General features: G+C 33.4%; 57 protein-coding genes (1 of these 57 only partly in view). 15 read left to right on the top strand and 42 right to left on the bottom strand.

Features of this window, described 5'->3' with window-relative positions; all coding sequences use genetic code 11:
* Positions 1 to 2 precede the first annotated feature (2 nt).
* Positions 3 to 1,733, bottom strand: coding sequence for an ABC transporter ATP-binding protein (locus tag PMOB_RS00585; RefSeq protein ID WP_155811031.1), 1,731 nt, complete (start codon positions 1,731 to 1,733; stop codon positions 3 to 5).
* A gap of 136 nt (positions 1,734 to 1,869) precedes the next feature.
* Between PMOB_RS00585 and PMOB_RS00580 the strand changes: the two genes are divergently transcribed.
* On the top strand, positions 1,870 to 2,598 hold the full coding sequence (locus tag PMOB_RS00580) for an MBL fold metallo-hydrolase (protein ID WP_012207972.1): 729 nt from the start codon (positions 1,870 to 1,872) through the stop codon (positions 2,596 to 2,598).
* Between the two features lie 5 nt (positions 2,599 to 2,603).
* Here PMOB_RS00580 and PMOB_RS00575 read toward each other — a convergent pair whose 3' ends face one another.
* The 23 genes from PMOB_RS00575 to PMOB_RS00465 form a co-directional block, all read right to left on the bottom strand.
* Complete coding sequence (locus PMOB_RS00575) at positions 2,604 to 3,245, bottom strand: hypothetical protein (RefSeq protein ID WP_012207971.1); 642 nt, start codon at positions 3,243 to 3,245, stop codon at positions 2,604 to 2,606.
* A complete protein-coding gene (fliY, locus tag PMOB_RS00570; RefSeq protein WP_012207970.1) occupies positions 3,242 to 4,360 on the bottom strand; it encodes a flagellar motor switch phosphatase FliY in 1,119 nt (372 codons plus the stop codon). Before fliY ends, PMOB_RS00575 begins: the two co-directional genes overlap by 4 nt.
* A 1-nt stretch (position 4,361) precedes the next feature.
* Positions 4,362 to 5,441, bottom strand: a complete 1,080-nt coding sequence (gene fliM, locus PMOB_RS00565) for a flagellar motor switch protein FliM (RefSeq protein WP_012207969.1) — start codon at positions 5,439 to 5,441, stop codon at positions 4,362 to 4,364.
* Positions 5,442 to 5,711: 270 nt separating this feature from the next.
* Positions 5,712 to 6,239, bottom strand: coding sequence for a flagellar basal body-associated FliL family protein (locus PMOB_RS00560; RefSeq protein ID WP_012207968.1), 528 nt, complete (start codon positions 6,237 to 6,239; stop codon positions 5,712 to 5,714).
* A gap of 26 nt (positions 6,240 to 6,265) precedes the next feature.
* Entirely contained in the window at positions 6,266 to 7,138 is an 873-nt protein-coding gene (locus PMOB_RS00555; RefSeq protein ID WP_012207967.1) for an OmpA/MotB family protein, read from the bottom strand.
* An 18-nt stretch (positions 7,139 to 7,156) separates the two neighbouring features.
* Positions 7,157 to 7,936 (bottom strand): motility protein A, encoded by a 780-nt coding sequence (locus tag PMOB_RS00550; protein ID WP_012207966.1) that lies wholly within the window; start codon positions 7,934 to 7,936, stop codon positions 7,157 to 7,159.
* A gap of 69 nt (positions 7,937 to 8,005) precedes the next feature.
* Positions 8,006 to 8,191: a flagellar FlbD family protein gene (locus PMOB_RS00545; protein WP_012207965.1), complete on the bottom strand. Its 186-nt coding sequence runs from the start codon at positions 8,189 to 8,191 to the stop codon at positions 8,006 to 8,008.
* Positions 8,192 to 8,275: 84 nt separating this feature from the next.
* Positions 8,276 to 10,384: a flagellar hook protein FlgE gene (locus tag PMOB_RS00540; protein WP_012207964.1), complete on the bottom strand. Its 2,109-nt coding sequence runs from the start codon at positions 10,382 to 10,384 to the stop codon at positions 8,276 to 8,278.
* Between the two features lie 40 nt (positions 10,385 to 10,424).
* Complete coding sequence (locus tag PMOB_RS00535) at positions 10,425 to 11,087, bottom strand: flagellar hook assembly protein FlgD (protein ID WP_012207963.1); 663 nt, start codon at positions 11,085 to 11,087, stop codon at positions 10,425 to 10,427.
* Positions 11,080 to 12,984, bottom strand: coding sequence for a flagellar hook-length control protein FliK (locus PMOB_RS00530; protein WP_012207962.1), 1,905 nt, complete (start codon positions 12,982 to 12,984; stop codon positions 11,080 to 11,082). Before PMOB_RS00530 ends, PMOB_RS00535 begins: the two co-directional genes overlap by 8 nt.
* A gap of 2 nt (positions 12,985 to 12,986) precedes the next feature.
* Complete coding sequence (locus PMOB_RS00525; RefSeq protein ID WP_012207961.1) at positions 12,987 to 13,664, bottom strand: MotE family protein; 678 nt, start codon at positions 13,662 to 13,664, stop codon at positions 12,987 to 12,989.
* A gap of 182 nt (positions 13,665 to 13,846) precedes the next feature.
* Entirely contained in the window at positions 13,847 to 14,683 is an 837-nt protein-coding gene (locus tag PMOB_RS00520; protein ID WP_012207960.1) for a mechanosensitive ion channel family protein, read from the bottom strand.
* Positions 14,684 to 14,700: 17 nt separating this feature from the next.
* Positions 14,701 to 15,399, bottom strand: a complete 699-nt coding sequence (locus PMOB_RS00515) for a 16S rRNA (uracil(1498)-N(3))-methyltransferase (RefSeq protein WP_012207959.1) — start codon at positions 15,397 to 15,399, stop codon at positions 14,701 to 14,703.
* 6 nt (positions 15,400 to 15,405) lie between these two features.
* Entirely contained in the window at positions 15,406 to 16,680 is a 1,275-nt protein-coding gene (gene serS / locus PMOB_RS00510; RefSeq protein WP_012207958.1) for a serine--tRNA ligase, read from the bottom strand.
* A 53-nt stretch (positions 16,681 to 16,733) separates the two neighbouring features.
* On the bottom strand, positions 16,734 to 16,952 hold the full coding sequence (locus PMOB_RS00505; protein ID WP_012207957.1) for a DNA-directed RNA polymerase subunit omega: 219 nt from the start codon (positions 16,950 to 16,952) through the stop codon (positions 16,734 to 16,736).
* A gap of 25 nt (positions 16,953 to 16,977) precedes the next feature.
* A complete protein-coding gene (gmk, locus tag PMOB_RS00500) occupies positions 16,978 to 17,586 on the bottom strand; it encodes a guanylate kinase (RefSeq protein WP_012207956.1) in 609 nt (202 codons plus the stop codon).
* Positions 17,587 to 17,588: 2 nt separating this feature from the next.
* Complete coding sequence (locus PMOB_RS00495; protein ID WP_012207955.1) at positions 17,589 to 17,876, bottom strand: DUF370 domain-containing protein; 288 nt, start codon at positions 17,874 to 17,876, stop codon at positions 17,589 to 17,591.
* 114 nt (positions 17,877 to 17,990) lie between these two features.
* Positions 17,991 to 18,875 carry a YicC/YloC family endoribonuclease gene (locus PMOB_RS00490; protein WP_012207954.1) on the bottom strand — a complete coding sequence of 295 codons (885 nt, stop codon included), beginning with the start codon at positions 18,873 to 18,875 and terminating at the stop codon, positions 17,991 to 17,993.
* A 37-nt stretch (positions 18,876 to 18,912) separates the two neighbouring features.
* Entirely contained in the window at positions 18,913 to 20,046 is a 1,134-nt protein-coding gene (locus PMOB_RS00485) for a cysteine desulfurase family protein (RefSeq protein WP_012207953.1), read from the bottom strand.
* A gap of 13 nt (positions 20,047 to 20,059) precedes the next feature.
* Positions 20,060 to 21,418 (bottom strand): sensor histidine kinase, encoded by a 1,359-nt coding sequence (locus PMOB_RS10095; protein ID WP_155811030.1) that lies wholly within the window; start codon positions 21,416 to 21,418, stop codon positions 20,060 to 20,062.
* Positions 21,378 to 22,052 (bottom strand): response regulator transcription factor, encoded by a 675-nt coding sequence (locus PMOB_RS00475; protein WP_012207951.1) that lies wholly within the window; start codon positions 22,050 to 22,052, stop codon positions 21,378 to 21,380. Before PMOB_RS00475 ends, PMOB_RS10095 begins: the two co-directional genes overlap by 41 nt.
* A 58-nt stretch (positions 22,053 to 22,110) precedes the next feature.
* Positions 22,111 to 23,457, bottom strand: a complete 1,347-nt coding sequence (locus tag PMOB_RS00470; RefSeq protein WP_012207950.1) for a hypothetical protein — start codon at positions 23,455 to 23,457, stop codon at positions 22,111 to 22,113.
* Positions 23,458 to 23,477: 20 nt separating this feature from the next.
* Entirely contained in the window at positions 23,478 to 24,980 is a 1,503-nt protein-coding gene (locus PMOB_RS00465) for a hypothetical protein (protein ID WP_012207949.1), read from the bottom strand.
* Between the two features lie 114 nt (positions 24,981 to 25,094).
* On the opposite strand from PMOB_RS00465, the gene PMOB_RS00460 reads away from it, so the two are divergent.
* The 9 genes from PMOB_RS00460 to PMOB_RS00420 all read left to right on the top strand — a co-directional run bounded on the left by PMOB_RS00460 (position 25,095) and on the right by PMOB_RS00420 (position 33,830).
* On the top strand, positions 25,095 to 25,685 hold the full coding sequence (locus PMOB_RS00460; RefSeq protein ID WP_012207948.1) for a DUF2179 domain-containing protein: 591 nt from the start codon (positions 25,095 to 25,097) through the stop codon (positions 25,683 to 25,685).
* A gap of 122 nt (positions 25,686 to 25,807) precedes the next feature.
* Positions 25,808 to 26,278 (top strand): YbhB/YbcL family Raf kinase inhibitor-like protein, encoded by a 471-nt coding sequence (locus PMOB_RS00455; protein WP_012207947.1) that lies wholly within the window; start codon positions 25,808 to 25,810, stop codon positions 26,276 to 26,278.
* A gap of 64 nt (positions 26,279 to 26,342) precedes the next feature.
* Positions 26,343 to 26,837 (top strand): adenosine-specific kinase, encoded by a 495-nt coding sequence (locus tag PMOB_RS00450; RefSeq protein ID WP_012207946.1) that lies wholly within the window; start codon positions 26,343 to 26,345, stop codon positions 26,835 to 26,837.
* Positions 26,838 to 26,874: 37 nt separating this feature from the next.
* The gene (locus PMOB_RS00445; RefSeq protein ID WP_012207945.1) at positions 26,875 to 27,399 is read left to right on the top strand and encodes a class I SAM-dependent methyltransferase; all 525 of its coding nucleotides are present in this window, start codon (positions 26,875 to 26,877) and stop codon (positions 27,397 to 27,399) included.
* A gap of 11 nt (positions 27,400 to 27,410) precedes the next feature.
* On the top strand, positions 27,411 to 28,313 hold the full coding sequence (locus PMOB_RS00440) for a cation diffusion facilitator family transporter (RefSeq protein ID WP_012207944.1): 903 nt from the start codon (positions 27,411 to 27,413) through the stop codon (positions 28,311 to 28,313).
* Between the two features lie 30 nt (positions 28,314 to 28,343).
* On the top strand, positions 28,344 to 28,931 hold the full coding sequence (locus tag PMOB_RS00435; RefSeq protein ID WP_012207943.1) for a hypothetical protein: 588 nt from the start codon (positions 28,344 to 28,346) through the stop codon (positions 28,929 to 28,931).
* 89 nt (positions 28,932 to 29,020) lie between these two features.
* Complete coding sequence (locus PMOB_RS00430) at positions 29,021 to 29,527, top strand: ferritin-like domain-containing protein (RefSeq protein WP_012207942.1); 507 nt, start codon at positions 29,021 to 29,023, stop codon at positions 29,525 to 29,527.
* 62 nt (positions 29,528 to 29,589) lie between these two features.
* Positions 29,590 to 30,714, top strand: a complete 1,125-nt coding sequence (locus tag PMOB_RS00425) for an exonuclease SbcCD subunit D (RefSeq protein ID WP_012207941.1) — start codon at positions 29,590 to 29,592, stop codon at positions 30,712 to 30,714.
* Positions 30,711 to 33,830 (top strand): AAA family ATPase, encoded by a 3,120-nt coding sequence (locus PMOB_RS00420; RefSeq protein ID WP_012207940.1) that lies wholly within the window; start codon positions 30,711 to 30,713, stop codon positions 33,828 to 33,830. The genes PMOB_RS00425 and PMOB_RS00420 overlap by 4 nt, the downstream gene beginning before the upstream one ends.
* A gap of 38 nt (positions 33,831 to 33,868) precedes the next feature.
* Here PMOB_RS00420 and rny read toward each other — a convergent pair whose 3' ends face one another.
* The 9 genes from rny to PMOB_RS00375 form a co-directional block, all read right to left on the bottom strand.
* Positions 33,869 to 35,416 carry a ribonuclease Y gene (gene rny / locus PMOB_RS00415; RefSeq protein ID WP_041534174.1) on the bottom strand — a complete coding sequence of 516 codons (1,548 nt, stop codon included), beginning with the start codon at positions 35,414 to 35,416 and terminating at the stop codon, positions 33,869 to 33,871.
* An 8-nt stretch (positions 35,417 to 35,424) separates the two neighbouring features.
* Complete coding sequence (locus PMOB_RS00410) at positions 35,425 to 35,895, bottom strand: regulatory protein RecX (protein ID WP_012207938.1); 471 nt, start codon at positions 35,893 to 35,895, stop codon at positions 35,425 to 35,427.
* Positions 35,873 to 36,979 carry a recombinase RecA gene (gene recA, locus PMOB_RS00405; protein ID WP_012207937.1) on the bottom strand — a complete coding sequence of 369 codons (1,107 nt, stop codon included), beginning with the start codon at positions 36,977 to 36,979 and terminating at the stop codon, positions 35,873 to 35,875. The genes PMOB_RS00410 and recA overlap by 23 nt, the downstream gene beginning before the upstream one ends.
* Positions 36,972 to 37,580 carry an RNA 2',3'-cyclic phosphodiesterase gene (gene thpR / locus PMOB_RS00400; RefSeq protein WP_012207936.1) on the bottom strand — a complete coding sequence of 203 codons (609 nt, stop codon included), beginning with the start codon at positions 37,578 to 37,580 and terminating at the stop codon, positions 36,972 to 36,974. Before thpR ends, recA begins: the two co-directional genes overlap by 8 nt.
* A gap of 21 nt (positions 37,581 to 37,601) precedes the next feature.
* Positions 37,602 to 38,111, bottom strand: coding sequence for a CDP-diacylglycerol--glycerol-3-phosphate 3-phosphatidyltransferase (gene pgsA, locus PMOB_RS00395; protein ID WP_012207935.1), 510 nt, complete (start codon positions 38,109 to 38,111; stop codon positions 37,602 to 37,604).
* Entirely contained in the window at positions 38,108 to 39,415 is a 1,308-nt protein-coding gene (gene rimO / locus PMOB_RS00390) for a 30S ribosomal protein S12 methylthiotransferase RimO (protein ID WP_012207934.1), read from the bottom strand. The genes pgsA and rimO overlap by 4 nt, the downstream gene beginning before the upstream one ends.
* 273 nt (positions 39,416 to 39,688) lie before the next feature.
* Positions 39,689 to 42,379 carry a DNA polymerase I gene (gene polA, locus PMOB_RS00385; protein WP_012207933.1) on the bottom strand — a complete coding sequence of 897 codons (2,691 nt, stop codon included), beginning with the start codon at positions 42,377 to 42,379 and terminating at the stop codon, positions 39,689 to 39,691.
* A gap of 31 nt (positions 42,380 to 42,410) precedes the next feature.
* Positions 42,411 to 43,739, bottom strand: a complete 1,329-nt coding sequence (locus PMOB_RS00380; protein ID WP_012207932.1) for a phenylacetate--CoA ligase family protein — start codon at positions 43,737 to 43,739, stop codon at positions 42,411 to 42,413.
* Between the two features lie 4 nt (positions 43,740 to 43,743).
* Positions 43,744 to 44,292, bottom strand: coding sequence for a macro domain-containing protein (locus tag PMOB_RS00375; protein WP_012207931.1), 549 nt, complete (start codon positions 44,290 to 44,292; stop codon positions 43,744 to 43,746).
* Between the two features lie 436 nt (positions 44,293 to 44,728).
* Here PMOB_RS00375 and PMOB_RS00370 point away from each other — a divergent pair, with 436 nt between their 5' ends.
* The 5 genes from PMOB_RS00370 (at position 44,729) to PMOB_RS00350 (ending at position 49,984) form a co-directional block, all read left to right on the top strand.
* Positions 44,729 to 46,018: an ABC transporter substrate-binding protein gene (locus PMOB_RS00370; protein WP_012207930.1), complete on the top strand. Its 1,290-nt coding sequence runs from the start codon at positions 44,729 to 44,731 to the stop codon at positions 46,016 to 46,018.
* Positions 46,019 to 46,087: 69 nt separating this feature from the next.
* Positions 46,088 to 46,972, top strand: a complete 885-nt coding sequence (locus PMOB_RS00365; protein ID WP_012207929.1) for a carbohydrate ABC transporter permease — start codon at positions 46,088 to 46,090, stop codon at positions 46,970 to 46,972.
* Positions 46,966 to 47,940, top strand: a complete 975-nt coding sequence (locus PMOB_RS00360) for a carbohydrate ABC transporter permease (protein WP_012207928.1) — start codon at positions 46,966 to 46,968, stop codon at positions 47,938 to 47,940. The genes PMOB_RS00365 and PMOB_RS00360 overlap by 7 nt, the downstream gene beginning before the upstream one ends.
* Before the next feature lie 33 nt (positions 47,941 to 47,973).
* Complete coding sequence (locus tag PMOB_RS00355) at positions 47,974 to 49,155, top strand: glycosyltransferase (protein ID WP_012207927.1); 1,182 nt, start codon at positions 47,974 to 47,976, stop codon at positions 49,153 to 49,155.
* 19 nt (positions 49,156 to 49,174) lie between these two features.
* Positions 49,175 to 49,984, top strand: coding sequence for a MurR/RpiR family transcriptional regulator (locus tag PMOB_RS00350; RefSeq protein ID WP_012207926.1), 810 nt, complete (start codon positions 49,175 to 49,177; stop codon positions 49,982 to 49,984).
* Between the two features lie 22 nt (positions 49,985 to 50,006).
* On the opposite strand, the gene arcC is transcribed toward PMOB_RS00350, so the two are convergent.
* From arcC to pulA, 9 genes are all read right to left on the bottom strand, one after another.
* Positions 50,007 to 50,948 (bottom strand): carbamate kinase, encoded by a 942-nt coding sequence (gene arcC / locus PMOB_RS00345; protein ID WP_012207925.1) that lies wholly within the window; start codon positions 50,946 to 50,948, stop codon positions 50,007 to 50,009.
* A 5-nt stretch (positions 50,949 to 50,953) separates the two neighbouring features.
* Entirely contained in the window at positions 50,954 to 51,943 is a 990-nt protein-coding gene (gene argF, locus PMOB_RS00340; RefSeq protein ID WP_012207924.1) for an ornithine carbamoyltransferase, read from the bottom strand.
* Between the two features lie 20 nt (positions 51,944 to 51,963).
* Complete coding sequence (locus PMOB_RS00335) at positions 51,964 to 52,416, bottom strand: hypothetical protein (RefSeq protein ID WP_012207923.1); 453 nt, start codon at positions 52,414 to 52,416, stop codon at positions 51,964 to 51,966.
* A gap of 23 nt (positions 52,417 to 52,439) precedes the next feature.
* Positions 52,440 to 53,558, bottom strand: a complete 1,119-nt coding sequence (locus PMOB_RS00330; RefSeq protein ID WP_012207922.1) for an NADH:ubiquinone reductase (Na(+)-transporting) subunit F — start codon at positions 53,556 to 53,558, stop codon at positions 52,440 to 52,442.
* A 10-nt stretch (positions 53,559 to 53,568) separates the two neighbouring features.
* A complete protein-coding gene (locus PMOB_RS00325) occupies positions 53,569 to 54,162 on the bottom strand; it encodes an NADH:ubiquinone reductase (Na(+)-transporting) subunit E (RefSeq protein WP_012207921.1) in 594 nt (197 codons plus the stop codon).
* Positions 54,162 to 54,773 carry an NADH:ubiquinone reductase (Na(+)-transporting) subunit D gene (locus PMOB_RS00320; RefSeq protein WP_012207920.1) on the bottom strand — a complete coding sequence of 204 codons (612 nt, stop codon included), beginning with the start codon at positions 54,771 to 54,773 and terminating at the stop codon, positions 54,162 to 54,164. The genes PMOB_RS00325 and PMOB_RS00320 overlap by 1 nt, the downstream gene beginning before the upstream one ends.
* A complete protein-coding gene (locus PMOB_RS00315; RefSeq protein ID WP_012207919.1) occupies positions 54,773 to 55,384 on the bottom strand; it encodes an FMN-binding protein in 612 nt (203 codons plus the stop codon). Before PMOB_RS00315 ends, PMOB_RS00320 begins: the two co-directional genes overlap by 1 nt.
* Positions 55,381 to 56,289, bottom strand: coding sequence for an RnfABCDGE type electron transport complex subunit D (locus PMOB_RS00310; protein WP_012207918.1), 909 nt, complete (start codon positions 56,287 to 56,289; stop codon positions 55,381 to 55,383). Before PMOB_RS00310 ends, PMOB_RS00315 begins: the two co-directional genes overlap by 4 nt.
* 145 nt (positions 56,290 to 56,434) lie before the next feature.
* Positions 56,435 to 57,671 carry the 3' end of a type I pullulanase gene (gene pulA / locus PMOB_RS00305; RefSeq protein WP_012207917.1) on the bottom strand. The gene runs 1,463 nt beyond the window's last position, so only the last 1,237 of its 2,700 coding nucleotides appear in the window; its start codon lies off the right edge, out of view; it ends in the stop codon at positions 56,435 to 56,437.

The following is a 57,671-nucleotide window of genomic DNA, read 5'->3' as shown; positions in this document are numbered from 1 at the left end:
CTCTACTCCTCCAAATTTTTTTCTATTAATTGTTTCATGTACATAGAATAGTAAATACCTTCTTGTGAGATTAACTGATTGTGATTACCGCTTTCAACGATTTGTCCATTGTCGAACACATAGATTTGGTCGGCATTTTTAACCGCTTTGAGCCTGTGGGATATAACAAGAATTGTTTTGCCTTCCGCTTGTTGTCTAAGTGTTTTGATTATTTCTTCTTCCGTCTCGGTATCTACAGCGGAAAGACAATCGTCTAGTATTATCCATTTTGATCTTTTGGCTAGAGCTCTTGCAATGGTAACCCTCTGCCTTTGGCCACCAGAAAGTGTGGCTCCTCTTTCTCCAACTATTGTGTCATATTTATTTTCGAAGCTCATTATGTCATCGTGTACATGAGAAAGTTTTGCAAATTCTTCCACTTTGTCTTCCATTTTTTCATTAGCAAAAGCTATATTTTCTCTTATCGTCATTGAAAATAAGAAACTATCTTGTGGTACATAAGAAACATAGTCTCTTATAAATTCACCATTCACATCGTTAATATCTTTTCCGTCTAAAAATATCTGTCCTCTTTCAACTGGGTATAGTTTTACAAGGAGCTTTGCTAATGTAGATTTTCCTGAACCTATTCTTCCAACAAAGGCTACCATTTCTCCAGGGTTTATATTCATGTTTATATCCTTCAAAACTTCTCTTTGTGAACCTGGATATTTGAAAGTTAGATGGTTGATTTGATAGTGTCCCTGAAATTCAAAATCTTCTCTTGCGGGTTCTTGAATGGAATTTTTTTGCTCTAAAACTTCATTAACCCTTTTTAAAGAAGCTCTTCCTCTTTGTATTAGGTTGATTAGGTTTCCAACCGCCATCATTGGCCATATCAACATTCCGATATATTGATTTGTCATTATGAAGTCTCCAAGGGTTATCTGATTGTTTATTACCATGGGCCCACCAAAATTGAAAACAAAAATAGTTGCTAATTGTCCTACTAACATGGCTAAGGGAAACATCAATCCCCAAACTTTTACCAAGCGAATGTAAGAATTATAGAACTCTTGAGACTTGTTGTCAAATATCTCTTGCATGGTATCATAGTTAGAATACAACTTTACAACATCCACACCAGAGACGTTTTCTTCGGTTATATTAGATAACTCAGAAGTTTTTTCTTGTAATTCTCTGAATCTTCTGTGAATGAATCTTCCAAAAAAGAGTGATATAATTGCTATTAAAGGAAGAGGCAGTACCGATATAAAGGTCAATCTCCAATTCACAAAAGTACCCATTGCAAAAACGGTCAAGGTCGTCAATACTATTGTATCAACGAGCATTATAACCAGAATTCCTAGCATACGCATCAACGTAGAAACATCAGAAGTGAACCTAGTCATCAAATCTCCAGTTCTCCATTTGTCGAAAAAATCTTGGTCTAATCCGATGATATGGTCGAACATATTTTTCCATGTTTGATATTCAAAAAGCCTAGCGGCTCCAATAATTGAAATTCTCCAAAAAACTCTACCAATTCCTAATCCTAAAGCTAACATGATTATTCCGAAGATTAGCGTTTTAACTTGATTAAGGTTCGGAGATTGTGTGTTTAGTATATCGACTATGCTTCCAATTTCTCTTGGAATAAATAGTTGAATAATGTCAACGGTTACAAGAAAGAGAATCCCAATGAGATATCTCCACCAATATTTTTTTAGAAACTCTTTGATCAAAAGATTCACCGTCCCAAATTGATTAGTATTCCTAACAAAATTATATCACTTGGTTCGAGGAATATCAATTGTTTTTATCGAAAAAATATATTAGAACTTAAAAATAATAAGAGGCGCTAACTATATATTTTTAGAGGTGATTTGTATGTTTGAAAGTTACGATAACGTTTACAATTTTTGGTTCGAGAATGGCGCAAGCTCTGTTACATTTTTAGAGTATGATGATGGATTGACAGCCTTTGATAGCTCTCTTTATCCAAGAAAATTTGAAGATATGGTCAAAATAGTTGAAGAGCGTACTTCAAAAAAATTAAAAAAGGTTTTTTTCACTCATTTTCACCCTGACCACACCTTTGGAGCTGTTTTTAGCAAACGCAAATTTGATCTGTATATGAACAAAAAAACATTGGAGTTTCTTGATACCTTGGATCCTACGTTTCTAAAAGAAAGTTCAAAAATAGCTGACTATAATTTTAACAATTTCAAAGAGGCTTTAAGGGAAAAAGATATCATCATTTTCGAAAATTCTATTTTTCTTCTCCTAAGAGACCAAATTTTGTCAGCAGAAAATATTGGTGGACATACTTTAGATTCAACAATCTATATCCTTAAACCGCAAGGATATTTAATAAGTGGTGATCTCGTATTTTCTAAGGTACATGCAGAAATACTCAATTCGAATGTTGATGAGTGGATATCTAGATTAAATAACTTATCTTCCTTAGATATAGAAACGGTTTTTCCAGGACATGGGAAGCCAGAAAGCAAAAAGATCCTAAAAGAACAATTGACCTATTTAAAAAGGAAGAAAAACGGAGAGAATTTGGAAAAAAGGTACGCAGATTACTCCCTGCCAGATTTAGCTCATTTATAACAAAACTATGAAGACAACAGAACTTTTTTCAATTCGATATCTGCTTCTTCATTAGGTAGAGGTGCGATTTCTTTAATTTCTATAATGACCTTTTTACTCTCTTGAGAATTCAAAATTTCTAACTTTTCTAAAACCTTTATATTTTCATAAGGTTTAAAATAGTAAATATTGAATTTAGTAAAATCTATATTAAGCAATCTTAAGAAGTTTCGGGTTTTCGGAATATATTGCTGGATTTCATATTCACCTACTTCTGTGGCAACGACATCAAAATTTTCCGGATCAAAAAAAGGTAAAAAAGATGAAAGCAAATCAGGAATAGTGGCTGTAAGTATGGATATTTGACCGTATTCATCTACTTCCTCATGAACATTTGTGTAAAAAACTGACTCGAAAAAATCGTAACAATAATAAATATCTTCAAATAAAGATGGTTTTTTAAAGGTAAAAATTAAATATCTGTTATCAATATAACTTACTTCAGCAGAAATTTCTTTATTCTCAGTTATTTGAAACTGAATATTAATATCAAATCTTAATTTTTTGTAACCCAAATAACTCTCTAAAAGGCTTTCTAAGCTTGGTTGAGCAAAAATGAATGTGGAAAAAGCAAGGAAGGATAAAAGGAAATATTTCTTAATTATCATTTCAGAGTTTTCATCCTTTCTCTCAATGAGACGATCTCTGTAACCCTAATTCCAAAATTCTCATCGATAACAACAACTTCGCCTCTAGCAATTAATCTTCCATTGGCATATATATCCAAAGGCTCACCTGCCAATTTGTTTAACTGTATCATAGACCCTTCGTGTAATTCTAAAATCTCTCTAAGATTTAATTTGGTTGATCCTAACTCAACTTTTAGTTCTAAGGGGACATCAAGCAAAAGTTCCAACTTTGATAGATCTATATTTGGGGAAATAGGCTCCTCCTTTTTTTCAAATTCACCAAATTCTACAGGTTGAACTTTGACCTTTTTTTCTTTGATCACGTTGGAATTGCTTCTTTTCTGTGTATTTGAATTTTTTGAGCTTTCTTCGTCTTCTGTAGTTTTACCAAAAGTTTTTTCCACAAGTTCTCTAATCTTTTGAGCAAATTTCATGGGTATAAATTGCCAGAACGTTGTTTCGGCTATTCCGTTGATCTTCACGTTGAACTTTATAGAGATAACATAAGCTTCTTTGTCTGTTTCTATGGGAGGAAACTCGATATTGGCTTCTGAAAAATTCACAACTCGACTGCTAGGCGGGGAGATATCAATATTGGTTTTTAGAAAATCTGATAAGGCGGTTGAAGCTGTACCCATCATTTGATTCATTGCTTCAGAAACTGCGCTTAAACTAATATCATCTAATTCCCTCTCTTCGATATTCTCTAGGTCTTTTCCCAGCATTAAATCTGCTATTATATTAGTTAAATTCAAAGGTAATACCAAGGTGTTCAAGCCATACAAACCTTTTTTGTACTCTACTGTAACAACAACATTTTCTCCTTCAAAATTGGTAATGATATTTTTAAATTTAATAATATCTGTTTGAGGATATTGGATTTCTATCTTTCTTCTTAGTAAAGTTGAAAGGGTTGTTGCTCCTGAACCCATAGTGATATTTGCAATTTCACCAATCATATCCAAAAGTGCGTCTAGTTTTTCATCTACTGTTGAGGTTTCTTCGCTTTCCTTTGGATCATCGGTGTTATTTAACCCTTTTAATAATGAATCCAATTCACTTTGATTTAGAATACGGTCTTCGTTTTCAGGCATTTTATTCATCTCCTGTTTTTTCTGTATCTTCATCTTTTTCAGAAGAATCAAGCTTTTTCGTCTTTTTTTTCATACTCTCTTCAACAAGAAGTCTTTCTAAAAGTTCTTTGTTTTTCTCAACGATCTTTACACTGTAAAAACCTTTACTCTTACCCACATTTACTTTGAATATCGGTCTTTCTTCAATTTCTAGATCTATGGGCTCATCGTAAAAAGAATCTAAGCGGATTACATCCCCGACTTCAAGATTCAAAAAATCATTTAAATATATCTCTGTTTTGCCAAGTATAGCAGACAAATTTAATTTTGAAAGCAACAACGATTGTCTTAGATTTTCTTTAAATTCTTCAGTATGTCTGTAAGAGGTTGTCCACATTCTTGTTGTCAATTTATCGTTCAAAGGTTCCAACGAAGAAGATGGAAAACAAAGATTGACAAAACCTTGTACGTTTTTTATAGTAACAGAAAGTGTTATAAGAATTGTCATCTCATTTGGAGGGGCAACTTGAACAAATTGGGGATTGGTTTCTAAATTCTCCAAGTTGGCGTCAAATTCTTCAATATTCGACCATGATTTTGATAGCATTCTCAACATAACTGCAGATTCTTTTCTCAAAATGTTCATTTCTATCTCGGTGGGAGGTCTAATCTCTTCAAGAGTGTTTCCTGGCCCTCCTAAAAGTCTATCTATTATGACGTATCCTAAATCTAAGCCCATTTGTAGAATAGCGCTTCCTGAAAAAGCTTCGGACGAAAAGATAACGATAAATGTTGGGGAGTTCAATGATTTTTGGAATTCTGAAAAGGTGATTTGATCGATACTAGCATATTTAACATCGACGAATGTTCTGCTTCTGCCTGAAAGATAAGTAGATAGCTCTCTTGCAAAGCTTTCATGGATTAACTGGAGAGTTCTTAGTTGCTCCCGTGAAAACTTCATGGGTCTTCTAAAATCGTAATCTTTGATTCTTCTTTCTTCTTCCTGATACTCTTCAAGAACTTCTTCGGGGCTCTCTCCAGAACTCATTGATTTTAAAATACTATCTATTTCTTCCTGTGTAAGGGTCTCATCTTCAGGCATAAAAACACCTCTTTTTCATTTTGCAGCCTTGTGCAAAAAGCTTTTTTAAGTTTGCCGCATTGTGCAAAAAGTTTTTTTAATTGAAATAGGTTTTGGGGATTTTAAGGGGCTTGCCCCTTTTGCTGTTTTGTGCAAAATGCCTTTGTTTAAACGAAATTAGGTTTTGGGGATTTTAAGGGGCTTGCCCCTTTTGCTGTTTTGTGCAAAATGCCTTTGTTTAAACGAAATTAGGTTTTGGGGATTTTAAGGGGCTTGCCCCTTAATGTATCATTATTGACTCGTTGTTATAGTCATTATAATCATTGTCACTTTTACAACACCCAAGCTTTCCCTTTCACCAGTAAATCCCAGCATTTCATTTAAAGAATCTTTTATTTGTTTCTTAGTTAATTCTATGCCTTGTGGAGTTGAAAGCTCACCTCTTGTTTTATTCATAAATATCATTCTTATAGCCTCTAAAACTTCCAATTTGTTGGAAGTTATTAAATCTCTTGCCTGGCTGCTTCCAACATCTAGCTGTAAAGAATCTATTACAGCAATGTCGTATCCTCCTTTTAACATCATAGTATATCTGGAACCTTCCATGATCAATAATACTTTAGCAGGTGCAGTAGCGGATACTTGCGAAGATTGATCAGAACTTGAAGAAACATTGGATGTCAAGATTCTCACTATAAAAAAAGACGTAATTCCTGATATTATTAAAGCAACAACTATGACTATTATTAAAGTCATTAAAAAAGATGGCTTTGACTTTCTGGTTTTTCCCTCTTCTGAAGTTATATTTTCATTTTCCAAAATCTTTCGCCTCCACGGTCTTGCACTTATCTTACTCTTTGCCTTAGTATAAGAATATCTATCCTTCTGTATTTTTGCCTTAATTCATTCAATCTTGTATTATATTCATTTTCTAGTTCCCTTTCAATTTGCTGTAACTGTGCGGAGTTTAATTCTCCTTCAGTAAAATGATCAAAGGCGATGGATTTTCGAGAATCAATCTCCGACCTTAATAGGGAAATTTCCTTAGCAATTTCGCTATCTCCTTCACCAATGGGAAAGAATCTGTCTGAATTGTAAAAATAATCTATATCAAATTGCCCAGAATTGATCTCAGCCATCTTTTCCACTAACCTTCTATTTTTTAATTCTATGGTAAAAAAATTAACAACACTTGCCGCTCTAGCTGCACTCAAATGCCAATTAGAAGGGTATACACTTGAGGGTAAAACTGGTTGATCATCCGTAAAACCATAAACTTCAATAGCGTTAGATGTGTGCTCTAATATTATTGTACCTATCCTATAAAGCAGGTCTTTAGCTTCGGCGGTTAATTCAGCGCTCCCTGGTCTGAAAAAGGCAATATCCCTCATAGATATTATCGTCCCTTTATCAGTTTCCTCAATAGTGATTTTCCCTTTATACTTTTCGTCTTCAATAATTTTTAATAATTCTTGCCTAATTCCAGGATTAGAAGTGATCAAGGGTTCGTCGGAAATGCTTCTGCCTCCAACTAGTACCCCAATTGGTTGTCCTTCGAACACATTTTGTAAACTAACAACCGCCTGTTGAAATTTTCCCGGTGATATAGTAGCCATAGAAAACAATGCAATAAACATAGTCAGCAACAAGGTAGTCATATCGCTGAAAGTCTGCATCCATTTAGCATCACCAGTTTTTTCTCTTTTCTTTCTAGGCATAAAAATATCACCTCACGATTACAAAACAGCTTCACCTTTTTCTGCCTCATAGGCACGTCTTTCTTCTTCACTGAGAAACGCCTTTAGCTTTTCTTCCATCAAATGTGGATTTTCACCTTGTACTATCGATAATATACCTTCCAACATCATTCGCATCTGGTTAATATTTTTATCCACCCTTTTTTTTAGTTTTTCAGCAGGGGGAAGAGCAAATATGTATGCAATAAGAGCACCGTATAAGGTTGTAATCAGAGCAAGGGACATCCTCGGCCCAATAGTTGTTGGATCGCTAAGAGTATCCAACAACAAAACTAGTCCTATCAAAGTTCCTACCATCCCCCAGGCTGGAGCCATGGCTCCCCAAGTATCTAAAACTGAGATCTTATCTTCCTCTGTTTCTTGGTACATGTCCATCTTCACTTCCAATATCTTTTTAATCTCTTCAGGATCCGTTCCATCGACGGCAGCTCTCAATCCATCTCGTAAAAAATCACTTTTAACACTTGGTATATCTTCTTCTAAAGATATCATTCCATCTCGTCTTGCTTTTTCAGAGAACGAGTACAAGGTCCTCAAAGTTTCAAGGTTGTCTATCTTAGGATTTTTGAATGCTTCAAGGATCATGTTAAACATTTTGAAAGAGTTTGAACTTGGATGGGCGATGAAAGTTGCGCCAACAGATCCTACCACGGTTATAAAAAAAGAAGGTATATCTATTAAAGTTGTAAATTCACTTCCTGCACCCACAACTATTGCAGCTATCGCTAAGGCTAAACCAATTATTGTTGATATATCCACAACTATCCCACCTCTTGTTTTGCGCTAATTCAATCATAAAAAGTTTGCTCAAAAATTATAATACTTACCTTATTTGCCAAAAATCTCTTTATTCAATTCTACCACTTTTTTCTTAACTTCTTCAATACTTTCTTTAACGACGTAAACATGCCCGTTCATCATCGTTATGGTCGTATCAGGGTGGCACTCTATCTTTTCAATTTGATAAGGGTTAATATAAAATTCTTCATTGTTTAATTTTGTGAGTTTAATCATCTTAACCTCCAAATATTATTCACTTTAGAAACTCTAAAACCTGTTAGCACCCCTTCGTGCTCAGTCCACCCATAAGGAACATAATCATCTCTTGATGTTTACAAGTTCGTTAAGGATTGCATCTGCAGTGGTTATACTTCTTGAATTTGCTTGGAATCCTCTTTGAGCTATGATCATGTTGGTGAATTCTTCTGCTAAATCCACATTTGACATTTCTAAAGCCCCTGGATTAATACTTCCCCTTCCTCCAACCCCAGAGACACCTATTTGTGGAAGTCCACTGTTTGAACTCATAGCGTACATAGAGTTACCTGTAGCTGATAAACCTTCGGGGTTGTTAAAAGTGGCTAGAGCTACTTGCCCCAATGGAGCTGTTAAACCGTTTGTGAAAGATCCTATAATCTGTCCATTGGTGTTTATAGCGAAAGACTCCAAAGTTCCTTGAGCGTTTCCATCTTGTTCAGTAACCGCTATAGAATTTTCTGCAAAAAACTGAGAAAGTTCTTGAAAATTAATCGAAACGTTAACAGGACCTGCACCAGCTGCTGATTGAGGGTCCACGCTTGGATTTAAAGCAGCGCCCAACTCAGCTGGGTCGAACCAGAAACCCGCTGCTCCATCGTCACCGTCCCCGATAGTTTGATCTATGGTGCCGTCAGGGTTAATTTTCCATTGAGTTGCAGCTATGTTACCATTTGAGTCAAAAGCTATTACTCCTTCGGCGGAATCATCGAGTAATTGACCATCAGCGGTACTTTTATACAATGGAGTTCCGTCTTCTAACTCTGCCTTCCAATACCAAGTGTTAGCATCTATTTTTGTGAATTTTAAATAAGTATTGTAAGGGTTACCTAGAGAATCGTATACTACTGTTGATGTTGTTACAGATGGGCTGATATAGTTAGCTTCTGAAAAGTTGGTAGGATTGTTGAGATCGGTGAATCTTATAGCTCCACCTGAAGGTGGTTGAATCATCTCTCTAACGGATTTTAAGCCGGTAAACCCCTGCCCATCAATAGTATCAGCATCAGAGGCACCGGTTAAACGCAAACCCGTGAGGGTATAATCTCCAGATGTAATTCCCGTTGTTAGTAAATCGTTGAATTCACCAACTGTACTTGCAGGTCCAGTAAAATTTACTGGTGTACCATCGATATTCAAAGTTATTGTTGGATTTCCGGAAGCATCAAAACTAATATCAATATCTTCCGGATCATAATAAACTGCTTCTCCCGCTGAGTCTGTAACCCTAATGCTTCCTGTGAGGGTAGCAGTACCTGCCCCTGCATTGATATCTACAGGAACAGAATCACCATATTGATCCACTATTTCACCGTTTATGTCGTATATAGAAATCTTACTTTCTGCTAAAGGATCACCGTCTTCATCGTAATTAACCCAACTAATTACATTTCCCGTATCGTCAAGCTCTACTTTTCCACTAATTTGGTTAGTTGAAGTTAAATTACCTGAACCATCGTCAACTGCAAATTTGTACTCAGAACCAACTACACTTGCCGTCCAATTATAAACATTTTTATCCTTGTTTTCTTCGCTCATATCCCTTTTGAAAGAGAATTTTACGGGTATATTTTCACCTGTTGTACTCTTGACCACAATTGTTGTGTCTTGAATACCCGCACCTGCGTTTAAATTATGTGCAAGTCTTACAAAGGAGGTTTGTTTTGCCGCCATTACTTGTCCGCTTGATATTTGGATATCTCCTATAGGATCGTTGGTGTCAATGGTCCTATTTCCTTCTTGATCAATTTTTGCTGTCCAACCTTGCAATTTCATACCAGATGCAGGATCTACAAAGAATCCGTTGTAATCTCTAGTGAAATTGCCAGCCCGTGTATAGTATTGACCTATTCCATCTGAGAGAATAAAAAACCCTTCTCCTTGAATCATAAGATCTGTAGCTTTACCTGTAGACATAGGAGAACCTTGTGTCATTAATTTGTCTATAGAAGCTAATTGAGATCCTAATCCAATTTGCATAGGATTTGTTCCACCTAGTTGGTTTTGTGGTGCATTTCCTGCACTTAATGTTTGAAAAAGAGTTGTTTGAAATGTTGCCCTTGAACCTTTGTAACCTACGGTATTAACGTTAGCGATATTGTTTGCAACTATGTCGAGTTGATCCTGAAAGTTCCTTAAACCTGTGATTCCAGAGTACATTGATCTGAGCATGTTATACTCCTCCTATCTAGATCGTATTGATAATCAGAATTTAGGTGCTAATTTCATTCACTACTGAATAAGGATACATTTCACCATTGATAAGTAGGTAAAGTTCGTTGTCTAAGAACTTCACTGCTTCGACAGTTCCACTTTTTACACCGGTATTTGCTACCATTTGGCCATTTTCTACGGTGTAAATTCCATAGAGATACTCTCCATCAGGCATCATAGTTCCATCGTTGTTTCTTCCGCTCCAAACATATGAGTGTAACCCTGCTTCCTGCACACCCAAATCTTCTGTATAAACTACTTGTCCCTTTGAATCATAAATCTCTAAATATACTTGGGAGCCGTTGTCTAATCCATAGTTTAGTCCTTCTGCTACCCCACTTTGCAAGTCAATGGTGTTGTCATTCACCACAACGGTTTTTCCTATCAAGCTTGCAGCTTGCAATTTATTGAGCGACATTTGGGAGTTAACCATTTCTTGAATTGCTTGGCTCATATTGGTTATTTGTTCAGTGGAAGATAGTTGAGAAAGCTGAGCTACAAGATCTTTGTTTTCCATCGGTTGAGTCGGATCTTGGTTTTGTAATTCTGTAACCAACAGTTCTAAAAAAGCTTCTTTGTCTAATTCTTTTTTTATTTCTCTGTCTTTTTTTGCATCATACGTACTTTGATATATAGAATCCATCGATACTGAGTTAAGCATTCAAATCACTCCTTAAATAATCATCAAAGGTGTAGTAAGTTCCTTCTTCTGGCTGATCGTCATTCTGATCTTCTTCACTGTATTTTTTCTGCTCTTGCTCTTGTTGATGTTGTTGATTTTGATCGGCTAAATAATGTTCTTCTTGTGTGACATTCACTTTTATACTGATGGGTTGGTATCCTTCATCCCTTAAATTTCCAACTAAAGACTGTAATGTTTTTGATATAATATTTTTTGCATTTTCGGTTTCTGTTGATATGTTAACAGTTACGGCTTGCCCGTTTTTTAATATCTGAATATCGACTTTTCCTAAGTCAGGAGGAGATATTTTTACTGAGAAACTTTCGTTTAGAAAGGTTTGAGTGTTTTTAGAAATAACTACTTCCTTTATTTGAGCGTTTAAATCTTTTAGATTGGTTGTAGGGATACCATCTTGTATATTATTTTTGTTGATTTGTAAGGATTTTAAATCTATTTCATTAGTGCTTGGATCGGTTTTTAATTGTTCGATATTTAAATTTTTGCTAATGTCTCCTAAATTACTGGTTGGTGCCAGTTTAACAGTATTATTTTTTTGTAATTCAGAGTTTTTATCTTTGTTTATGTTGTTTTTTCTGGTTTCATAAGGGTCAAAATACACATTCTTACCAAAGTTGTTTTTTGTATTTAAAAGATCCGCTTTTGGATCAAATTGCATTGCTTTTATAGAATCATTATTCTCATTTTTATTATTCTTTGTTTTATCGATGTTTCCCTTAATCAAGGAATTGGTTATGAGATTTGTTTCTTCAATTATGCTTGATAAAGAGTTTCCCATCTTTGAATTATTGGTGTTAATTATATCCATAGCAGTTTTAATTATATTTAATTCGTCAGGTGTAAATTCTGTTTTAAAAGATGAGAGTATTTTTTGAGCTTGCTCTAATGTATTGATTTCATCTTTGCTTTCTATACTTTTTGAGCCTTTTTCTATTAATTGTAATAATTTTTGAATATCAGCTTGAACAATCTGATTCGTTCCTTGTGAATCTTTTGAATGCAGATTGTTTTGTGACAGAGTGGAGGGACTTTTTTCTGTGGGTTTAGAATGCTTAATCAAACCTTCTGAAGATATTTCACTTGTACTCTCTTTATTCTCTTGGCTTTCTTTTATGATAATGTTAAAAGCTTTTTGTAATATCTCTTTATCTTCTTCTGTGAGTTGGGTTTTAGAAGAAGATAATATTTTCTTTGCTTGCTCTAATGTATTGATTTCATTTTTGTTTTTTGTACTTTTTAAGATTTCTTCTATTCTAGAAGATAATTTTTGGATATCAGAGTTGACAATCTGATTGACTTCTTGTGAACCTTTTGAATGGAGGCTGTTTTGTAACATAATATTGGGACTTTCTTCTATGGAATTAGAATACTTGATTAAACCTTTTAAAGGTATTTCACTATTACTACCCTTTCTTTCTTTTATAATAACGCTAAAAGCTTTTTGTAATACTTCTATGTCATTCTTTGTAAACTCTGTTTTAGGGGAAGACAAAATTTTTTGAGCTTGAATTAATAATTCCTTTTCATCGATGCCTTTGGCGTTTTTGGTAGAAACTTCTATGAGTAGGAGTAATTGATCGACGTCCAAATGGATATTTTTTGTTTTTTTAGTATTTGAAATTAATAAATCTTTCGAATCAATAGTATTCAGTGTGACCGATAACTTATTATTTGTCACTTCTTTTTCTGGCATAGGAGATTTTTTAAAACCAAGGCTGTCTTCTTCTACATTGTTAAAAATATCTTGAAATTTTTGATCAAAGGATTCTAATTTAGCATTAGATGCATTCGCAGTAAAGTGATTAATGTTTTTTGATTTGGGTAAATTAGTTGTAAGATCAGTTAAGGCAATGTTCAAAATTATTCGCTCCTTTTTTCTCCCATTTTGGCTATCACTTCAGCAGCTTTTTGTGGGTTAACAAGCGCAAGAGCTTGCAGTATTTCAGCGGCTGATTTTGATTCAAGCGTTGCGAGTGCATCTACTAATAATTCCACGCTTACTTCTTCTCTACTTAAAGCGTTAGCAATTTGTTGAGGGGTTGATCTAGCCAGCCAATTGGCTAGGGTATTTATTCTGGCATTGTAATCGTTGTATTGGTCAATTTTTTGTTGATATTCTTGATTTAACTTTTCTAATTCTTCTCTTTGAGCCATTAAATTTGCACTTTCTTGTGAAATTTGGTCTAAAAGTTTTTGTAATTCATTTTGTTCGGCAATTAATTTTTCTCTTTCGTCTTGTATAGCTTTGAGTTTGCTATCTAACAGTTCCTTTTGCAAATAGAAAGGATCTGAAATCTCCAGATATTCATAATTAGATAAATTTCTTAATCCTGGTATAAAATCGATTAAATATGCCATATAACTTCTCCAACTGTTTTGAAGATTCAAATTGAGATACGAAAGCCTATTATATTCGAAGTAGATGTAACCAACTCCAAGTAGAAAAATAGCCACAATCAAGGAAATTAGAATAATTCTTAAGAATTTTTTCCCCGATCTTTTTTTTGGTTTCGGATTTTCTTCTTGTTTTTTTTGCATTGGAAATTTCCTCCTTACACTAATATTTTTCTTTATAATAGTCAATTTTCCTAAACACAAACATCATTTGCTTCGCAAATGAGAATTTGGAAGTTATTTCAAAGCATTATGAAAAAACTTTTGCACAGTACAGTAAAATTAAGAAAGGCGGTTTACACCGCCTTTTTGAAAATTTCTATAATTTAAATATTTTCTTTGTTTTGTGTTATTTCATTGGGGACTTCTTTTATGTGAAGGTCTAATTGGTTAAAAGGTATTTCAACTTTATTTTCTTCGAATTTTTGTTTAATTGATTTTGCTACATCCATCGACGAATTTATAAAATTTTCTTGTTTTGCCCAGAACCTTACAATGAAGTTTATTGAAGAATCGGCGTAACCATCAAAAACGATTAGCGGTTGATGGTCATCATCTATGTGCACTAATTCGGCTGATCGTACTGCTTCATCTATTACGTTTATTACCTTGTTTAGATCGGATGAGTAAGATACTCCAACTTTTACCTCGTTTCTTCTTATGTTTGTAGGCCAATAATGAATGATCTTGCTTGACCAAACTTCTCTACTGGGAAGGTTGACTCTTCTTCCATCCCATGTTCTTATGACCACATGATTAACGTTTATCTCTTCTACTGATCCAGATATTCCATTTATTTCGACAGCTTCACCATCTACTACAAGATGGTTCAACATTATTAAAAATCCACATATTAAATTACCAAGAGGTTCTTGTACTGCAAAAGCGACTATTATACCACCTATTCCTAATCCAGCAAGAAATGCGCTAAGGTTGGTAAAAATTACAGAAATAATGATAAAACCACCTAAGGTATACATAGCTATGTTCAATATCGTCATTAAAGATTTCTTGTATTGAAGCGTTACTCTTCCGCTTTTTTCTGCTGTGTTTATTATGATTCTATAGATAAATTTTGCTAAATACCTCGCGATAAAGAGAATTGCAACACTGATACCAATTCTTATTAGATAATTGATAGTTGTTTGGAGCCATTCTGGCATTTTGAACCCCCCCCTTATTAAATAAATAACCTGTTGTATTCATAGTTAATGATACTCATTGCATATATAGCAGAAGTTTCAAAACGAAAGATACTTTTACCCAAATTAACAGTTTTGAATTCGTTTGTAGAAAAAAAGTCTTTTTCTCTTTTTGAAAATCCATATTCTGGGCCAACAACTAAGTTTATTTTCTGTGCACCCTTTAACTCTTTTAAGACTTTTCCTAAATTGTCATTTGTTCCATCTAAGTCTAGTACTATCGTGTCTTTCTTGGGAATTTCCTCAAATTGTACAAAATTAATTTGAGGGATATGGGCAAAAACAGTTTGTTTGGATGTTTCTATTATAGTTCTTTGGAATTTATTCAAATTTGTATAATTTATATCCGATTTTTCCCCGCGGTAAAGGTAAAAACTATTTGCCCTTAATTCAATCATTTTTTCTAATAGTAAGTGCATTCTATCCCATTTACTCATACCAAAATATACTGATACATATGGTTTGTAATCTTCTTGAGGTTTTTCTTTGTCTATAATTTCAAGAACTGTTTCTTTTTTACCTATTTTTACTATTGTTGCCGTGAATAATAACCCATCACCTGTTATTACTTTTATTGTTTCTCCCTCGACTTTTTTTGTTATTTTTAAGTGTGCAGTTTCTTCTTCGTTTAGAATAATTTCTTCATTTACTTTTTTCCCGTAAAACGTATTTGGCATCTATAATCAACCTATGAACTCTTTTCCCATGTAAGGAATGAGTTTTTCAGGAATTTCTATCTTGCCATTAGCCGTTTGATAATTTTCCATTATAGCTACTAAAGTTCTTCCAACTGCTAATCCTGAACCATTTAGTGTGTGAACAAAATTTAACTTATTTTCTCTATCCCTGTACCTTATGTTTCCTCTTCTTCCTTGAAAATCTTTTGTATTAGAACATGACGATATTTCTTTATAATCATTGTAGCTAGGTAACCATACTTCCAAATCATAAGTCTTGGCTGCTGCAAAACCTAAATCTCCGGTACAGAGAGCAACAACTCTATAAGGTAAATTCAAAAGTTGCAGCACCTTTTCTGCGTGACTTGTTAATTCTTCCAACGCTTGAGAGGATTCTTCAGGAGTTGTATACCAAAATAATTCTACTTTATCGAATTGGTGTTGTCTGATCATTCCTCTTACATCTTTTCCATAACTACCTGCTTCTCTTCTGTAACAAGGTGTATAAGCAACGTATTTTAAGGGGAGTGAATTAAATTCTAAGGTTTCGTTTCTATGTAAACCAGCCAGAGAAACTTCGGCGGTAGAAATAAGGTACATTTGATCCAAAGAAGTTTTATATAAATCGTCTTCGAATTTCGGCAGTTGACCTGAAGAGGTTATAGTTTCTTTTGTAACTAGATGTGGAGGCAGTATAAAGGTGTAACCGTGATCTTTTGTATGTAAATCGATCATAAAGTTGATTAAAGCCAACTCTAAACGGGCTATGTCACCTTTTAAGATGGTGAATCGAGATCCGCTTAGTTTAGCTGCTCTGTCAAAATCTAAGAGGTTTAATTCTGTGCCTAAATCCCAATGAGCTTTTGGTTCAAAATCAAATTCTCGTGGTTTTCCCCATCTTCTTACTTCGAGATTTTCGTTCTCATCCTTTCCAACGGGTACACCGCTGTCAGGAATGTTAGGCACACATAATAATTTATAATTTAAATTGTCTTCAATATTTTTCAAATCTGATTCCAGATTTTTTATTTGTTCAGAGATTTCCTTTCCCTGGATAATTATTTCTTCGGCCTCATCATTTTTCTTTTGGGCTTTTAATTTAGCAACTAATTTTGAATTTTGATTTCTTTGGGCTCTAAGAGTTTCGATTTGTTGCAACAATTTTCTTCTCTCTTCATCGAAAGAGATAATTTCATCTATTATAGAAGTTTCGTTGTTTCTTTTTGTTAAAGCTTCTTTTATTTCTTGTGGATTTTCTCTGATATACTTTAAGTCTAACATTTTACCCTCCCGAAGTGAATGTTTTTAAAAGTATTATGAAAGTTATAATTAGACTATTTACTTAAACTATCTAATAAAGCTGAATTTTTGACTTGTATTTTACCGTTTTCTAATTCTTTTAAGGCGATGCTTACGTAGTCTTTTTTCTCAGTAATCCCTTTCAATTCATCTAAGTTTTTTAGAGTTTCAGCCCTTTTAGCTGCAATAATAGGAATTACATATTTATACTTCGCTTTATTTAATATTCTATCGTAATTTATTCCCAAATTCATTTGATTTCACCTCTTAATTTAAAATTCATAGTTGTTTTTTAAAAAAAAACGGAGTTTTGTCATCGAACCTTTCTCTCTTAAGTTGTTCTGCCACGAGAACTGATATGAGTTGATTTGTTGATTCTTCAATTTCCTGGTTGACAATAACGTAATCGAAATCTTTCATATGAGAAATCTCCCACTGTGCATCTTTTAGCCTTATTTCCAAAGAATCTTTTGATTCGGTACCCCTTTTTTTTAGTCTTTTTTCTAGATCCTCATTTGAGGGAGGTAAAATAAAAATGTATATGGCGTTCTTATAAATTTTTTTAATATTTAAAGCTCCTTGAACATCGACATCTAAAACAAGGCCTCGACTTTCTTTTAACTTTTCCTCAATAAATTTTTTGGAAGTTGCATAATAATTTCCATGAACCTCAGCCCACTCGAGAAATTCTCCATCTTCTTTCATTTTAAAAAAGGTGCTTTTATCAACAAAAAAATAATCTTTTCCGTCAATCTCTCCTGGTCTTTTTTCTCTTGTGGTATAGGAAACAGAAAATGAAAAGCCAATAATTTTGTCTAAAACATTTTTTATCAATGTAGATTTTCCTGCACCTGATGGTCCACTAACGATGTAAAGTAAACCCTCCATTTTTATAGTACTTCCTTGCGTATTTTATCCAAAACTTTTTCTATGTCATAATAGTTCTGCAAAAATCTATTGGTAATTGTTTCTGGTTGGATTGCGCTGGCTATAACATGGCCAGAGTCGGTTATTATAAATGCTCTAGTTTTTCTTCCGTGGTTTACTTCTAATAACTTTCCTTGCTGTTCGGCGATTTCTTTTAATCTTTTTAAAGGTTGAGAAGTAGGAGAAACAATGGCTATAACCCTATCACCAACAACGATATTTCCAAAACCTATGTTAATTAATCCATACATGAAGAACACCTCCACCAACAAAAAGATTTAGCTAAGATTCATCCTTGCCTTAAACACCTTTAAAATGCAAATTATGCGTACTTCAATGCGATATTTTTGATCACTTACCATAATTCAATGAAGATTTTGAACTTGCTCTCGAATTTTATTAACCAGGGTTCTCCCTTCCAAGGAAAGGTTAGTTATATCTAAAATTTTTGACTTGGAGGCGATCGTGTTTAATTCCCTATGCATTTCTTGACAGATAAAATCTAGTTCTTGCCCTATACTGTCGTTATTATTTTCATTTTCTAGAAAATTTTTAAACCTTCTAGTGTGACTTTTTAATCTATCCATTTCTTCGCTAATGTCGGCTCTTTCTGCTAATAAGACTATTTCCATTTCTAACCTATTTTCATCGATGCTATCTATATTACTAATCAAAGAATTAACGTTGTGTTTTAACTGTTCTCTATATTTTTCTTTCATTTGCTGAGCATTTTCCTCTATTTTAATAATGATATCTTCAAGTTCAGTCAAATAGCCATCAAGAAAGTCTTTTAGATCTTTCCCTTCTTCCTTTTGATATTTCAATACGGTTTCGATAACCTCTTTTAAAACTTCTTTCGCACCTTCCCAAATATCATCGATAGTTTTTTCATCAATGGAAATTTTAACAATATCTTTAAATTTTAACAGATCTTCTAAATTAACATCATCTGCTAAATGCAGTTCGTTGATCAAACTGTTGAGGGCGTTGTAATAGGCTTTAGCTAGCCCTAAGTCAACATCGATTATGTCGTCTGTTTTCAATAATTTTATATCTACAGAAATTCGCAAGGTTCCTCTTTTGAAGTATTTTTTCACAAGATTTTGAATATGTAATTCTAATGGAGAAAACAAAGGTGAGATTGAAGTGTTGATGTTTAGATTTTTGGAGTTGAGAGATTTTATTTCTACATTATAGCTATAATCGCCAATATTTTTTGTTAATCTCCCATAACCGGTCATACTTCGCATAATTTCGCCCCCTTTATGTTTATTATACATTAAAAAGTCAATAATTCAAAAATTTTAAGACATTTTTTAACTTAATCACGAATAATTCGGCCTCATCGTCGTTATTCAGGTGAGATAAGCTAATTCGTATCATACCACTTGCCTCGTCATTTTTGTATCCCATACTTTCCATAACTCTACTGAAGGATTTAATCTTACTTGAGCATGCAGAAGTGGTTGATACATAAATTTCTTCTTCTGAGAGGGCGTTTACAATAATATCTCCTCGTATATTAGGAAAGAAAAAAGCTAATGTATTTGGAACGGAGTTTTCTAGGGGAGTAACTATCTTTGCTCCCATTTTTAGTAATTCTTCGGCTAGATGATCCCTAATATTTTTTATATTCGAATTCATTATGTCAAGATTTTCAATAGATTTTTTCAAAGCCATAGCCGTACCTATGATTCCTGGAACATTTTGCGTTCCTGCTCTCATCCCATTTTCTTGAGAACCTCCTGTTATGAAGGGGAATATTCTTGTTCCTCTACGTTTGTAAAGAATACCTACACCTTTTGGACCATGAAATTTATGTGCAGAAAAGGAAGCGAAATCACATTTATATTTGTACAAATCAAAGGGAATTTTACCAATAGCTTGTACAGCATCAATGTGAAAGTATGTTTCTTCATTTTTTTCTTTTATGATTTTGTAGGCATCATCAACAGGTTGCAAGGTACCGACTTCATTATTTGCAGCCATTAAGCTCACTAGTATGGTATCTTGTCTTATATTTTTTGACAATTCATTTGGATCTATTACTCCTTTATCATTCACATTTATATAGGATACTTCGAAGCCATCCCTTTCTAGTTGCTTGAGTGTGTTAATAACAGCGGAATGCTCTATGGTAGAGGTTACAATATGTTTTCCTCTATTTTTGTTGGCTTTAGCAACTCCTTTTATAACCCAATTTATTGATTCAGTAGCACAAGAGGTGAAAAAGATCTCCGTGGGTAAAACTTTAAGTACCTCGGAAATTTGCTCTCGTGCTTCTTCTAAATCGTTTTCAACATTTACTCCAAATTGATGAATAGAGTTGGGATTTGCATAGTATTCTGTCATATATTTCAAAATCAAATCAGCAACCTCTCTATCAACTTGGGTAGTTGCGTTGTTGTCGAAATAAACCACGTTAGCTTCCTCCTCACAGTTGATTCAAAAAGATCAAGGTAAAAGTACTACCTTTACCTAATTCAGAATAGGCTTTTAATTCAATATCTAACGCATCAGCTAGTTTTTTTGCTATTGATAATCCTAATCCATGGCCTTTATCGCTTCGAGAAGAGTCCACTTTGTAGAACCTTTCAAAGATATTTTTTAATTTAGTTTGTTCAATACCGATACCATGGTCTTGTATACTTATGCTCTTTTGATCTGGGTCTAATTTTATTGTTATCTCTTTTTGATTTGATGAGTATTTTATTGCGTTTTCAATGAAAATTTTGAGGATTAAAGAGAGATATTCGTTAGAGCTGTTCACTGTAAAACTTTTTCCTTGTATATCTATATTGAATTCGTTCAATTCTAATTTAAAAAGGTTCAAAGTTTCTTTTACTACGTTTTTAATATCAATATTTTCTTTTTTGATTTGGTAATCGTTTTTAGTCAGAAGCAAGAGCTGTTCAACTAGATCCCTTAAATATTCGCTGGATGCTTCTATACTGTTCAGTGATTCTTCCATAATTTTGGGATCGTTTTTCCCCCATCTTTTCAGCATTTTAATGTAACCATTTATAGAAGTTAAAGGTGTTCTCAGCTCATGAGAAACATCGGAAACGAATTGATTTTGTATTTCAAAAGCATTTTCAATTCTATCCAACATAGAATTTAATTTTTGTGCGAAGATATCGAATTCTTGTGATTTTTGTTCTGATATCCTCTTATCTATGGTATTGGCATCTATTTCAGATATTTGTTCTGCCATTTTGACTACTGGTTTTAGTGTGCTTTTTGCTAAAAAATAAGATACCAATAGTGATATAAAAAGACCAGTCGTTATTATGACAAAAACGGCTTTTTCAAAGTTTCTCAAAAGAGCTGTTAGCTCAAGAGATGGTCCGCCGACTATTAAAAGAGATGAACCAAATATAGGAACACCTGCAAAGATGTAGTACATTCCATCAGATTCATAAAGATACGGTAACCTAGGAATTTTGAAATTCTCCTTTATCAAACCATAAGGGTCTGAAATCAACTGTCCGTCTAGAATGACGATCCTGTTTGATAATAAACTTCTTCTCAATACACTTGAATCTTGCATAATTTGGTAAAGCAAATCTAGAGGTTCCTGAGGATTGTTAGCATTTCCCCTATTCAGTCCACTTACATTCAATTGTGCAATATACATGTCGTTGTAACTTTGAAGTGTGAATTGTACAAAAACGATCCTCACTATGCCAACAATTGTCAATACTATACTCATAGTAATGGCTGTAAAAACTATTGTTTGTCTAAAAATTGCACTATGTTTTACTTTCTTTCTCCCTAATAACGTAACCAACACCTCGCACAGTTTCTATATTTTGTGTGGAATCTTTCAATTTTTTTCTTAAATAATTGATGTATACTTCAACTAAGTTGTTGTTCTCTTCATCGTAGTATCCCCAAATCTCTTCTAAGATTTTTTCTTTTGAGACAACTATATTTTTATTGATAGCCAGTAACTTTAGTATGTTAAATTCCGTGAGGCTCAAATGAACATTTTTTTTGTTTACAAGAACTTCCATGTTTTGAGGATAAATCTCTATGTCTCCTACTTTTATTAGTTCTTTAGTTTTCCCCATTCTTTTTAATAAAGCCTCTATTCTTGCCAATATTTCTTCTATTTCAAAAGGTTTAACGACATAATCATCAGCATTTTTTAAACCTTTAACCTTACTTTCCAACTCTCCTTTGGCTGTGATCATTATTATTCCAATATCACTGTCATAGTCTCTAATTGCCTCAGCAACTTCAAATCCATCTCTTATAGGCAACATTATATCCAATAATATTATATCAGGCTTAAAATTTTCATAGAATTTTAAAGCCTCATCTCCATCTTTTGCTATTTTTACGTTGTAGCCGACATGAGTTAATTCCAACTCTAAAAGCCTTGAGATTGCTTTATCATCTTCTACCACTAGAATTCTAAACATTTGTAATCCTCCCCAAAATTAAAATTAATGTCTTTAAAAACTTTAATAGCGCCCCTAGTTAAAATTCAATTGATAAACTGATAGTGTGTAAGCTTTGATGGTATAAGTAAGAAAACAAAGCCGCGCTTTTTTGAAAAGGGAAAGCATACTGCGCACCGAAATTAAAATATAAAGTTGCTTGATCTTTCTTACTTATTGAGAGGCCAATTCCAGGGTATAAAGACAATTCGTTTTTTTGTTTATCTCCAAAGGTATAAGTTTTTGCAGCCACTAAATCGTAGGTTAGTTGATTTAAATCTACTAAAATACTTCTAAGATTTTCTATCTGACTGTTTATCTGAAGAATACCGTATAGACCAAAATTATTGAAATCTTCGTAATCGTCTAATAAAAAAGATATATTTATCTGATCTTCTTCATTTTTCAGGATCGCTCCAATTCTTACCTTATCTTTCAATTCCGTTGCATATGCAAATTTAAAGTTGTTATTAAAGTCAAAAGAGATATCAAAGTAAGATTTGTTGAATTGCAAAGAAATATTAGACATAATTTCGTTAGAATAGAATTGGTAACTTACTCCAAATGAGGTTTTTATATGTGAGACATTTTTTGTTTTTTCATTGTTTATTAGATTTTCTAGATTAAACCTTGAAGTAACTAAAACTCTGTATTCTCCGTCTTTTTCTGCCAAATAATAATTGTTTATATTTTCATTAAGGTTAACATCTGTTTCATTCACACCAAAGCTTTCATAAAATTCAACTTTTTCTAGATCCGTAAGAAATGAAAAGTTTGATTCTAGAAATCCGATAGCATCTTGATTTTCAAGCGGGGGACTTTTATGGTTTTTTTCTAAAAAGATTAAATAATCATAGACATTTTTTGAAATTTTATGTGAAGATGAATATGTGATCACTTTGTTTTCTCCTACGTTGTCATCCAAGAAGTTGAAAAAATCTAATATTTCATACGATAATTCGTCTTTACCAAACAAGATTATACTATTCGAGTTAGGGACTCTTCTAACCCTCTGATTTAAAAGCATCAGTATATTAGATATTTTTGCTATTTCTAAACTATCAAAGTTAATCTCTGTAGCATTTTGTACTGATCCTTGAATTATTAAATCGAAATCTCCCACCAAATACAAATTATGTCCTATTTTTTTGTATTCATAGTCGGTAGAGTATAAGACAATATCTAAAGCGCTTTCCAAATCTAAAGTATTTATTTCCTTTGTAATTTTCCCTAAAGTATTGGCTTTTGTTAAAATAATGCTTCCACTAGCTTCCTCAATTTTTTGTAGTACTTCTTGAAGAAGGGTTTCATTAAAACTTAAGTGAATATTTGAAAAGTAAAAAGAGGCTGAAAAGACGACTATTATTAATATTAGAACTTTTTTCAACTTTTGTCACCTTTCTTATTTTATCTATCAATTTTTAGTGCATAATTCTCAACTTTAATTATTTCACTGGGATCAGTACCTGAACTTGTAACAACCTCTATTAAAATTTCATCCACTCCTAATTCAGTAACTAATTTTTCTGTGAATTCATCTGTTTGATTAGCTAAGAGAGGTTGTTGGGATTTTACTATAATTTTGTTTCCTATCTGGTTATTTGTGGTAGAGTTCCATTTTTTCATGTAGATATCATAATTAATAGATGAGTTTCCCGTATTTTTTATTTCAAAACCGATTGTTATATTGTTATAGAAGTCGTTTAAAATATTATTCTCTTTTATGTATACGTTTAATTCCGAATTATATACATTATCTCCAAAATCTATTATCACTGGAATATTGATTTTACTTTGCACCACTTGAGTTTCATCGTTGTTTTCTCCTATTAGGCTTAAGTTAGCGTAGTATTCGCCCCTTAATTCTACCAAATTTGATCTTCTGTAATCTGCTATTAGATTTGCTTCTACTTTTTGGTATTTAGGTATTGATAATTTGTTAGATGTAATAGATAAATACTTATAGTTAGTATTTCTATTAAAAAAGTTTTCTTGCTTTTCAAAATCCAAAAAAACGTTTATATCTAAAAAATCATTATTAAGTATATCCAAAGAAAATTCTACCGGAGTAGTGATATACTCCCGTGGGCTCATTTGTTTAGGTATTTTTATATAAATTTGATCAGGATATGTAGTTATGTTAACCATTTTTCTTTCTTTGTACGTATCCTCTGATATTTTGAATTCTTTCTCATAAACGTATTTTTCTTGAAAATAATCTTTATATCCATAATATAACTCTGCTCTAATCTTGTATTCTTCGGGAACTAAATATTTTTCGATAAAAATATCGCCTTCTTTGCTAGTATGAGGTAAAAGATTTATAGATTGGTCCTGAAAAAGGGATTTTTGAAAAATCAAATGATTATTACTTAATTTATACAAAGAAAATGTTCCCCAAACATCAATTTCCCAATTGCTATTGTTAGATAATCGTATCGGGAAAAAAGTACCTAAGTTCTCTTTATTTGAAATAAAGGGGGAATCACAATACATATCTAAAGAAATTTGCATATTCGAAGTATTCAAATCTACAATTTTTATAATAATTGGGAAGCTAATTTTAGATACCTTCGAATCGATTGGTAAATTATCCTCAACCGATACAGAAAAAGTAATAATATGAGTACCTTCTGTAGATTTCGAACCTTTGACTAAAAAATCGGCTTTTTTTGTTTCATAGGGCAGTAAACTAATTTCATTTGGATAAGATACTTCAAAGAGTGAATTTTCTAAAAACGAACTAATATGTACAATAATTTTACTGTCGGAGTTGTTAGTGAAATAAAATGACACAATCTCTTCTTTGCTGTTGACTAGCTCGATAGTCTTAAAGAATGAATCAAGATTCAAAGAAAACAACAAGTTAAAGATATTCAAAAAAATAAAAAGTAGAATTATTTTTCGCAAGAGATTATCTCCTTTCCTAATTTTATTTATATTTCTCTATATTATATCACTTAAATATGATAAGATATTTTGGAATGACAAAAAATAATCAACATTAAAAGGAGTGAAGATATAGTGGAAGTTTCTTCTTTTGTGGATTCTACCTTTTTTTCCCTGGTAATCTTTCCCATTATAATTTTTGCCATGAGGCTTTGTGATGTAAGTCTGATGACGATAAGAATCATCTTCGTCTCAAAAGGGATTAAGTTTTGGGCATCGGTACTAGGATTTTTTGAAATAACGGTATGGCTTATAGCTATTTCTCAAGTTATGAATAATTTGGATAAACCTCTTTATGCGATTGCCTATGCCTTGGGATTCGCTACTGGAAACTATCTGGGGGCTTTTTTGGAAGAGAAAATAGCTATTGGAGTAAATTTAGTACGTGTCATAACCAATAAAGAAGCCCAACCTTTAGTTGATTATTTGAATAAAGAGGGTTTTGGAGTGACGAGTATAGATGCGGAAGGATCTAAAGGACCTGTAAAAATTATCTACAGTGTGGTTAGGAGGAAAGATTTAAAAAAGATTATCGATATAGTTAATGAGTTCAATCCAAATGCATTTTATTCAATCGAAGAAGTTCGTGGTATCAACAAGGGAATTTTTCCTCCACAAAACGTTAATTTCAAATTTAGAAATAAACTCACTAGAAAAGGGAAATAACTGATAAAAGTAGTAGTTTGATTAAAGACATCAGAAGTATAGTTTTTTTATGGTATAATTATAATGTACATTTTTTAGTTGTTAGTTGCTTTTAAATTATCGGTAGAAGGAGGGAAATCTATATGGCTTTAAAAATTTCCTCACCAGTTTTTAAAAACAACGATTATATTCCAAGTACTTATACTTGCGAGGGTAGGGATATCAGCCCTATATTGTTAATCGAAGGAATTCCCGAAAAAGCGAAATCTTTGGCGTTGATAATGGACGATCCAGATGCTCCGATGGGGACCTTTGTGCATTGGGTAGCATGGAACATTGAGTTAGTTGAAGAGATTCCTGAAAGGATCCCAAAAGAATACTCTGTAACTAATCCGCTTTCATTAAATCAAGGGAAAAACAGTGCTCATCAAACTGGATACATGGGCCCTTGCCCTCCTGTTGGGCATGGAGTTCACCATTACCATTTCAAACTTTATGCATTAGATACAACTTTAGATTTACCTCAAAACACAACAAAAGAAGATTTATTGAAAGCTATGGAAGGGCATATAATAGAAAAAGCTGAAATTGTAGGATTGTATAAAAGAGATTGATTTTTAGAAATTTTTAGCAATTCCTAAAGATACTATTTCAAAAAAAATAATCAGGAGGCGAAAGATGGATTTAAATCTCGATGTTGTACAGTTAGATATTCCCGAAGATACGAATATAATAGTGGGGCAATCGCATTTCATAAAAACCGTCGAAGATATCTATGAAAGTATAGTTACAACGAATCCTTCTTTAAAATTTGGCTTAGCTTTCAACGAAGCGTCTGGTCCACGCCTTGTAAGATACGATGGGAACGATGATGAGTTGATTAAAGTAGCTATCGATAACGCTCAAAAGATAGGAGCAGGTCATTGCTTTGTGTTAATTATTAAAAACGGGTTCCCAATAAACATAAAAAATCAACTATTGAATGTGCAAGAAGTACTCAATATTTTTGCTGCCACAGCAAACCCTTTACAAATAATTGTAGCTGAAAGTGATCAGGGAAGAGGTATATTAGGAGTAATAGACGGATATCCCCCGTTAGATGTAGAAAAAGAAAGCGACAAAGAAAAAAGAAAGACCTTCTTGCGAGAAGTAACAAAATACAAAAGATGGTAAGATCACAATATATTCTATTCATAACTAGGGAGAAAATATGTGGATATTTTTTACAATTTTAGCTTTATTAATATTATATTTACTTTTTTTCTGGATAATTCCTTTTTCGTTGAAGGGTGCAATCTTTGATCCAAGTAGAAAAAGAGACGTTAAAAAAATGGTTGACATAGCAGAAATAAAGGGGGACGAGATATCGGTAGATTTAGGATCGGGAGATGGCCGTGTTGTTATAGCCTTTGCTGAAAAAGGTGCACAAGCTCATGGTTTTGAGATAAATCCTTTTTTAGTTTTGATTTCAAGGATAAATATTAGAAGAGCCGGGCTAAAAGGAAAGGCATTCATTCATTGGAAAAACTTTTGGAAAGCGGATTTATCTAAATTCGATATTATAACAGTTTTTCAAGTGGATTTTGCGATGAATGAATTAGAAAACAAGTTAAAAAAAGAACTCAAGCCGGGTGCAAAAGTAATTTCAAATCAATGGACTTTCCCGAAATGGAAATATTCAAAATATGAAAATGGTATCTATGTTTATGATTCAAGTGAATTGCCAATAAAATAAAGGATGGTTTTATGGATCTAAATCATGAAGAAAAAGAAAGGGCTCTAGATTTTAGACTTCTTTTTTCAGTTATACTAAATTTTGGAATAACTATAACAGAGATATTAGGTGGAATCTTTTCTAATAGTTTAGCTTTATTATCCGATGCCATACATAATCTTAACGATACTACCGCAATTCTTATAAGTTATATAGCAAGAGTTTTGTCAAAAAAGAAACGAGACTCAAAAAGGACATACGGCTATAAAAGGGTGGAGACACTTGCCGCTTTTGTAAATACAGAAATATTAATGGTTATTGCTGTTTATTTACTTATTGAAGGTATAAATAAATTATCAAATCCATCGATCATACAAGGTAACATTATGTTAATAGTTGCTTTCATTGGTTTAGCAGGTAATTTAGCAACTGCATATTTACTGCATTCTGGTTCAAAAACAAATCTAAATGTCAGAGCTACTTTTGTTCATATCCTTAGTGATACCTTTTCGTCTATATTCGTTATCATTGGGGCATTTTTGATCATTTATCAAAAACTTTATATCGTTGATGCTATATTCACTCTTATGATAAGCGGGTATATATTTGTAGAAAGTGTACCACTACTTAAGAACACTGTAAATATATTACTACAAGGAACTCCAACGGATATTGAAATTGAAAAAATAAAAGCAAAATTGGAGAAGTTTGATTTCGTAAAAGATGTTCACCATATCCACATTTGGACAACCGACGGAAAAGACAAATACATGGAAGCTCATATAAGACTTCAAGAAAGTTTGGACCAAAATAATTATGATTTAGATAATTGCATAGATAAATTAAACAAAGTTTTAAAAGAAGATTTTGAAATCGATCATACTACTTTGCAATTTGAAAAAAATAGATGTTTGGAAGGAGAAAAAGTCACATGAGTGTCTTAAAAATTAGAGGGGGGAATATGCATGAGAATAAAACTAGGTGATGTTTTTACCGAACCGTTTAAAATAGTCGGTAAAAATCCAATCATTCTCATACCAGTCTTTATAGGGATTATACTTACTTTACTTTTCGATGCTATAAGATTTATAGGACCCATTGCTAATTTTTTATCTTCTATTGTTATAGGTATAAGTACAATGTTCTTAATCGCTTGGATCGCTATATTATTTGATCAATATAAAAAAGGGGAAAAAATTGATCTTAAAAATAGTTTCTCTCAAGTTAATCAACTTCTATTAGATATAATCGTGCTTTCTATTGTGGTAGGTTTTCTTATATCTCTTGGAACTTTAGCTTATGTTATCCCGGGTTTAATATTAGCCCTTTTCTTAATTTTTTCTCCGTCTGCATTGGTGGTTGACAAGCTTTCGGTTACCGATTCTCTAAAAAGGAGTTTTTCTTTCGTTTTTAACGGAGAAAACTTCTTACAAATATTTCTGCTTTTACTTGTTATTTTTCTTTTGGGAATGATACCTGTTGTTGGACTTTACTTATCAATTATTTTAGAATTTATTCTTTTACCTTACATTTATGTAGAATATTCAAAATAGTTGACTGTTGGTTGTGTGGCAAAGGGTTTCTAAATCAAATGTTAAAGTTTCTATAGGCAATATAAAACAAATAGTTGGAGGTGTTTTCTTTGAATGAAAAAAAGGCTCTTGGTATATTAGAATATTCTTTATCTAAGGAATTAGAAGGAATGCAATTTTACGAATCAAAAGCAAAAACAGTAAAAATTAAACAAGTTAAGGAAACCTTTGAAGATTTAAGCAGCATGGAGAAAGGTCACGCAGATTATATAAGTAGCCTAATAAAAGATGTAAAAAGTCATGATTATGGACATTTCTCACAACCCACTGATGTGGGCAAATCTTTTTCCAAAAGAGCTACCCAAGAAATAGCTTACCAGGGTGATTTTACAGCAGTAAAATCCGATATTCCTGTATTAAGAATGGCGTATCTTATCGAAGAAGATTTCATGAATTTCTATAACAAAGCTGCTGAAAGTGTTGAAGATGAAGAGTTGAAAAAGATATTGAATCATCTAGCAGAATGGGAAAAAGAACATAGAGATAGAATTTATACGCTCTATCAAAAATTATCCAAAGATTATTGGGAACATATGGATGTAGAACCATTGTATTAAAAAAAGTTGAAAGATAAGGGATGCAACTTGCATCCCTTTTTTAGAATTTGGAGGAAGCTATTATGAAATTTGTTCATACTGCGGATTGGCATCTTGGAAAGATAATATATTCCAACTATATGACTTTGGATCAAAAATATATTTTAGATAACTTTTTGGCATATTTATCCAAAACTCCACCGGATGTATTATTGATAGCAGGAGATTTATACGATAGAGGCATTCCTCCATCAGAGGCAGTTAATCTACTGAACGAAGTACTCTCCAAAATTGTACTCGGATTAAAAATTCCCACACTCATAATCTCAGGAAATCACGATAGCGATGAGAGACTTGAGTTCTTGAATGGTATACTCTCTAATATGAATCTTCATATCGAAGGTACTTTGAAAAAAGAAGTTAAAAAAATCACCTTTAATGACGAGTATGGTCCCGTTAATTTTTTTATGCTTCCATACGTTGATTCTCAAAAAGCCGGTGATATATTCGAGACAAATTTTGAGGATAAAACCCAGCTTTTAAAGCACTACTTAGACAGTATCGATTTGGATGAAGATGAAAGGAACGTATTAATAGCCCACGAATACATAAAGGGTGGATTGAATAGTGAATCCGAAAGACCTCTGACAATTGGAGGAAGTGAATATGTGGATCCAGATATCTTTGAAAAATTTGATTACGTTGCCCTTGGACATCTTCACAGACCTCAAAAGATCAAAAATATTTATTATTCCGGTTCTCTTTTAAAGTACTCCTTCAGTGAAGCAGACCATATAAAAGGAATGAACTTAGTAGAAATGAAAGAAAAGGGAAATATAAAAGTTGAAAAATTGAGCTTTAAGACCGCTAAAGATATGAAAATAATAAGAGGATCATTTGATGACATAATGAAAATGGAGAGTTCAGAAGATTATCTTCAAATCATATTAGAAAACACCAAACCCGTTTATGACGCTATAAACAAATTGAGAGCAAAATTCCCAAATGTTCTATCCCTTGATTTCCCCAATTTAAAAACAAACGATGAAATAAAAACAAGGGATTATAATATAAGGAAAATATCGCCAGTGGATCTTTTCAAATTGTTTTACCAAGAAGTCAAAAACCAAGAACTCTCTTTTGAAGAAAAACAGATAGTGACAAGCATTTTCAACGGGCTACAAAAAACAAGCGGTGATGATATATGAAACCAATAAAATTAAAATTCCAGGCATTTGGACCTTTTTTGGAAGAGCAAGAAATAGATTTTAACAAATTAAGAAACGATACTTTATTCTTAATTACAGGTCCAACAGGTGCAGGAAAAACTACTATTTTCGACGCTATCTGTTATGCCTTATACGGAAATGGTTCGATGGATGAAAGAGGAGATGCGATAGCCAGGTCTCATTTTGCAGATGAAAACACCGACACATACGTGGAATTTGAATTTCAATTTAAAGATAAAATAATCGAAGTCTCAAGAACCCCTTCTTACGAAAGATCCAAAAAAGATGGTGAGGGTACCACAAAGCAAAACAGTCAAGCTAGTATAAAAATATATCAAAATGGTGAATTGATATTACACGAAACTGGGGTTAAAAAAGTAAATAGTAAGGTAGAAGAATATTTAGGCCTTAACTATGAACAATTCAAGCAAATAGTGATGATTCCCCAAGGAGAATTCAGAAAGTTTATAACAGCCAATTCAAATGAAAGAGCGGAGATCTTTAAGAAGATATTTGACATAAGTATATATGAGCGCTTCGAACAAAAAATAGACGAGATTTTTAAAAATATAGAAAAAGGATTAAAAGAACAACAACAAAAAGTCAGAAACATATTAGAAACAATAAACCTTGAATCAGAAGAATACAAACAATTGTTGAAAGAAGAAAATATCGATCCTGAAAATCTAATCGATCAATTAACAAAGGAAATTAAGAAAAGGGAAACTTCAAAAGAAGAAACCGAAAAACAAAAATCTCAAAAACAAGACAAACTGCAAAAACTAAATACAAATCTTGAAAAGATAAAAAAAACCAATGAACTAATCGAAAAGAAAGAGACCCTTAAAAAAGAGATTGAAGAACTCCAACAAAATTCCAAGTATATCCAAGAAAGAGAAGAACTCCTTAACAGGTTAAAAAAGGCAAAAGAGATACTTCCATACGAAGAAAGATACGTAGAGTATTTGAAAGAATTAAACGATAAAAAGAACCAACTCAAAGATCAACAAGATATATTAGATAAAAGTATGGAAGAAAAGCAACGAATAGACGAAAAATTACCAGAAATTGAAAAGCAATATCAAAAGATATCCGCAGTTGAAAAAGAAATTGAAGATCTCAATCAAAAATTAGATAAATACGTTGAGTACAAAAACTTAATAAAAGAATACAATACCAAAAAGAAACTCTTGGATGAAAAGGTTAAAGAAAGCCAAGAAAAGGACAAGGAACTTTCGGAAACTCAAGGAAAATTGGAACAAAACGAAAAATATATATCAGAAAACGAAGATATAAACGTTGAAATACTTAAAAACGAAATTAATACAAATGAAAAATTATTATCTGCAGCCAACGAATTATCCAAAAACTACGAAGAATTGGCACTCTTACACAAAGATTATAAAAAAGTAAAGAAGCAAAAAGAAGAAATAGAGATAGAAATCCAGAACTTAAGGGAAGAACAAAATAAAAAGACTACCGATTTTATAAAATCACAGGCATATCATCTCGCAACTACTTTAAAAGAAGGAGAACCGTGTCCCGTTTGTGGATCTCTTGTTCACCCTTCTCCTGCCAAAAGTAGTGGAAAATTAATAACAGAAAAAGAACTAGAGGAAATCAATCAAAAATTAAATGAAAAAGAGAAAGAAAAGGCAATGATACTAAGAAATTACGAAGATGTATCAAACAAATATTCACAAGAGGTATCTTTATTTAAATCGGAATACAAAAGAATCTGTGAAGAACTACAAATCCCCCAAGAAAGCGAGTATATATACACTCATATACAAAATTTAATAAAAATACTCGAAGATAGATTAAACCAACAAAAACAAGAATATGGCCAAAAAATAAAAATATACAATAAAGTCAAATCCCTAAAAAACGATAATAAAAAGATCAAAGAAGAAATTAAAGAGCTAGAAGAACAAAGAGAAAATTTGAGAAAAATTATTGATGAATCGAGATCAAAAATTATAGAACTAGAAACTAAAATCACAAATCTCAAAGAACAATTAGAGAACAAAACTGAAAATGAAATAAAAAGCGAGATACAAGAAAAAAGAAAATTTATCCATAATATCAAAACTACTTACGAACAAAAAAGAGAAGAAGCTAACAGAATCTCAGAAATAATAAACTCTTCAAAAGGAACAATAAAAACATTAACCGAAGACATAACTAAATTAGACGACCAAGTAAAAAATGCTGAACAAAAATTCGATCAAATGGTAGAAAAAATGGGATTTAAGAATCAACAAGAATATAAAATACTGAAAGAACAAATTAACTTAATAGAAACTTTAGAAGATGAAGTTCAAAAATATAAAGAAGAATTAAAGAATAAGCAGACTCTTCTCATCGATTTAGAAGAATCCACTAAAAACCTTAAAAAAATTGATGAAACTCCTATAGCAAATGAAATAGATCAATTACAAAAGGAAATTGAAGAATTAATCAAAAATGAAACAAATTTAGAATATGAAATAAAGCATCTTAAAGGCACAAAAACTAATTTAGAAACTGTCATAAAAGAGATAGAAAAACAAGAAAAAGAATACTCAACCATAAAGAACTTAAGAGATGTCAGTAAAGGTGACAACAATACAAGGATCAGCCTTAGTAAATACGTGCTAGCCTATTATTTCGAAGAAATATTAGCTCAAGCGAATCTAAGATTAAACAAATTAACAGATGGGAGATATCATTTGCATAGATCTTCTAAGGTACTTGATGCAAGGAAGAGCGAAGGTTTAGAAATCATGGTTTTTGATATCTACACTGGAAAAGAAAGAGAAATAAAAACACTTTCAGGAGGAGAAAGTTTTAAAGCTGCACTAGCTCTTGCTTTAGGATTAGCCGATGTGGTGCAAAGCGAAGCTGGTGGTATTTCTTTAGATACGATTTTCATAGATGAAGGATTTGGCAGCCTTGATACAAACTCTCTTGATAGTGCAATCGAAGTATTAACGGAGCTAAACAGCACTGGGAGAATGGTGGGTATAATATCTCATGTAAGTGAATTGAAAGAAAGAATTAAATCAAAAATCGAGGTAATACCAGGAAAAACTGGTAGCTACATAAAGTTTTGAAAAAAACGCCCTTTAACTTTAAAGGGCGTCTAAGATTTCTAACTTGCATAAGATATGCTTCTTTTTTCTCTAATTACGGTTACTTTGATTACACCAGGATATTGAACCTTTTCCTCTATTTGAACAGATATATCGTGTGCCAATTTTTCTGCGATTTCATCTTCAACTTTATCTGGTTGAACTATTATTCTCAATTCTCTTCCTGCTTGTATTGCATAAGCTTTATCAACGTATCTGAATGATTTTGCGATCTCCTCAAGTTGCTCGATTCTTCGAATGTAATTTTCCAGAGTTTCTTTACGTGCACCAGGCCTGGATGCCGATAACGCATCACTTGCAGCAACTAAAACAGCTTCGGGTGTCATTGGGTCAACTTCATTGTGGTGATACTGTATAGCATTAACAACTTCCAATTTTTCTCCGTATCTCTTAGCAATTTGCCCTCCAACAATAGCGTGTGATCCTTCAACTTCATGATCCACAGCCTTTCCTAAATCATGTAATAAAGCCGCTCTTTTAGCTAGTTCAACGTTCAATCCTAATTCACTTGCCATCATTCCAGCAAATTGTGCTACTTCTATTGAATGTTCCAATACATCTTGTCCATAACTGGTTCTAAATTTTAATCTACCTAGAAGTTTAATTATTTCAAGGTGCGGCTGTTTTATACCTACTCTCATTACCGCTTCTTTTCCTACTTCTTTTATGTATTCTTGGATTTCATTTTTTGATTTCTCATAGAGCTCTTCTATTCTAGCAGGATGTATTCTTCCATCGGCTACAAGCATTTCAAGTGTTCTTTTTGCTATTTCTCTTCGTAATGGGTTGAACGATGAGATTACAACTATCTCTGGGGTATCATCAATTATCAAATCGGTACCTGTGAGTTTTTCAAAAGTTCTGATGTTTCTTCCCTCTCTACCTATTATTCTTCCTTTCATGTCATCTGTGGGCAAAGCTACGGTTGAGGTTGTTATTTCGTTGGTGACATCTGATGCATATCTTTGAATAGCAGTAGTGATAACCCATCTGGCGTATTTTTTTGATTCTTCTTCGTAATGATCTTTTATTTCTTTGAACTTTTGGGCAATTTCTCTTTCATATTTATCCCTTGCTTCGTTTATTACTACTTGACGTGCTTCTTCTTCGGTCATTTTTGCAATTTCATTTAATTTAGTTTCTAATTCTTTCTCCAATTTCAAGACGTTTTCATGCTGGACTTCCAATTTTTCTTTTAGTTTTTCTAAATTCTCTTCTTTTTTTGCTAAGCTTTCTTCTTTTCTAATTAATCTCTCTTCATTGGCTTTAAGTTCTTCTCTTTGTTGCTTTGCTTCTGAATCAAATTCTTGCCTGAGCCTATGTATCTCTTCTTTTGCCTCAAGTAATTCTTTTTGTTTTAATGCCTTAGCTTCTTCTTCTGCATTTTTTAACATCTTTTCTATTTCTTTTTGTTTGTTTTTTATTTCAACTTCCAATTCTTCTTTTTTGGTTGCTAGTGTGGAGATCATCCTTCTATTTCCAATATTAATTCCAACAAGCAGAGATAAGATAAATATAGCTATTCCTATAATTATATATACCAGAATTTCCAATTTTAATCACCTCGTATGTCTTCAATAACACAGTTTATAATGTCTGGCTCAAAACCTCTTCTATACAAGTAAGCTTTAGTTTTGAGAGTGTCTTGTGTTTTTTCATAATAATTTTTTGCCAATTCTAAAGCAATTGTATTTATATCTACTTCGCTTTTTACTTTTTCGAGTGCCTCGAGAATTAATCTTTCATCTACTCCCAACCGTTTTAATTCATACTGTATAAACATGGGACCTTTATTGTCTAAAGTTAACTTGTCATATGCATATAAATATGCAAAAAGTTTATCATCTATCAAACCGCTCTTCTTGCATTTTTCTACTACTTTAGCAATAACTTCTTCATCAAAGCCTTTTTCTTTTAGACGGCTTGAGAGCTCTTTTTCTGACCTGGCACGGTACTTTATTAAATTCAACGCAGATTTTTCGGCTGCTTTCTCATCTTTTGGATCAATTTTCTTGTAATTCTTCACTTTTTACTTTTTTCCCTTTTGATGAATTAGACTCGAACTTTTCTATCAAATAATCTGGAATAATTAAATTGTGTTTCTTACGAATCGTATATTCTAAATAATCAAGTATGTCAGGATTTTCCATGAGATAACTAACTGAATTGGTTTTACCCTGTCCTAAACTAATTTCTTCACCATTTTCGTTGATAAAAGAGAACCAAGCACCTTTTCTTTGAATTAATTCTTCCTCTACCGCTATGTTAAAGATGTCATTTTCTTTTGGGATACCTCGTCCAAAGATCATGTCTACATTTGCCTGTTTAAATGGTGGAGCAACTTTATTTTTTACGACTTTTAAGGTTGTTTCATTCCCTATTTGATCTTTTCCTTCTCTTATTGGATTGCCCTTTCTTACTTCTACCCTTATAGTAGCATAAAATTTTAGTGCAATTCCTCCAGTGGTAGTTTCTGGGTTACCATACACTACCCCTATTTTCATCCTTACCTGGTTTATAAATATTACTATAGATTTGGATTTGTTTATACTTCCAGCTAGTTTTCTTAGAGCTTGAGACATCAACCTTGCCTGAAGTCCCATGTGAGAATCTCCCATAGCTCCTTCTATTTCTGCTTTCGGTACCAAAGCTGCTACAGAGTCTACTACAATTAGGTCTACTATGTTAGATCTTACCAGCGAGTCTACAATTTCAAGAGCTTGTTCACCATAATCCGGTTGAGAAACTATCAATTTGTCGACATCTACACCTAACTTTCTTGCATATTCAACATCTAAAGCATGTTCGGCATCAACAAAAGCCACTATCCCATTCAATTTTTGAACTTCTGCTAAGGAATGAAGAGCGAGAGTAGTTTTACCTGATGATTCGTTTCCGTATATTTCTATAATTCTTCCTCTTGGATATCCACCAACTCCTAAAGCTATATCCAGCGATAAACATCCACTTGGGACAACGGCTAGGTTGCTATTATCCAATCCCTTACCCATTAACATGACTGATCCTGTTCCATGATTTTTTTCTAACTCTTTAACAAGCTTTTCTAACAATTCTTCTTTATTTGCGTCTTTAGAATCATTTTTAGCCATTAATGATGACGCCTCCTTCAAAGTCGATAGTGTAAAGTTTTTTATATATTGGACCTTTTCTTGTGAGTTCAGAAGAGTATATTCCGATAGAATTTACGTATACTTGGATTTGATCAAAAGTGACAGAATTAATTAGTTCTTTCCAGTGGTTAGGGAACGATTTAACTCTTCCGACTGTAATATGAGGTAAAAAATTGGTATCTTTAACCTCTAATTCTGAAATCTTTAGTACCTTCTTTATTTCTTCGTACAAACCGATTAAGGTATTGTCTTCTTCTATTCCCAGCCATAAGACCTTTGGCTGAGAATCATTTTCAAAGAAGCCCATCTTGTGGATATTAAAATGAAAAGTAGGAAATCCGGATACTCTTTCGCCAATTTTATAAGCTAATTGAGCTATCTTTTCCATCTTTTGATCCCCAAGGAAAAACAAGGTTAAATGGACATTTTTCGCATTTGTCCAATTTGCTTTAAATCCCATCCTTTGAAACCTTTCGATTAAATCAGTCAACAACCCTTCTAATTTTTCATTAGTTTCGATGGCGATGAAGGATCTTAATTTGTCGGTATTGTGGTTATTTACATTTTTTAGCTGTGTCATATACTAGGACTCCTTTCTTTTTTAGAATTGTTTGGCGGTTTTGACAGTATAATTAACTCCCGATAATAGACTGATTATAACGGTCAAATAGATCAAAGTAGTAATTAGAAAATTCCATAGCATCAAATATATTACAATAATTAAAGCGATTTCTAAGACGGTTTTTAGTTTACCAAACTTATCAGCAGGGACAACGATGTTTTTATTTGCAGCTGCCATCCTTAAACCGCTGACAAAGGTGTCTCTTGATACAATTATTGCAACAAACCAGGCAGGCAAAATTCCTACACCCAACATCGCAATAAAAACCGAGTTTATAAGTATTTTGTCAGATATTTGATCAAAAAATTTGCCGATATCGGTAACCTGACCAGTCTTTCTGGCGACATAACCGTCTAACCAATCGGTTAAGGAAGCTATAATAAACAAAACCAAGGCTGCGGTATAAAACTGTTCTCCAAAGACAGTTAGGATGAATATTGGAATGGCTAATATTATCCTAGAAAAACTCAATAAATTTGGTATGTTCATTCAACTATTTCTCCTTCCAGATCATATTCGTATGAACCAGTAATTGTCACCTTGACAAAATTCCCAAAAGTTAGTTCTTTGTCACCAAAATTTTTTATATATACATTCCCATCAATCTCTGGAGCGTCTAAATAGCTTCTTCCGACATAAACGTTGTCTTCTTTTTCTTCCAAAAGAACTTCTAAAGTTTCACCTATATATTTTTCCATGATGTTTTTAGAAATTTCACTTTGAACAGTCATTAGTTCATTTTGCCTTTGTTTTTTTATTTGTTCATCAATTTGTTCTGGTAATGTGAATGACTTGGTGTTTTCTTCTTTTGAGAAAATAAAACTGCCCATTCTTTCAAATTTTATCTCTTTTACAAAATCTACTAATTCTTCAAAATCTTCAGCTTTTTCTCCTGGGAACCCTACCATTAACGTGGTTCTTATGGCAGATGGTTCTTTTCTGATTTTCTCAAATAGTTTAATTAATTCATTTCTTTTCTTATGTCTACCCATACTTTGCAAAATTTTATCAGAGATATGTTGAATTGGAACATCGAAATAGTTTAATACTTTTTCATTTCTATGTATGCTTTCTATGATTTCTTCACTTAAAAAATCCGGATGTAAGTACATCACCCTGATCCAAAATTTTCCTTTTATATTGTTAAGTTTGTCTAGTAAATCCGGTAATGCCTGCTTTTGGTAATTGTCTATGCCGTACAAGGTATTGTCTTGGGATACGAGAATGATTTCTTTTACACCTTTGGATACCAAAAATTCAACTTCTTCGTTTATTTCTTCGATACTTCTGCTTTTTGGTTTCCCTTTGAAAGTGGGTATAGAGCAAAAAGCACAATTTCTACTACATCCATCTCCGATTTTTACGTATGCGTAGTGTGAGTCTGGAATCGCTCTAATTTTACAATCGTACAGAGTTTCAGGAATATCCCTTTTAAAAAAATATTCACCATTTTCAATTTTTTCAACTATGGTTTTTGGAGATAACACACCATATAATCCATCAATCTCAGGGATGTCTTTAAGAATATCGTCGAAATATCTTTGAGTTAGACAACCTATTGGTATAACTTTTAGGTTTTTGTTATTATCTTTTAGGGATACATATTCAAATATGGTTTCGATGCTTTCTTTTTTAGCTTCTTCGATGAAACCACATGTATCGATGAAAATATAATTAGCTAATTGAGGATTACTCTCGTATTTATACCCCTTGCTTTGGAGCAACCCTTTGAATATTTCCATATCTGCATCATTTTTTGGACACCCTAATTTTACGATGTGAAACTTTTTCATTCGCTTCCTCCGATGATTTCATTATAATATATTTCTTTTAAAATCTAATTATATAGCGCCCCTTCGCCCCGCTCCCCACCCATAAGGATAAAAGAATTTTAACCCATTTGACCCGAAGCCCACCCATCTAAGGAAGGAAAGAGGATTAAAGCTTCACCCGTGTTCTGCACTTTCTTTTTATCTATGAATGTTTAAATAGTTATTTAGATTATATCAGATTTTCTTGAAAAAATGAAAAAATTTTAATAATTTAATTATACATAATTATAATTATCATTTTTGCCAATTTTTTCCGACACTGATATCTACTTTTAAAGGTATATTCAATTTGACCGCATTTTCCATACAATCTTGAACCATTTTTTTGGTTTCTTCTACGATTTTTTCAGGTAATTCTATTACAACTTCATCGTGCACCTGAAGTATCAATTTTGCTTCTTTTGGAAGTTTTTTGTATAAATTGATCATCGCCAATTTCATGATATCTGCAGCACTACCTTGGATAGGGGTATTTATGACTATTCGTTTCAACTCTGATTTACCTGTTTTTATGTTTTTCAAAAATCTTTTCCTTCCAAATATGGTTTCAACGTAGCCTTTTTGCGTTGCAATCTTTAAACTTGATTCTTGATATTCTTTGACTTTTTGGTAAGTTTTAAAGTATCTGTTCATGAAATCTTTTGCATCTTCGACAGGTATCTTTAAATTCTCGGCTAATCCATACGGAGATGATCCATACACCAGGGAAAAATTAACTACTTTTCCTACCCTTCTCATGTTGTAGTCAACATCGTCGATTTTTACACCGAATATTGCAGCTGCGGTTAAAGCATGTATGTCTTCACCATTGTTAAAAGCATTTATTAAAGTTTCATCGTTAGTTAGATGAGCTAAAACCCTCAATTCAATTTGAGAATAATCGGCACTCAGTAGCACATAATCATCTTTTTGTGCCTTAACGGTGCTCCTTATTCTTTCTCCATCTTCTTCTCGTATGGGGAGATTTTGAAGATTCGGTTCGCTGCTACTTAATCTACCGGTAGCTGTTCCAGTTTGGTTGAAAGATGTGTGAACCCTTCCAGTTTTTTTGTTAACTAGTTTTGGTATAGCGATTATGTATGTAGATAGAAGTTTTTGGTATTTTCTGTATTCTAAGAGCTTTTCTATTATTGGATGTTCATCTCTTAGGGCTTCTAAAGAATCTGCATCTGTTGAATATGATCCACTCTTAGTTTTTCTTTTTCCTTTCAATCCTAAGTTTTCAAAAAGTAGTTCTCCAACTTGTTTTGGCGAATTTGGATTGAAGTCATAACCGACGATTTTTTTCATTTCATACATTAACGAACTTAGCTTTTTGTTGTATTCTTCTTCCAATTTTTGTAGTTCTTTTAAATCAAAATACACGCCGTTCATTTCCATTTCTGATAAAACATTTATAGTTGACATTTCGATTTTTTCAAACAATTCAAATAGTTCAAATTCTTCTAATTTAGGCTTTAATACTTCAAATAATCGATAAGCAATATCAGCATCTTCTCCAGCGTACTCAACGACCCTTTTTTTATCGATGTCTCCAAGGGTTAACAGCTTGATATCTTTTCCCATCACTTCTTTGTATTTAATTGTTTTATAATCCAAATATTCTTTGGCAAGATCATCCATATTGAACCTTCTACTATCTGGATTCAACAAATAAGCGGCTATCATACTGTCAAAATGTACTTTGCTTAATTCAATTCCATTTACTTTCAAAACGGTGATATCGTATTTTAAATTTTGACCAATGACCTTTTTATTGTTTAAAAGATCGACTATCTCTTTCGTTATTTCCCACCTGTCTTTTTCTTTGTATAGATACAAAAAATATCCTTCAAATGGTTTGCAGCTTAAAGCGATTCCCACTATATCTGCTTGATATGGATCAAGAGAAGAAGTTTCAAGGTCAAAAGATATAATTTCGTATTTCTCTAAGATTTTTAATAGTTCTTTGTAATCTTGTGCGTTGTATTCGTAATACTTACCTTTCGTCGAATAATCTTTTTTTTCTGCTTTTGTCTCTGCTGCAACTTTAGTTGAGTTAGTAGTTGTATCAGGCATATCTAACTCTTTTAATATTGAATTGAAATCTAATTTCTTGAGAAAATCTCGTAGATTGTTTCTGAATCCTTGATATATAATTTCTTTGTCTTCAAAAATTTCTTCTATGGGGGCATCTACCATCAATTGGACTAGTTTTTTACTCAGATATGCGGTTTCCTTTTCATTTTTTAGCTTGTTTTTTGTTGAACCTTTAATCTCATCCAAATGTTGATAAAGATCGTCTATGTTATCGTAATCTTGCAGCAATTTTTGGGCTGTTTTTATTCCAATACCTTTTACACCTGGGATATTGTCAGAACTATCCCCCATTAAAGCTAGTAAATCTGCAATTTTTTCTGGAGGGACTCCCATCTTTTTTTCTACTTGCTGTGCATCGTATTTCACCATTTCTGTTATTCCTTGTTCTGGTCTTAAGATATATACGTTATCCTTAACAAGTTGCATCATATCTTTATCCGAGGTAATTATATAAACATTATCGTAGTTTCTTTTCTTTTTGGACACTATCGTGGCTATAACATCGTCTGCTTCGTAATTATCCATGGCAACTAATTTTATGCCTAATTTTTCAACCATTTCGTATATGTATGGGATCTGTTGTATATATTTTTCGGGTGTTTCGGGTCTCTGGGCTTTATAGCTTTCTAATAATTCATGTCTATATGTGGTGGTTTTTTTGTCCATAACAAATATTATTGAATCTTCACCTTTTTTAACGTACTCTTTGAGTAACTTTAGAAGCATTCTAGCTACACCATAAATGGCGTTTGTCGGCAAACCATCAGAAGTACTCATCCAGTCCCCGAGTGCAAAAAAGGCTCTATATGCAATTCCTGAGCCGTCTATTAAGTATAAATTTGCCATGTGAAGCACCTTCTTTTCTTTTGATTTTTTACTAAATTACAATTAATTTATATTTTCCGGTTTTTTCATCTGGCTTGATATCTTCCACGATTTTTACATCAAAATTGACGTTTTGCATTTTTTTCTTTTCTAAAATATCGTTAAGTTTGTTTCTAACTTCTTTTACAATTTCATCTAAACGCTCTTTTTGTGAAACGACTATTTTAAAGACAAAAGATGATTGATCTTTTTGAACAAATTGAAACTTAGCCACTCCTTTAACAAAAAATTCAGCAATTACTATGGGGTGAATGAAATCTTTTTCACCGTTTTCGTTAATAAAAAAAGGAATTAACTCGTTTCTTCCCGTAATTTGTTCGATCTTTGTAAAGGGCCATTTCCCTTTGTTATCTTTTGATTTTTTAAGGATATCTGTTAATTCATACCTTATTATAGGTTGAGTGTAATTGTACAAGTTCGTCAAAATTGTTTTATCCTCTTGAATTTCAAGATAAACCGCATCATCGTATATGTACATACCTTTTAAATCTTCCCTAGAAACACCCATCGCCAAAGACTCAGATGTTGCATAACTATCTACTATTTCAGTATCTTTCCAAACATCTTTTAAAAACTGTTTTACATTTTTTAATAAAGGCTCTCCGCCACAAACTATTACTTCTGGGTGAATATTCAAAATGCCTTCATTTTGAAACTGTGCCAAAGATCTAATACCAAAGGGATACCCTGTGAGATTATCAGGTTGAAAATCGTTTAGGTCTTTTAAGTAAGATTTGATAGGTTTGTTTATATCCATTACCATATAACCTTTATAGAAAAACTTCTCAGGTTGATTTAGTGGAGAAAAGAACAAACTTATGGCAGCATAATGTCCATCAACTGCGCCTATAAAGACATATTTCTTTCTTTTGAGAGTAAAATTTGAAAACATCCTTGTTGAAATAGCTTTTATGAAATCCCATTCTCTTTCACTATATAAATAATATCCTACCGTGCCTGTTGATCCAGAACTGTGTATCACATGATACTTGTTAAAAAGCAAAGAAGTTGGATTCGGGTTATTTTTTAAAAAATCTTCAACTTTGTTTTTAGTAATTTGGTTATCTTTAAAGAACTTATCAAAATTAGCAACCATAAGATTTTTATTGATCGTTGGTAATTCGTATATGGGGATCTCTTCCAGCATGCTTTCTTTTATCCCGTTAGAAGTATAAAAATCTTTATAAAACGGTATTTTTTTATATGCGTACTTTAATAGCTTTCTAAATTTCTTTTCCCTTAATGCTAATATCTTTTTTCTTGAATAATTAAGATTTTTTCGTAGAGAATAATAATAGTGTACAGTTGTTAGAAAACTCATACTCTCAAAATTCTTTCAAAAAATAATCTAAATGGGCTTCGTCATATATTACAAATCTGATTTCTTTTACAAATTGTGGATTGGAATTAATAAAATCATAGACTGCTTTTTTGTAAACGAGAACCGCTTTTTCTATTGGATAACCGTATATACCTGCACTTATAGCAGGTAAGGCTATTGAATTCAATTTTAATTCTTCTGCTTTTTTCAAAGCATTGAAAACTGCATCATACAATAACTTTTCTTCTTGTTGACTGCCTCTCCTCCAAATAGGTCCAACTGCATGGATTATGTATTTACATTTTAACTTTCCTCCAGATGTAACTGCAACATTTCCCGTTTCGACTTTACCGTATTTTTGGATATATTCGTTCGATTCTTTTTGAATACCTGGTCCTCCTTTTCTGGATATTGCTCCAGCCACTCCACCACCATGTTGCAAATGCGAATTAGCAGCATTTACAATAGCATCTGTTTCTTCGGTAGTTATATCACCGGATACCAATTTAATTTCAACGTTGTTGACTTTTAGTTGTTTTATAATTTTGTTCATACATTAACGCCTCCGTTTAATTTTTGATTTACTCTCTTTAGAAGAAGATCTAAAACTTGTTTTAGCGCCGATCGTTAAGGGGAACCCCCTTAAAAACCCCAAATCAAGGTCAAAATCATTTAAAAACATAGTTTGCACAATGCAGCAAACACTCCCCCACCCATAAGGAAAAGGGTCTTTTCAGTCATTATAGTTGATGTTTCTTTTATTATATCAAAAGTTAGTAGACCAACCCAAACAAAATCCAATAATGAGAAAATCAAAGATTTTTGGTTATAATCGCAAATAATTACCTATAATCGATTCTAATCACGAATAATCAGATTTTGAAAATAATATTTTTTTCTGTATAATAAAAACGAAAATTTTCTTTTTATCTTATATCTTTGAAAAAATTTTTTATTCACAATAAGAACCTAAATTGGAGGAGGTGTGTATGGTGAAGAAACTTACAGTGGTTATTTTAGCAGTGTTGGTTAGTGCGATGGTGTTCACTCAAACGATTACGTTTTGGCACACTCAGGTAGAAACAGATAGGCAACAAAGGATAAGAGCCTTAGCACAGATTTTTGAAGCACAAACTGGTATAAAGGTAAACTTAGTCCCTATTGAGGAAAATGAGATCTTAGAACAGATTCCAAGAGCAGTTCAAGCTGGAACTTTACCAGACGTTGTAGAAGGCGGTATCTCTCCTATACTCTTGCTGGGGAGCCAGGGCTTTATGGATACAGAACTGAATGCAAAAATTATCGAAGATTTTGGTGATGTTTATGACGGTGTTTCAAGATTGATGCAGGCACCAGATGGAGGATATTATGGTGTACCTTTCCATGCTTGGGTTCAAGGGATTTGGTATAAGGCGAATTTGTTTGAAGAAAGAGACCTAGGAGCTCCAACATCTTGGTACAATATACTTACAGCTGCAAAAGCATTAAACGATCCTGCTAATGGTTTCTACGGTATAATATTGCCTAAGAAAGCTGACGCTTATACTGAACAGGTATTTTCACAAATTGCTCTATCAAATGGTGCAAGACCAATTGATAAAGACGGAAATATTCTTTTTAATACTCCCGAGATGATCGAATCATTTAGATTTTATAAAGAACTGGGCAAATACTCCAGACCTGGTTTTACTGCTGTTCCAGAAGCATTGAATGGTTATTTGAACAATGAAGCCGCTATGGTATTCTATTCCACTTATATAATGGACGATATTGCGGTGGAAGAGGTACAAAAACAAAGAGTGGAACAGTTTGATCCTAAACTTGTTGAGAATACAGGTTTTGCAAATTTTATGGTTAACATAAGACCTTCTTCATTTGGGGAAGTCGTTGGATTGGGTATACTTAACACGTCCGAAAATAAAAATGCGGCAGAACAGTGGGTAAAATTTCTTATGAGTGGCAGCAATTATATTTACTGGTTACACATGGCACCTGGCGGAATGAATCCAACCAGAAGTTCTATAGCACAGATGGACGAATTTTTAGATAATCCTGTTTTAGAAAGATATGGGAAAGATCAAATAACTACTATTATTTCTGCCTTAGATACTGTAGAAAGATTTGAGTTCATGGAAGGAGAAATCATTGAAGAAATGAGTATCCTGTCTGGTAACTTTGTAATTGGTAGAGCAATCAACAGGATGTTTGCTAACGATTGGACACCACAGCAAACCGCTCAATGGGCACAAGAAGAAGCGGAAAGATTGCTAAGTGATTAAATGCGTCTTAGCTATTGAAAGGGGAATGCTTTATTCCCCTTTTTTACTAAAAATGGGGAGGAGAGAGATATGCAACGATTTCGAGATTTATCTCCTTTAAAGAAGAAAGAAGCAACCTTTGGATGGAAGTTAGTATCACCTGCGGTTATTTTGATAGGTCTTTTTATTATGTATCCAGTTTTATACAATATTTACTTGAGTTTTTTTGAAGTATCTTTGACACCCGGAGCACCAAACAAGTTTGTGGGTTTTCAAAATTATAGAGAACTGTTAACCGATCCTACCTTTTGGAATTCCTTTGGTATAACTATTTTGTATGTTTTGATTACTGTCGTTGGAAGTATTTTAGTTGGTTTAGGGGTTGCTTTGCTTATGAATAAAGAATTTCCCGGCAGAGGTATAGTCAGAGCCCTTATACTGTTTCCATATGTTGCACCGGTTATTTCAACTGTTTTTGCATGGCAATATGTTTTAATGCCTTTAAATGGTCCTTTAACAATACTTTTAAGTAATTTAGGTATCATGGATGTGACAAAAGACCTAGTTAATGATCCAAATAACGCCTTCATAGTTGTTTCATTTTATAGTATTTGGAAGAATTTTCCTTTTATTTATTTGATGATTTTATCGAGGTTACAATCAATACCTCAAGATTATTATGAGGCAGCTGATATTGATGGTGCCAATGGTTGGCAAAAATTCCATCATATAACTTTACCTGAATTATATTATGTAATAGGCTCTTTAGTTCTTTTGAGAGGAATATGGAATTTTTACAAATTTGAAGAGGTATATTTGTTGTCTAAAGAGGCTAGGACTCTGCCTATATACCTATATGAAAAAGCCTTCACAGGCTTGCCAGAACTTGGAGTTGCAGCGGCGATAGCAACTGTCCTCTTTGTAGTTATGATGGTGCTCATATCCATCTATGTGAGGAAGGTGTTAAAATGGTAGTAAGAAAAAGATCTTTCATAAAAACATTTTTATTTTGGTTTTTTATAGCTTTAGTTGTAATATTTGTTGCCTATCCTTTTGCATATATGGTTTCGGTTTCCTTCAGGTATGATTCCGACGCATTTGATCCAGGATTGATTCCTGAGAATCCAACATTGACACAGTATGCTCAACTATTAGGATTTCAGGAGTCAATTAGGCAACAGATGAGTGAAGAAGAGCAACAACTCATGAAACTATTAGAATCTCTTCCAGAAGAACAAAGAGAGCAAGTTCTTCAGAATATACAATCATCAAGAAGGCGTGAATCATTTCCTTTTTTAAGGTGGTTTGGTAATAGTTTATTATTGGCTGGATTAAGCGCTTTGACAAGTTTGATAATAGGTATATTTGGTGCCTATTCTTTCAGCAGAGTTTGGTATCCTGGAAGAACTCTTGTTCAAAGAGGGGTATTGCTGGTATACCTAGTCGGTGGAGTGATATTATCTGTTCCTTTGTATGATTTGTTTGTAAGAATAGGATTAACTAATTCAGGAGGAACCTCAATGTTTGCTTTGTATATAATATATATAATTCAGACGTTGCCTGTTTCGATGTACATGCTTGGTAATTATTTCAGAACGATTCCTGAATCAATTGAAGAAGCCGCCTTAATTGATGGTAGTACAAGAATTGGAACTATTATGAGGATAATTATTCCTCTATCAATGCCGGCTATAATAACAGTTTTCATATATGCCTTTATGATAGGATGGAATGAGTATCTGTTTGCTTCTATTTTCATAAGGCCTTATCCTTCAGCTTATACGCTGCCCGTAGGTTTGAGGGAGATTTTCTTTTCTGAACATGCCGTATGGGCTAAAATGATGGCAGCTTCAGTATTGACGGCCGTTCCAGTCATTGTATTGTTTATGACCGTAGAAAAATATCTAACAGCAGGTTTAACTGCTGGTGGAGTCAAAGAATAAAAGTGAAAAGGTGACAAAAGGGAGGAAGTTGAAATGTCAATATTTTTCGATGATAAAATTTTACAAAATTTACCAAAAAAGGTAAAAGTAGTTGTTGGTATTCCCAGCTATAATAATGCTGAAACGATTTCCTTTGTTTCTAAAACCGCTGCAGAAGGTATAGTTGAATATTTTGATTCAGATGGGATAATTGTTAACGCTGATGGGGGTTCAAAAGATGGAACAAAAGAAGTTTTTATGAAAACAGACACAAAAAGCGTCCCAAAAATCGCTTACGATTATATAGGTTTGCCAGGTAAAGGAAGTGCAATGCTTTCTGTCATAGAACTTGCTAAAAACTTAGACGCAGAAGCGATTGTATTTTTAGATTCTGATTTAAAAAGTGTTCGACCATGGTGGATTGAAAGATTAACTGGACCTATAATGAAGGGACTTTCCGATTATGTTACGCCTTATTATGTGAGGCACAAGTACGACGGTACGATCACAAACCAAGTATGTTATCCTTTGGTTTCTTCTTTATTTGGGCAAGCCATCAGGCAACCAATAGGGGGAGATTTCGGAGTAGGTAAAAATATGATAGATGTTTATTTGAAAGCTGCCTCAAGTGTTGCCAAAACAGAGGTTGCAAGGTTTGGGATAGATATTTGGATGACTATAAATGCCATACTCAACTCCAACAAGAAGGTTTATCAGGCTGCTTTAGGTGCAAAAGTTCACGATCCTAAAGATCCAGGGGCCGATTTATCCCCTATGTTTAAGCAGGTAGTTGGGACCTTATTCGATATTATTGTAGATAGCGCTTCCAAATGGAAAGATATCGGTTCTATTGAAGAAGCCCCAATATATGGTGAAATACCCCAAATTGCTGTTGAACCTATCAACATCAACATAGAAAATTTGAAAATGCAACTTTTAGAAGGTTTAAAAAACGAAGAATCCAAAATATTGGCAAATGATCATTTAGGATTCATAATGGAAAAGAAGAAAGTACCACTTCAAATCTGGGTGGATATCTTATTCAATGCATTAATAGAGTATTCAAAAAACAAAGACAAAAAGTTGGTGGAATCCTTAGTACCTCTCTATTTTGGGAGAGTAGCTGATTTCGCTGAATTGACAAAAGATATGAACGAAGTAGAAGCTGAAAAAGTTATCAAAGATCAAATAAATCTTTTTGCTAATAAAAAAGACGAATTGATAGAAAAGTTATAGTCGATAAGAGGTGAGGAAGTTGGTAACTTCCAAAATCAAAGGGATATACAATTCTTTAACTAATAAAGAAAAGCAGGCAGCTCAGTATATAATCGAAAGGCCTGGCGATGTAATACACTACAGCATCACAGAATTATCCAATTGGGCCGGAACTAGTGAAACTACTATATACAGAGTTTTAAAAAAGGTTGGTTACTCGGGATATCAAAAATTTAAGTTGGAATTGGCAAGGGAATTGAGCACCCCTACACTTGACTCAAAAGAGTCAAAAGATCTTTTTGATATGATTTACAATAGGACTGTAAACGCCTTGACCGATATTCTAAGGCAAGTGGATAGAGATAAAATTACTCATGCCTCCGAAATAATTATGAACAGTAAAAAACTACTATTCTATGCGGTAGGAAGATCTTTTCCTATTGCTTTAGATGCTTCTTTGAAGTTTGCTGCCTTAGGATTTGCCTCCACTGCATATTCTGATCCACATATGCAAGTTATCGTGGCTTCCAATCTTGAAAAAGATGACGTAGTAATTGCTATCAGTCATTCTGGAGTTATCAGAGATACTTATAAATCCGCCCAAGTAGCCAAGGAAGCTGGTGCTTTCACCATAGGCATGACTGCAGGGGTTAACTCACCTTTATCAAAAATAGTTAATCTAGTTTTATATACCTCAGCTGAAATGCCTCAAGAAAGCGAATTTACCGTTAGCAGAATCGGAGAAATGTTCATGGTGGAACTTTTGTACAATTCAGTTGCTTCTAAGATGTCCCTCAAAAACAAAGAAAGTAGAATAAGTCAAGCGATGAAGACAAAAAAATTCAATTAACAAAAAAGGGGGTAATCCCCCCTTATTTAGTTATAATAGTTCCCGTTTTTCCTTCCAAAGCATCAACCAATTTCGTTAAATCTGTAATTAAAGCTGATCTTCCAGTCTTGAGAACAAAATTTGTGCATGCCTCTATCTTCGGCAACATACTCCCTTTTGAGAAATGCCCTTCTTTCATATATTGTATTGCTTGGTTCACAGTCATTGAAGATATAGCTTGTTGATTGGGTTTATTGAAATTTATAAATACCTTTTCTACAGCGGTTAGAATTATGAACTCATCGGCGTCCAATTCTATAGCTAACAAAGCAGAGGCTCTATCCTTGTCTATAACACCTTCCACGCCTTTTAATTTGTTCTCTTCTTTTACTACTGGGATACCCCCACCACCCGCTGCTATGGTTATATTGTTGTCCCTTACCAATTGTTTAATAGCTCTTATTTCTATAATCTCTAACGGTTCTGGAGAAGGTACTACCCTTCGCCAACCTCTTCCGGCGTCTTCTACCATGCTCCATCCTTTTTCTTTAATGAAAGTGTTAGCTTCTTCTTCGGTGTAAAAGGGTCCAATAGGTTTTGAAGGGTTGTTAAAGGCTGGATCATTCTTATCAACAAGTACTTGGGTAACGATACTTGAAACATCTTTTTCAATATGTTCTGCTGTTAAAACATTTTTTAACATTTGGGAAATCATGTATCCTATATATCCCTGAGTCATAGCCCCGTTAACATCTAAAGGAAATGGAGGAATGACCTCTTTGGCTATATCTTGTTGAACTAGAATGTTTCCTACTTGAGGGCCATTTCCGTGAGTTATAACTATTTTATAATTTTTTTTTACTAGCTCAACTAGGCATTTTGCCGTGTTCTCTAAGTTTTTTAGCATATTTTCAGCGGTTGGAGATTCTTTTGGTTGGGATAAGGCATTTCCTCCTATTGCTACAATTGCAAGTTTTTCAGCCATTCCTATCAACCTACCAACGTTGCTACCATAACTGCTTTTATGGTATGCATTCTATTTTCTGCTTCATCAAAAACTTTTGAGTACTTACTTTGAAACACTTCATCCGTAACTTCCATTTCTGTAAGGCCGTATTTCTGATAAATATCGTATCCCATATCGGTTTTTGTGTCGTGAAAAGAAGGCAAACAATGAAGGAAAATAACTTCAGGATTGTTTGTCTTTTTTATCAAATCCATATTTACTTGGTAAGGTTTAAGTAATTTGATCCTCTCTTCAACTTTACTTTCTTCTCCCATAGAAATCCAGACATCAGTATAAATTACATCTGCATTAGCAACGGCATCAAGTTTGTCTGTGATGGTAATTTTTCCACCGTTTTCGTTAGCTGTCGTTTCCATTTCACTTATCAGTTCTTTACTTGGGAAAAGTTCTTTTGGAGAAATAATTACAAAATCCATACCCATTTTAGAGGCACCAATCATGAGGGCGTTTGCCATATTGTTTCTTCCATCACCAACGTACACAAACTTGATCTTATTAAGAGGTTTTTCAAAATTTTCCATAATAGTTAAGAAATCTGCCAAAACTTGGGTGGGATGATCTTCATCTGTTAAACCATTCCACACGGGAACACCTGAATATTTTGCTAAAATTTCTACCGTTTCTTGCTTGAAGCCTCTAAATTCTATACCATCGTAAAATCTTCCTAAAACTCTTGCCGTATCTTCTATTGACTCTTTCTTTCCCATTTGACTGTTAGTTAGAAATGTAACGTTTGCCCCTTCATCGAAAGCAGCTACTTCAAAGGCGCATCTTGTTCTTGTTGATGTTTTTTCAAATAGCAAAACTATGTTCTTACCCTTTAACAAATCCCCCTTAATACCCATTCGCTTTTTGGCTTTTAGATCTTTTGAAAGCTCCAAAAGATACTTTATCTCTTCTGGTGTGAAATCTTTCAACGTTAAAAGGCTTCTTCCTCTTAAATTGATAGGCATGCTTCTTTAATTCCTCCTTTTTATCCTTCTAAGACTTTTTTGAGTTTTTCAGGGTCTACCCTGAATGGTGACCCCTTACCTTGGAAAAAATGATGTTTTTCTATCAAGTGAAGCGATAATTCTGTGATAAGAAGTTCTTCTTTGTTATCTAAATTTTTAATTCTTAAATTAACTTTCCTAAAAATACCGTCTTCAAAGGGACAAGGTAAATGTCCTCTAGCTTCATCCACTTTTATAAGCCATTTATTGTCAACGGTTACAGGTTCTTCAAAGGTTTCTTTCCCTTTTTCAAAAAGGTATCTAATCTTTTTAAGGTCATCTTGTAAATTTATGTTTAAAGCCCTAATTTTTTCTTCATCACTTTCAATTATGTCAACCAAAAGTCTTTCATCATCACCTAAAAATCCATCAGCGGTTATAACTCCGGGCTTCATGTTTTCATAGGCTTTCTTTAAATCTTCAGTCATTTTCATTGAGGAAAAACACCTCCTTTTAATTACGCGAACTTGTCATAATATATTTTATCCTCGGATATGCCGTTCGCTGTCATTACTTTAACACAGGCATTTATCATACCGGGGCTTCCACATAAATATCCTTCCTTTTGGGTATTTTGGTCCATTTTTTCTTTAAAATATTTTCCCAATACATCTGTTATAAGTCCCGTTTCTCCTTTCCAATTATCTTCAGGTTGTGGTTCTGAAAGTGCAGGAACAAAATGGAATCTGTCCCATTTCTTTTCCATGTCTTGAAAGAAATCCAGATAATAAAGATCTTTCAAGCTTCTTGCCCCGAAAAACAACCAGACGTTTCTGTTGGTTATTTCCCTTTCGAACATATCTGCAACGATAGATTTTATCGGAGCTAACCCTGAACCTCCTGCAACACATATCATATCTGCATCCGTATCTCTCATATAAAATTCACCGAAAGGACCAACCAATTCCATTTGATCATTTTCTTTTAGATATTTGTGAACATAAGTTGTCGCAATTCCACCTGGAACAAGTCTGATAAAAAATTCTATGGAATCTTTTTGACTTGGCGACGATGCAATGGAATATGCCCTTTGTGTATATTCGTTTATTTTCTCGTAGGGAGGTATAACCAATTGCATATACTGTCCAGCTTTAAACTCGATTTCATTGGGCTCGACAAGTTTAATTTTAACTTCTTTTATATCATATGTCAAATCATTTATTTTTTCAACCACACCTTTAAAAATTTTTGCAGAAAATAACTCTTCTGGAATTTCTATCGCTATGTCAGATTTTACTTTCACTTGACATGATAATCTTATATTTTGTTTCATTTCTTCCTCGTCTAAAAGTGGCGCTTCCGTGGGTAAAATTGGTCCTATATCTGATAAAACTTTTACCTTGCATGCCCCACAACTTCCCCTACCACCACATGCTGAAGGGATAAAGATGCCTTGCTCGGAAAGAGTAGTAAGTAGTGGAGCGCCTCCATTTACCTTTAACTCCTTTTTTCCATTATTGATATCGATCTTAACTTCACCATAATTGTTAACTACGCTATCAACAACCACAATCATAGCAGCTAAAACCGCACTCAATCCACCTATTATAAATGAAGCAACTAAAATTGCGTTCACATCAATCACCTCACTGTACGTTTAGCATACCGGAAAATCCCATAAAAGCCATCGCCATAAGTCCAATCGTGATTAAGGTAATTCCAGGTCCTTTTAACGGTCCCGGTACGGGAGATTTATCAACCTTTTTTCTTATTGCGGCTAGTGATATGATTGCTAACCACCAACCTAAGCCTGAACCAAGTCCAAATATAACTGATTGAAGGAAATTATAATTTCTAATCTGCATAAAAAGAGCTACACCCAGTATAGCACAATTAACAGTGATCAATGGAAGAAAAATACCTAAGCTCATGTACAAATTAGTTGACATCCTCTCTATAACCATTTCTGATATCTGAACTATTGCGGCAATAACTATTATGAACACTATGTATCTAAGATATTCTAAACCGAAAGGAATCAACAAATAATGGTATACAAGCCAATTAATTGCGGTAGTTATAGTCATAACAAAGGTTACTGCAAGACCCAACCCATTAGAAGAAGTGAAATCCTTTGAAACCGATATAAAGGAACACATTCCTAAAAAATTTGCAAGAAGTATGTTGCTTGTAAAAATAGAAGCAAAGAATAAAGATATCAAACCTACGTCAGGGGACATTATTTTTTAACCTCCTTTCTAAACTGGTAACCTTTGAGTATCCATATAAAAATAGCTAACATAAAGAAGGCACTTGGAGGCATAACCATTATAGTCCAATTTACAAAGTTATCTGGTAATACTTGAAATCCAAAAACTGTTCCAAAGCCCAATAACTCCCTCACAAATGCAACCATCAAAAGAACATACATATACCCTATTCCACTAGTTAAACCATCCCACAGAGAAAGTAATGGAGGGTTAGATTGAGCAAAAGCTTCTGTTCTTCCCATTATTATACAATTAGTTATGATCAAACCTACGTAAGGTCCCAAGGCTCTACTGACATCAGGTACATAAGCCCGTAGAACGATATCAACAATTATAACATAAAAAGATATTATCAAAGTTTGGGCTATCATTCTGACTTTCCTAGGAATGAAAGATTTTAACAAAGAAACCGTCAACGCCGATAAGCCTGTCACAAAAACGACTCCCAGAGTCATAATGGATGTGTTTATTAAAGTGTTAGTTACCGCTAATGTGGAACATATTCCGAGTATTTGGATGAATACAGGATTGTTATACCATAAATTATCTTTAGCAATTTCTATCCAACTTTTCTGAGCCATTAACTATTCACCCCCAGAATATCTTTCAAATTTGCAATCGTCTCGTTTACAATTCTTTCAATAGACTCAGAAGTTCTTGTTGCACCGGTTATTGCATCAACTTGTCCGTTTTCGTAGTCGTAGTCCCCGGAACCTTGCCCAGTTACTACTCTTATTTGACTGTCTATAATTTTAAGACCGGAAAACTGCCTTTTGAACCAATCTTCTTCTATCCTTCCTCCCAATCCAGGTGTTTCGTTTTGAGATATAAAATCAATGCCAACAATTCTAGAAACATCTTCGTTCACAGCTAAGACACCCGTGATAGTGCCCCATAGTCCACTACCAGTGAAGATGGTAGCATAGACATTTTGTCCGTTTACTTCGGCAGTGTATAGTTGAGAGCCATTAATAGATTCAGTTGAAACCATAGAGTTGTATTTTTGAAAGGCTTCTTCATCACTTTCATAAGATATACCCATTGCAGATAATATTGCTTTAATTTGGAACAATTCTTGATTCCTTGCTACCGTATCTTTTGTTAGTTCATTTGCTACTGCCAAAACGAAAACAAACACAAAAGAAATAATAAATGTGAATATAATGGTATAAACTCTACCTTCCCTTTTCATGCTTTCACCTTCTTTGTAGCAAAAGCTGTATCCAACAAAGCAGCAAAGGTGTTACCCATTAACACTCCAAAACTCGTACCTTCTGGGAAAAGAGAAAACGTTCTGATAAGTATAGCCGTAACTCCTATTATAATTCCATAAAACCATTTAGAAGTTTCATTTTTTGGTGCAGTTACAGGATCTGTTGCCATAAAAACGGTGACAAACATGAAACTTCCTGCTAGCAAGAATTCTAAAGGATAGGAGGCTTCCTGTACGCCTATTAAAGAAAAAAGGCCTGTCAATATAGAAGCACTCAAGAATGTGGATAACATAATTTTCCAACTAGCGGTTTTTGTGGCGATGAGATAAATTGCAGCGATAAGTATTAGAAATATAGGACCTTCTCCCATTGAACCTGATCTGAGTCCAAAAAATAATTCAAACAAGCCGAAACTTTCACCATTTGCTAAAACTTGTAGAGGTGTTGCTGAGGTTAAGATATCAGATGTCGCTCTCCCAAAATTTCCCGGTTGAAGCCATGATTGGGTCATAATATTTGGAAAGGTTATGTAAATAAAAAGTCTACCAGCAATGGCTGGATTAAAAATATTTCTTCCAAAACCCCCATAAACTTCTTTTGCAAATAAAACACCAAAAATAATCCCAATACTGGCGATCCACCAAGGCGTTGCAGGAGGAAGGGATAAGACGAATAAAGTACTGGTGACTAATACAGCTTCGCTAACTTGACGTTTTTGTCTTTTTTCCATAATGTACTCTGTCAAAATCCCAAAACCATAAACAAATATAGATAGAAAAATCAATCTCCATCCGTACATGTAAAAAGCAAAAGCGTAGACAGGTATCAGTGAGTACAGTACTCTTCTCATCATAACCTGTTTTTGGAAAAAGCCTGATGCCACATGAACACCCCCTTAATTAAATCTAAATTAATAAATCTATTGATATTTTAACATATATGACCTTAGATATCAACGATTCATTTTATCAATTTGTAAGAATTAAAAAAGGGCGAAAAAATTCGCCCCTTTGATTTTCTAAAGTTTATTAGTTTTGATATAAAACGTAAGCGGATAAAGGTGACACTTCGATTGTTCCTTCCACTACATTCAGTGTTTCGGTACCAGCTGTGTTTTCATTTACAACTAAATTCCATTCGCCTTCAGGTAGTGTGATTTGAACAGAAGATTCTGGTTCTGCATTGTAGACAACCACAATATTTTTCCATGGATCGTTGTTTGCATTATCTTTTATGATAAAAGCAACGGTTTTTCTATATTCTTTAGGTAGTTCGAAAAATTCAATGTGAGCTATTATATCTTCACTATTGGTCATTCTAAAAGCAGGATGAGCTTTTCTTAATTCTATCATACCTTGGTAATACTCAAATATATCGTAAAATTCGCTTTTCCTGTTCCAGTCGTATACGTTTGGTTCTAAAACATTGTATGGGTTATGATTACCGTTCTTAGTCCTTGCAAAATCCACCCCACCGTGTAAGAAGGGTACACCCTGCATCGTTAAGATCATTGCATTGGAGAATTTTTGAGAGGCTTTTAAGGTTTCTAAAGTTTGTGGGTCTAACTCTTCTTCCCACGGTTTTACACCGAGAGCAAGTGCATTTTTATCCCATAAGGTATGGTTATCATGGTTGGAAACGTAGTTCATAGTTTCTTGTGGGTCTTGTGCCCATGATCTTATTGTGCTGTCGTATTCAATAGATCCGACAACACCTCTTTTTATCTTTGTTTGTTGTCCTGCAGCCCCTAATCCAAAACCTTTGACCTCAGGTTCAAATACGCTTCCCCTAATAGCGTCTCTAACATCATCGTTGAATACAGCTACCTCTAAACCTTTTTGGTCTCCTTTGCCAAACGTTATTTGACCGCCACCAGTCCATGGTTCTCCATACAAAAGTACGTCTGGTAGTAGGGCATGTAATTCTTCTGATATTGTTTTTACCGTTTCTTTGTCAAATAAACCTAATAAATCGAATCTGAATCCATCAACATGATACTCATCGACCCAATACTTTAAACTATCTACTATGTATTTTCTCACCATGAACCTTTCCGTGGCTACTTCGTTCCCCACTCCAGATCCATTTGTATATTTCCCAGATTGATCAGTACGGTAATAGAAGTAAGGAACTGTTTGATCGAAAGGTGAATTCTTTCCGACTTGGTATGTATGGTTGTACACAACATCCATCACAACCCTTATACCGTTTTCGTGAAAAGTTTTGACTACGGTTTTCACTTCATTTATTCTCTTTAATGGATCG

Source organism: Petrotoga mobilis SJ95 (genome assembly GCF_000018605.1).
Taxonomy (GTDB): domain Bacteria; phylum Thermotogota; class Thermotogae; order Petrotogales; family Petrotogaceae; genus Petrotoga; species Petrotoga mobilis.
This window is presented reverse-complemented; position numbering and strand designations above follow the sequence as displayed.

Coding starts and splice junctions, on each gene's coding strand:
- PMOB_RS00355 (WP_012207927.1), top strand. CDS start 47,974: ATGTCAATATTTTTCGATGATAAAATTTTACAAAATTTACCAAAAAAG.
- thpR (WP_012207936.1), bottom strand. CDS start 37,580: ATGACACAGCTAAAAAATGTAAATAACCACAATACCGACAAATTAAGA.
- fliM (WP_012207969.1), bottom strand. CDS start 5,441: ATGCCTGAAGATGAGACCCTTACACAGGAAGAAATAGATAGTATTTTA.
- recA (WP_012207937.1), bottom strand. CDS start 36,979: ATGGCTAAAAATGATTCTAAAGACGCAAATAAAGAAGAATTGTTAGAA.
- pgsA (WP_012207935.1), bottom strand. CDS start 38,111: ATGAACATACCAAATTTATTGAGTTTTTCTAGGATAATATTAGCCATT.
- fliY (WP_012207970.1), bottom strand. CDS start 4,360: ATGCCTGAAAACGAAGACCGTATTCTAAATCAAAGTGAATTGGATTCA.
- PMOB_RS00455 (WP_012207947.1), top strand. CDS start 25,808: ATGGCTTTAAAAATTTCCTCACCAGTTTTTAAAAACAACGATTATATT.
- PMOB_RS00495 (WP_012207955.1), bottom strand. CDS start 17,876: ATGTATGGATTAATTAACATAGGTTTTGGAAATATCGTTGTTGGTGAT.
- gmk (WP_012207956.1), bottom strand. CDS start 17,586: ATGGAGGGTTTACTTTACATCGTTAGTGGACCATCAGGTGCAGGAAAA.
- PMOB_RS00425 (WP_012207941.1), top strand. CDS start 29,590: ATGAAATTTGTTCATACTGCGGATTGGCATCTTGGAAAGATAATATAT.
- PMOB_RS00450 (WP_012207946.1), top strand. CDS start 26,343: ATGGATTTAAATCTCGATGTTGTACAGTTAGATATTCCCGAAGATACG.
- rimO (WP_012207934.1), bottom strand. CDS start 39,415: ATGAAAAAGTTTCACATCGTAAAATTAGGGTGTCCAAAAAATGATGCA.
- PMOB_RS00525 (WP_012207961.1), bottom strand. CDS start 13,664: ATGCAAAAAAAACAAGAAGAAAATCCGAAACCAAAAAAAAGATCGGGG.
- PMOB_RS00505 (WP_012207957.1), bottom strand. CDS start 16,952: ATGAATTTGGGAATAAATTACGATAGAATATTAAATAAAGCGAAGTAT.
- PMOB_RS00320 (WP_012207920.1), bottom strand. CDS start 54,773: ATGGCTCAGAAAAGTTGGATAGAAATTGCTAAAGATAATTTATGGTAT.
- PMOB_RS00580 (WP_012207972.1), top strand. CDS start 1,870: ATGTTTGAAAGTTACGATAACGTTTACAATTTTTGGTTCGAGAATGGC.
- PMOB_RS00575 (WP_012207971.1), bottom strand. CDS start 3,245: ATGATAATTAAGAAATATTTCCTTTTATCCTTCCTTGCTTTTTCCACA.
- PMOB_RS00335 (WP_012207923.1), bottom strand. CDS start 52,416: ATGAAAATGACTGAAGATTTAAAGAAAGCCTATGAAAACATGAAGCCC.
- argF (WP_012207924.1), bottom strand. CDS start 51,943: ATGCCTATCAATTTAAGAGGAAGAAGCCTTTTAACGTTGAAAGATTTC.
- PMOB_RS00490 (WP_012207954.1), bottom strand. CDS start 18,875: ATGCGAAGTATGACCGGTTATGGGAGATTAACAAAAAATATTGGCGAT.
- PMOB_RS00545 (WP_012207965.1), bottom strand. CDS start 8,191: ATGATTAAACTCACAAAATTAAACAATGAAGAATTTTATATTAACCCT.
- PMOB_RS00535 (WP_012207963.1), bottom strand. CDS start 11,087: ATGCTTAACTCAGTATCGATGGATTCTATATATCAAAGTACGTATGAT.
- PMOB_RS00540 (WP_012207964.1), bottom strand. CDS start 10,384: ATGCTCAGATCAATGTACTCTGGAATCACAGGTTTAAGGAACTTTCAG.
- PMOB_RS00435 (WP_012207943.1), top strand. CDS start 28,344: ATGAGAATAAAACTAGGTGATGTTTTTACCGAACCGTTTAAAATAGTC.
- PMOB_RS00370 (WP_012207930.1), top strand. CDS start 44,729: ATGGTGAAGAAACTTACAGTGGTTATTTTAGCAGTGTTGGTTAGTGCG.
- PMOB_RS00520 (WP_012207960.1), bottom strand. CDS start 14,683: ATGCCAGAATGGCTCCAAACAACTATCAATTATCTAATAAGAATTGGT.
- PMOB_RS00360 (WP_012207928.1), top strand. CDS start 46,966: ATGGTAGTAAGAAAAAGATCTTTCATAAAAACATTTTTATTTTGGTTT.
- PMOB_RS00555 (WP_012207967.1), bottom strand. CDS start 7,138: ATGCCTAGAAAGAAAAGAGAAAAAACTGGTGATGCTAAATGGATGCAG.
- PMOB_RS00365 (WP_012207929.1), top strand. CDS start 46,088: ATGCAACGATTTCGAGATTTATCTCCTTTAAAGAAGAAAGAAGCAACC.
- PMOB_RS00475 (WP_012207951.1), bottom strand. CDS start 22,052: ATGTTTAGAATTCTAGTGGTAGAAGATGATAAAGCAATCTCAAGGCTT.
- polA (WP_012207933.1), bottom strand. CDS start 42,379: ATGGCAAATTTATACTTAATAGACGGCTCAGGAATTGCATATAGAGCC.
- PMOB_RS00315 (WP_012207919.1), bottom strand. CDS start 55,384: ATGAAAAGGGAAGGTAGAGTTTATACCATTATATTCACATTTATTATT.
- PMOB_RS00420 (WP_012207940.1), top strand. CDS start 30,711: ATGAAACCAATAAAATTAAAATTCCAGGCATTTGGACCTTTTTTGGAA.
- arcC (WP_012207925.1), bottom strand. CDS start 50,948: ATGGCTGAAAAACTTGCAATTGTAGCAATAGGAGGAAATGCCTTATCC.
- PMOB_RS00375 (WP_012207931.1), bottom strand. CDS start 44,292: ATGAACAAAATTATAAAACAACTAAAAGTCAACAACGTTGAAATTAAA.
- serS (WP_012207958.1), bottom strand. CDS start 16,680: ATGTTAGACTTAAAGTATATCAGAGAAAATCCACAAGAAATAAAAGAA.
- PMOB_RS00440 (WP_012207944.1), top strand. CDS start 27,411: ATGGATCTAAATCATGAAGAAAAAGAAAGGGCTCTAGATTTTAGACTT.
- PMOB_RS00445 (WP_012207945.1), top strand. CDS start 26,875: ATGTGGATATTTTTTACAATTTTAGCTTTATTAATATTATATTTACTT.
- PMOB_RS00380 (WP_012207932.1), bottom strand. CDS start 43,739: ATGAGTTTTCTAACAACTGTACACTATTATTATTCTCTACGAAAAAAT.
- PMOB_RS00515 (WP_012207959.1), bottom strand. CDS start 15,399: ATGCCAAATACGTTTTACGGGAAAAAAGTAAATGAAGAAATTATTCTA.
- PMOB_RS00325 (WP_012207921.1), bottom strand. CDS start 54,162: ATGTCCCCTGACGTAGGTTTGATATCTTTATTCTTTGCTTCTATTTTT.